A 56,297-nucleotide genomic window follows, 5' to 3' on the forward strand; every position below is an offset into this window, starting at 1 on the left:
TCACAGCCATGACCGCGAACGCCGGCCGCCACGAGCCGAACTGGGCGAACAGCCCGCCGAGCGCCGGACCGGCGAAGTTGCCGACGCCGTACATCGCCGACATCAGCGCGGTGCCGCGCGTCCAGAGCCGGGCCGGCAGCGCCGCTCGGATGACGGCGAACCCCAGCCCGGACAGCAATCCCGCGCCGAGCCCCTGGACACCCCTGGAGACCAGCAGCACCGCCATCGCCGGGCTCAGCGCGCAGGCCAGCGAGCCCGCGCTGAACGTGGCGAACCCGAGAAGGTAGGCGCCGACGTTCCCCTGCCGGGACAGGAGGCGGCCGGTGAGCATCGTCGCGATCACCATGGCGACGAGGTAGATCGTCATGTTCCAGGCGTAGAAGCTCGCGCCGCCGAGGTCGGCCACCGCGGTCGGCAGCAGGCTGGCCGCCAGATAGATGTTGATCGCGCCGACGAGCACTCCGCCGGCCAGTACGATCGCCGCGCCGAGATGCTCGCGGCCCAGCAACTCCCGCCACGCGGGCGTGGCGGAGGGTGGAGTGAGGCTCACGCGCCCACCTCCACGACGAAGGTGTGGATGGCGGGCTCGGCGCCGCCGGGTTGTTCGTGATCGTCAGGACTCATGCCTTCAAGGCTGTCGTTGAACTGTTCCCGGAGGCTTTGCCCGCCGGTCGTCGACGGTGCTGGGCGGATGAGGGTGCGAAAGCCTCAAGCCGCGGTAGAACCTTGCCCCCGCGCGTGCCCGGTCAGCGGGGACGGCTCGGATGAGCTTCGTGGGCGAAGCGCACGGTGATGGACAGGCCGCCTTCGGGGCGTGCGCTGGTGGTGAGGGTGGCGTGGTGGGCTTGGGTGACGGCGTTGACGATGGCCAGGCCGAGACCGTAGCCGTCGCGGCGGCCGTGACGATCGGGCGCCAGTCTCTGGAAGGGCTGGAAGAGCCGCTGGATCTGGTCGCCGGGAATGACCGGCCCGCTGTTGGTGACCGTGAGGGCCACCTGGGTGCCGATGGTCTGGGTGGTGATCTTGACCTGGCCGTCCGGGCGGTTGTGGCGGATGGCGTTGTCGATGAGGTTGGCGACGAGGCTTTCGATCAGTCTCGGGTCCCCGGCCGTCACCGCGGGCGTGAGGTGTTCGGCGAGGCCGATGCCGGTCTGTGCGGCTTGGTCGCGGCGGGAGGCGAGCACTCCCGCGACGATCTGGGTGAGGTCGAGGGTGTCCCAGCGGGTGACGCCGCGCTCGCTCGTGGCCAGGGCGAGCAGTGCCTGGACGAGCCGCTCCTGGTGTTCGCCCAGGGTGAGGGCCTCCTGGCAGACCGAGCGCAGGGTCTCGGCGTCGGCGTCGGGGTCGGCGAGGGCGACTTCGAGCAGGGTACGCAGGCCGGCGAGCGGGGTGCGCAACTCATGGGAGGCGTTGGCGACGAAGTGGCGCTGGGCGTCGAAGGAGGCTTGCAGGCGGGCGAACAGGTCGTCGAGGGTGTGGCCGAGTTCGGTCAGCTCGTCCGCGGGCTCGCCGAGGTCCAGGCGCCGGTGGAGGTCGCCGGCGGAGATGATTTTGGCGGTGGTGGTGATGGCGCGCAGCGGGCGCAGGAACCGGCCGGCGACGTACCAGCCGAGCGCCAGGGCGACGGGAATCAGTATGACCAGGGCGATGGCGGATCCGGTGAGGAGTTGGGGCAGGCTGATCCCGGCCCCGGTTTCAGTGATCGGGCCGGATGAGCCTTTGGGGGTGGTCTGCTGGATGCTGGCCAGCGGGATGTCGACGAGTATGAGCACGAAGGTCCCGGCGGCGTAGATGCCCGCCGCGTAGGCCAGCGCGAGCCGCGTCTGCAGCGACCTTCTGGTGAGCGTCTGCGAGGTCATTGCGGTCCGATGCGGTTGAGCGTCTGTGAGGTCATGACGGTCCGATGCGGTTGAGCGTGTGGGAGGTCATGACGGTCCGATGCGGTAGCCGCCTTCGCGGATGGTCTCGATCACGGGCGGATCGCCGAGCTTGACCCGCAACCGGTGCATGGTGTGCTTGACGGCGCTGCTGAAGGGGTCGGCGGCCTCGTCCCAGACGCGCTCCAGCAGTTCCTCGGCGGAGATGACCAACCCGGGTACGGCCAGCAGGCATTCCAGCAGGCCGAACTCCCTGGGGCTCAGCTCAAGGCGCCGGCCGGCCCGGAAGGCGATACGGCGGGCCGGATCGAGGGTGATGTCCCCGCATGCCAGGGTGGGCGGCAGCGGCGGGGTGGCACGGCGGCCCAGGGCACGGACCCGGGCGACCAGTTCGGCGAACGCGAACGGCTTGGGCAGGTAGTCGTCGGCGCCGAGGCTGAGCCCGTCGACGCGGTCCTCGATCGTGCCGGAGGCGGTGAGCATCAGCACGCGGGTCTCACAGCGGCCGTGAGCGAGTCGCCGGCAGATCTCGTCCCCGTGGACGCCGGGCAGGTCGCGGTCGAGGATCACCACGTCGTAGCGGGTGGCGGCCAGGCGGTCGAGGGCGGCGGTGCCGTCCAGGACGACGTCGACGGCCATGCCCTCGCGGCGCAGCCCGGTTCCGATGGAGCGGGCGAGGATTTCGAAGTCCTCGACGACCAGGACCCTCACCGCTCCTCACCGCCTGGTTGAGGTGCCATGCCCTTACGATCCCAGATCCCCGGTCGCAACCAGGTCGCAGCCACTGCGACCGGGCTGGAACCGGGTGCCGCGTACAACCGTCGGCATGAATCCATCTATGCCGTTCCGATCCGGCTTGCACGTGGAGTGGACCAGGTTCCGCTCCGGGCGAGGCTGGGTGCTCGCCATGGCGGCCTCCGTACTGGTCACCGTGTCGCTCGGACTGCTGATCGCCGGGGGCGTCCGCAGCAGCTGCGTGACCGGGAAGGGCGAGGGCCCCTGCCCCGCGCCCTTGGTGGGACCCGATGGCACGGCTGTGCAGGACAGGTACTACTTCGTGCACCAGCCGCTCAAGGGGAACGGCAGCATCACCGCCCGCGTGGCGGACATGACCGGGCAGATGCGGCTGCCGGACGCCGTACCCGGAGTGCGCAACATCAAGCAGGGGGTGGTGCCGTGGGCGAAGGCCGGGCTCCTCGTACGGCAGAGCCTCAAGCAGGGCACACCGTACGCCGCCGTCATGCTCACCGGAGATCACGGCGTGCGGATGCAGTACAACTACACCCACGACGTGGCCGGCGGACCGCACAACGGCCCGCAGTGGCTGCGGCTGACCAGGTCGGGCGACACCGTCACCGGCTTCGAGTCGGACGACGGCAAGACGTGGACCCAGGTCAGCACGGTCAAGCTGACCGGGCTGCCGGAGACGGTCGAGATCGGGCTGTTCGCCACCTCACCAGGCGCCTTGTGGGACATGGCGAAGGCCTTCGCCCAGGCCACCGCCACCTTCGACCAGATCAAACTGCAGGGCGCGAACGGTTCGTGGCGCCGCGACGACGTCGGCGTCGCTCTGGAGTCCGACGGCAAGACCCCGCATCACCCGGGCGGGGTCGTCGAGGCCGGTGACAAGCTCATCGTGACCGGGGGTGGCGACATCGGGCCCGCCACGGTGGAGGGCGGTCTGCGCGCCGACTTCACGCTGATCGGCGGGGTCGTGGGGCTGATCCTGGTGCTCGTGGTGGCGGTCACGTTCTACACGGCAGACCACCGGCGCGGGCTGATCAGGACCGGCCCGCAGCACGCACAGCCGCTCGCGCCGCCGGTCGGGCCACTGGTCGGCCCGCCGGTCGGGCCGCCGGTCGGGCCGCGTCCGGCGCGGCTGCTGGCGGCCAAGGCCACGGTGGTCGGCGCGGTCGCGTTCGCGGCGGGGCTGGTGACCTCGGGGATCGTGGTGCCCGGCGGTCTGGCGCTGTTGCGTGCCCATCAGAACCCGATTCAGCCGCTCACCGTGGGGACCGAGCTGCGGGTGATCGTCGGCTTCGCGGCGCTGACCGCGGCCGCCGCCGTGCTGGCTCTGGGCCTGGCCGCGCTGGTCAAGCGGGCCATCGTCGCCAGCGGGCTGGCCATCGCGCTGGTCGTCGTGCCGTACCTGCTGGCGACCGCGGGTCTGGCGCCATGGCTGCTGGTGATCACCCCCGCCGCCGGGTTCGCGATCACGCAGAGCGTCCCCACGTTCGCGCATGTGGACGTCGGCCCGTCACTGTTCGGGAGCTACTACCCGCTCCCGCCCTGGGCAGGGTTGGCCGTGACCTGCGGGTATGCCGCCCTCGCCCTCGGGGCGGCGATGGCCGTGCACCGCAGGACAAATCATCGGTGACTGCGGTGGGCGGTCTCCGGGCCGATGACACGCAAGAGCTCGAGAGCCTCGATGCTCTTGGATCCGGGCGGCGGCGTGAACAGGCGCAGGCGCTGGTCGGCGGCCTGCGTCTGCAGCATCTCGAAGTCGAATTCGATGAGCCCGACGGACGGATGAATGACACGCAACCGGCTCTCGCGGCGCACGGCGACCTCGTGCCGCTGCCAGAGGTCGGCGAACTCCTCGCTCGCCGCCCCGAGCCGGTCGATCAGGGCGCTCGATGGCTGATCGTAGTCACGACGTGTCGCGGCGGCACGCAGGTCGGCGACGCGCAGGCGGCTGTGGCGGTCGTGTTCCTCGGCGGGGTACGCCTCGCGGACGAACGGGTCGGTGAACCAGCGCCACACGATGTTCCGGTCCCGTTCCTCGATCCTGCACACGCACCCGAACAGCGTCTCGGCCAGGGCGTTCTGCGCGAGCAGATCGCCGAGGTCGGTCAGGAGCTGGGCGGGCGTGTCGCCCAGCCGGTCGAGAAGGTAGAGCAGGCCGGGACGTACGTGATTTCCGGCGCGCGCGCCTTCGGGTGGCCGGTGGCCCGCCAGCAGGTAAAGGTGATCTCGTTCATCCTCGGTCAACCGCAAGGCCCGGGCGAGTGCGCTCAGTAGCTGGACCGACGGCTGGGAGCTGCGCGCCTGTTCGAGCCGCATCACGTAGTCGGCCGACACCCCGGCCAGCTGGGCCAGCTCTTCGCGGCGCAGGCCGGGCGTGCGGCGCCGGGGTCCGGCGGCCAGGCCGACCTCGTGCGGCCGGAGCCGTTCGCGGGAACGGCGGAGGAAGTCCGCCAGCTTGACGCGGTCCATCTTCATGTCATCCATCCTCGCCGCCCGGCCCACTGCGCGGGCCGCGCACGCTAGGAGGGCCGATCCTAGGGAATCGGCTCCCCTCCTCATCGCCGCACGCTCCTGGCATCGTCCCTGGTGTCGAGCAGCGCTGAGAGGGGAGACGGACATGAGAGAGATCACAGTGGGCAGGGCGCACGTGCCGTACCGAGTGATGGGCGAAGGCCGCCCGCTCGTACTGGTGCATGGCGGCAGTCCGGGCTCGAAGGCATGGGACGGCGTGGCCGGGGCGTTCACGGGCACCAGCACGGTGGTGCTGCCGGATCTTTCGGGAAGCGACGCGGCGCGCGACGACGGAGGCGAGCTCACGGTCGAGCTGCTCGTCGAGCAGCTCGCCGCCGTGATCTCCGACCTCGGGAAAGGGCCCGCCGACGTGGTCGGGCACTCCATGGGCGCTTCGGTGGTCGCCGCGTTGGCCGCCGTCCGGCCGGATCTGGTGCGCAGCGTCGTGTCGGTCACGGGCTGGGCCGGGCGGGGCGATGAATACCTCCGCAACGCGTTCACCGTCTGGCGCGATCTCGCCGGTGATGGCGACACCTTCGCGCGGTACACGATGCTGATCGCCTTCAGCCGTGAGCATCTGGCTGCCATCGGCCCGGCGGCCGTGGCGGAGCTCGCCACCGCCTTTCGGCCCCATCCGGGCAGGCTCCGGCAGATCGATCTCGCCTCTCGGCTGGACGTCCGCGACCTGCTGCCGGGGATTCAGGCGCCGACGCTGGTGATCGGGTGCGCCCGCGACACTCTGATCTCCGCGGAGTACTCCCGCGCGCTGGCCGCCGACATCCCGGGCGCCTCGTACGAGGAAGTCGACAGCGGACACATCGTGATGGCCGAGCGGCCGACGGAGTTCGTGAAGCTCGTCCGCGACTTCATCCACCCGGGATGACAGAGGTGGTCATCGCGTCCAGGCTGAGCTTGAGCATCGGGGCGATGGTGCCACCGAAACCGGCCCGGGCCCGCGCGGCCGGCGCGGATCGCGGATCCACGCCCTGGCAGGAGCGGTAGTTGGCGAAGCTGACCACACGGAGGTCGGGCAGCACCAGCCAGGCGTATGCCTGGTCGGGTTGGCGGGCGGGATTCTGGATCACGAGCCCGGATCCGTTGAGCGGCTCGTACGGCCCGGTCAGGCTCGGTGCGGCGAAGCCGTAGAGCCCGGTGGGCGCGCGGCCGGCCGGGTGGAAAGTGTGGCGTTGGGTGGAGAAGAAGAGGTAGTACCGGGAGTCGTGGACGATGACGTGCGGTCGTTCGAGCTCGTGGTTGACGCCTTCGGCGACGAGCAGCGGCGGCAGGAGGGACCAGGTGCCCGCTTGTTGCTCGGCCAGGGCGATCGCGCCGGTGAAGCCGTCCTCCCACGCGGTGGACGCTGCGACGAGGAGATGATCGCGCCCGTCGGCCGGGTCGCGGAACCAGCCGGGATCGCGGAAGGCCCTGATGCGGCCCGGCGCTCCGTCGCCCTCCTCTGCCGGCAGGCCCGGGGCTCCGTCGCCCTCCTCTGTCAGCAGGTACATCCGGCCGTCGGAGCGCAGGATCTCACGATGCTCGACGTCCGGTCGCAACGAGATGCGGCCGGCGTCGGCGATCAGGGCGGCGCGGGCCTCGATGACGCTCTGCCGGTACGTCGGTCGTGCTTCGCCACGCCGTCCAGCGGCCGTGTAGTACACGGACACGGTCCCATCAGGCCGCCGAACCGCTGACCCGGACCATTCGCGGCTGCCGGGCGCGGCGCCGTCGGTGAAGGCGTTCCCCAGGTCCTTCCACTTGTCGTCGCGGTGGGCGAGCAGACGGATCCGCGCCTGGTCGTGGCGCTCCTCGGGGTGGCCGGCGGCGGGCGCTGACAGGGCCATCCACAGCTCCTGGCCGCCGATCACGGTCGTCGAGCCGTCCTCGTCCTGGATCGGCCACAGGTCCCACAGGTCGTGGTCGGGCAGAATCGGTGCCGCGGTGGCGATGACGGGCGCCGTGGTCGTGGCGGCCTCGGCGAGCAGGTCGAGGTGCCGGTGGGTCCAGCGTGCCGGAGAGAGCATGGTCAGCCCTTCAAGGAGCCCTGGAGCAGGGCCTTGACGAAGTGACGCTGGAAGATGAGGAAGATCACCAGCGTGGGCGTCAGGATCAGCAGCGATCCGGCGCACAACAGCGGAATGTCGGTGCCCCACTGTCCTTGGAAGGCGCCCAGAGCGCCGGACATCGTACGTTTGGTGGGGTCGTCGACCAGGACGATGGCCAGCAGGAACTGGTTCCAGGTCCACAGGAACAGCAGGATGCCCAGGGACGAGATCGCCGGCATCGCCAGGGGGACGTGGATGCGGCGGAACAGCTGCCACACGTTGGCGCCGTCCATCCGCGCGCTCTCCGACAGCTCCCCGGGCATGTTGACGAAGTGGGCGCGCATCCAGAAGACGCTGAACGGCATGAACAGGCCGATGAGCGGCAGGATGATCGCCCAGCGCGTGTTGAGCAGCCCCATGTCGCGGATCTGGTAGTACAGCGGCGTGATGATGCCCTCGAAGGGGAGGGTCAGGCCGAGCACGAACAGCAGGAAGATCACCCGGCCGCCGATCACGCGCAGGTGACCGATGGCGAAGCCGGCCATCGTCCCCAGCAGGATGGAGATCGGGACCACGCCGAGCACGATGAGAGCGCTCGACTTCAGCAGCTCGCCCATCTTCGCGGCCTCGAAAGCGCGCGGGAAGTTGCCCCACTGCGGCTCGGCCGGCCAGGCCAGCCCGGCCGGGTAGGTGCCCGAGGGGTGCAGGGCGGTGACGAACAGGCTGAGGAACGGCAGGAGCGTGACCGCCATCATGAGGACGAGCAGCAGCCTGCCGGTCCAGGCTTCCCGCGAGGCGATGATCATCGGTTGCCGTCCTTCGCGAACCACTGGATGGGCAGGGCGCAGGCGATCACCAGGACCATGAGCACCACGGCCAGGGCCGAGGCCATGCCCACCTCGCGTTCGGAGAAGGCCAGGTAGAAGATCTGCAGGCCGGGCACCATGGTCGTGTTGCCGGGACCGCCCTGGGTGGAGATGTAGATGATGTCGAAGCTCGCCAGGGCCGCGATCACTGTCACGGTGACGCAGACCGCGATCTCCTGGCGCAGGCTCGGCACCGTGATGGAGACGAACTCCCGCCACGCCCCCGCGCCGTCCAGCCGGGCGGCCTCGTACAGCGCCGGGTCGATCTTGCTCATGCCGGCCAGGAGCAGCAGCGTGCACAGGCCGAGCAGCACCCACGCACCGATCATGCCGACCGCGGGCAGGGCGGTGGCGAAGTCGCCCAGCCAGGCCCGGGTCACTCCCCCGAGGCCGACGAGCGAGAGCAACTGGTTGATCACACCGGTGGAGGCCAGCAGCCAGCTCCACGCGATGCCGGCCGCGACCAGCGGGATGACCTGCGGCAGGAACAGCACGGTCCGCGCGATCAGGGCGAGCCGGCTGGCGGCGATCCGCCGGATCGTCGCGGCGATGGCCAGGCCCAGCACGACCGGGATCGCGCTGAAGAACACGATCAGCTTGACGGCGTTGACCAGCGACTCGAACAGATCTGGATCGGTGAAGACCTCGCCGTAGTTGGCCGGGCCCACCCAGGTGGACGGGCCGATGCCGTCCCAGTCGTACAGCGAGTACTGGAACGTCAGGGTGATCGGGCGCAGGACGAACACCGCGTAGAAGGCGAGCGCCGGGGCGACGAACAGCCAGCCGGTCAAGCCGCGCAGCTTGGCCACCGCCGGCCGCCGGTGCGAGGAACCCACCTGCCTCAGTTCCCTTCGAGCTGGCCGGCGTAGTCGGCCTGGACGCTCTTCAGCAGGTCCTGCGGCGTCTGCTGTCCCGCGACGAGTTTCTGCAGCTGGGGGGTCCAGCTCTTGGCGTAGATGGCGCCGGTGGCGTTGGCGATGAAGTCCATCGCGCCGTTGTCCTTGGCGATGTCCGCCCCCGCGGCCAGCGTGCCGGCGGTGACCGTGCCGGACTTGACGGCGGGCATGTACGCCTCGGCCGGTCCCATCGGACGCGAACCGCCGACCTCCACGCCGATCTCGCGCGCCCGCTTGTCGGTGGCCACCCAGTTGAGGAAGAAGGCGGCGCAGTCGGCGTTCTTGGCGTTCGCGGCGATCCCGAAGGTCAAAGGCGCCGACATGGCGGCCCGCTTGCCGCCCTGCTGCACCGGCGGCATCAGGGAGAAGCCGACGTTGCCCGCCATCTGCTTGTCGAGGTTGCCCGACTCCCAGTCACCGTTGAACATGAACAGGCCCTTGCCGCCGATGAAGCGGCTCATCATCGTCGCGTAATCGACCGCGTTGACGTCCTTCTGGAAGTAGCCGGCCTTGATCCACCGCTCCAGGTGCTGGGCGGCTTGCAGGTTCGACGGGGTGTCGATGGTGGCGCCGGGCTTCTGGAAGATCCAGTCGTTGATCGGCTGGGGCTGGCCGTAGGAGGCCATGAGGTTCTGCAGCGGGAAGGCCAGGCCGCCGGTGGCGCCGCCGTTGAACTGCACGATGGGCGTAATGCCCGCGCTCTTGGCCTTGGCCAGCACCGCGTCGAACTCCGCCAGCGTGGCGGGCGGCGCCGACATCCCGGCCTGCGCGGCGAGCTTCTTGTTGTAGAAGACGCCGGTCATGCTGAAGTTGAGGCCCAGGGCGTACAGCGAGCCCTCGCCGCGCGGCCGCCCGCCCGGGCCCAGGCGCAGCTGCTGGAGCTGCGAGGCCGGCCACTTGTCCCAGCCGAACGCCCTCGCGTAGCCGTCCAGGTTCTTCAGCAGGTTGTCCTTGACCAGCTCGGAGACCTGGGGCAGGCGCATCAGGTCGGGCGGGTTGTCGGCCAGCACGCGCGGGGCGTTCTGGGTGATGACGGCGAACTGGTCCTCGCGGATGTTCCACGTGACGTTCGGGTGCTGCTTGGTGAACTCGGTGGTCAGCGCCTTGGGGAGCGGGAAGCCGGTCTCGAAGTAGCCGTTCATGGTGATCGGCGCGGTGCCGCAGGTGGGCGCCGCGGACACCGGCGAGGCGCTGGTGGCCTGGGGTCGCGGGCTGTCGCTGCCGGGAGCCGCGCAGGCGGCGGCCAGCGTCCCCATGGCGATCACAAGCGCGGCCCCGGACCGGCCGGGGCGAACTCGGCGTGCCATGTGCATCTCCTCTGCTGCTTGGGACGATCGGCACCGGCCTGATGTCCCGCTTTCCGTTGCTAAATCGGGTTAGCGCCCGATAGTCTCACGGCGCGCGTCGTACGATGTCAACCCCCCGTACCACTCTCTTGACGATCGGAGGTCCTGGGTGAGCCCACGACGGGTCACGCTGGCCGATGTGGCCAAGGCGGCCGGTGTCTCCCGCCCGACCGCCTCGCTGGTGCTGTCCGGCCGCGGCCGTGAGCTGCGCATCTCTCAGGACGTCGAGCAGCGGGTCCTGCGGGCGGCCGAGGAGTTGCAGTACCGGCCCAACATCGTCTCCGTGGGCCTGCGTACGGGCACCAGCCGGACGATCGGCTTCGTCTCCGACACCGTCGCCACCTCACGGCTGGCCGGCGACATGATCAAGGGCGCGCTGGAGGCGGCCCGTGAGCGCGGCTTCATGCTGTTCATCGGTGAGACCGAAGGCGACGCCGAGCTCGAACGCCTCCTGCTGCAGGCCATGCACGACCGTCAGGTCGACGGGCTCATCCTGGCCTCGATGTTCACCAGGACCATCAAGGTGCCCAAGGGCATCACAGCCGCGCCCGCCGTGCTGCTCAACGCACTGCCCAAGCAGCCCACTCCCCTGCCCGCCGTCATCCCCGACGAGGTCGAGGCCGGCCGCCGCGCGGCCCGCGTCCTGCTCGAGGCCGGCCACCGCGACGACATCTACCTGATCGGCGCGGGCCCGCGCCTGCGCGACGTGCCCGCGCAGAGCGTCGCGGCGGTGGAGCGGCTCGTCGGCATCCGCGAAGCGCTCGGCGCGGCGGGCGTCAAGGTGGCGGGCGCCCGCACCTGTCCTGACTGGCAGCCGGAGTACGGCCTCGCCGCGACGCACGACCTCCTGCGCACCGTCCGGCCGCATGCGCTGATCTGCTTCAACGACCGCATCGCCATGGGCGCCTACCAGGCACTCGACGACTTCGGGCTCAAGGTGCCGGCGGACGTCTCCATCGTCTCCTTCGACGACCACCCCCTCGCCTCGTGGATGCGGCCTCAACTGACCACGGTGGCGCTGCCCCACTACGAACTGGGGCGCAAGGCCGTCGACGTGCTGTTCGCCGAGATGGATCGGCTCGCCGAGACCGACCGCGACCCTGCGGACACCGACCGGGCCGGCGAGGTGCACCGGGTCCCGATGCCGGTCCGCAGCCGCGAATCCGTCTCGCCGTCACCGGCTTGACCGTTGATCACGTGCCGGCCGACGTCTCCAGGGATGGAGCCGGGTCGAAGCGGTCCCAGGCGCCGCTGACCGCGCGGTTCCTCCGGCCGTTGCGCAACAGCGTCACACTGACCAGCGCCGATAGTGCCGCCACGACGATCGGGTACGCGATGCCGGCGAGTCCCAGAGAGAACTACCAGCGTGCTAGAGGTTCGCCGTGAGGCGGGCCAGGATGCGCGCCGCGGGCTCGGCCGACGCGTGCCGGTAACCGGTGCCGGCCCACAGGTGGAGGCGTTCGGCGTCACCGGCGGCGGCCGCGGCTCTGCGCAGTGGGCTGGTCAGGTGGTGCAGCGCGGGGTAGCCGGCCGGGGCGAGGTGGTCGTAGCGGTCGGTGAAGGCGTTGCGCAGCGCGCGTGCGGGACGGCCGGTGAACGCGCGGGTGACGAGCGTCCGGTCGCGGGCCGGGTCGGCGAGAGCGTCCTGGTGCGTTTTCGAGGCGCCGCTTTCGTCGGCGCGGATCAGGACGGTGCCCACCATGGCGGCCACGGCGCCGGCCCGCAGGACCTCGGCGACGGCATCGCCGGTGGCCAGACCGCCCGCGGCGATGAGCGGGAGATCGGTCACGTGGGCCACTTCGCGCAGCAGCCGGGTGATCGGTGTCGCCGTGGGGACGCGGTCGGGGGTGAGGGTGCCCGAGTGGCCGCCGGCCGCGCCCGCCTGTACGGCCAGGAGGTCGGCGCCGGCGTCGGCGGCGCGGAGCGCTTCCTCGGCCGAGGTGACCGTCTGCGCGATCAGCGTGCCGGCGGCGCGCAGCGCCTTGATGACCGCCGGATCCGGGATGCCGAAGGTGAAGCTCGCCAGCGGGACGGGGTCGGCCAGGAGAAGGTCGATCTTGTCGCGCCAATGGTCGTCGTCTTCGGTGAGAGCGACGGTGGCGAGGTCGAGTCCGTACTGGTCGGCTTCGGGCTGGATGGTGCGGGCGTAGCGACGGTAGGCGGCGGGGTCGGCCGGGATCGGGTTGGGGGCGAACAGGTTGACGCCGAACGGAACGGCGGCCGCCCGTACCTCGGCGATCTGCTCCGCGAGCGCTTCCGGGCGCTTGTAGCCGCCGGCCAGCAACCCGAGACCGCCGGCTTCGGCGGCGGCGGTGACCAGCCGGGGCGTGGTGGCGCCGCCTGCCATGGGTGCGGCCAGCACGGGAACGGACAGGCCGATGGCGGTCAGTGCGCTGTTCATGGTCGCCTGCTCTCCTGCCGGTGCCGGATCCGGCCCTTCGCCGTCCTCGGCTCCGAGGTTAGGAGGTGGGACCAGTGACTGGGAAATTCAATGCGGGACGCCCAGGTAGGGGAAGACCGTCAGCGTGTCGCCGTGCGGCTTGATCCCCTGGGAGGGCGCGTTCCCCTTGGTCAGGATGGCCAACTGCGCGTCGACGATGTCGTCGGCGAACTGGCGGCCGTTCAGGTAGCCGGCCGGCTCGGCGCAGTCGTAGGTGAGCAGGTCGGGCAGCAACTGCCCGGCCACCTCGGTGGCCTCGTGCTCGGTGTAGCCGCCGCCCGCGCCCAGCAGGGCCGCGACGATCTTGCCGGTGTGGTCGCGCCGGTCGTCGGCGGGTGATCCGGCGTTGTAGGCGTTCTTGTCATCGTCCCTGGTGAACACGATGTTCATCAGCGGCCGGCCCATCCGCTCGACCTGCCTGCCCTCCAGCAGCACCGTCGTCCAGTAGCCGACCGGTTGCTCGAGGAACAGGCTGTTGGGCACCTCCAGCACGATCGCGAAGACGTTCTTGTCGGCGAAGAAGTCGGCCCCCGTGAAGGCCATGCCCGCCTTGAAGCCCTCCAGGTCGAAGAAGAACGGATCGCTGCGGATCCCGGCGAAGAACCGGTACTCCCCCTTGGTGGAAGCCTGCGCCCGCGGCCCGAAACACACCGGGGCACCGGCGAAGAGCACCTCGCCGTCCAGTTTCACCCTCGCCGTCTGTTCCGCCTCGCCGGAGAAGGTGACCGCGAAGGTCAGGTCGGCCACGGCGTCGCCGTTGGTGTCCAGGTGCAGGTTGTACACGGCCCGCGGGTGGAACCGCTCCCCCATGGTCGGTGCCAGCGGGTTGACGCACATGACCAGGACCGAGCGGTCCTGGTCGCCGGGCTGCCGGAAGGCGAAGATATCGGTGATGTCGATCCGGGCATCGCCATGCGGCGGCTTCATCCTCGGAGCATCGAGATGATCGGACATCAGGTGCCTCCTTCGACGCTGGCGATGGCGGTCAGCCAGGGATCGGCAATTCCCCGTCGACGTACTGGGCGCGGCCGAAGCCGAACGACCAGTCTTCGGGACTGTTCTCGACATAGCTGACGAACAGCTCCTGGCCGCCGACCCCGGCCTGGTCCAGATGGTCGGCGAGAGCGCGGTAGAGGCGCTGCTTGTCGGCGGCGCTGCGGCCGCGCTGGGTGAAGATCTGGACGATCACCACCTCGGCGCCGCGCTCGAAGCCAAGGCCGGCGTCCTGAGCGATGATCTCGTCTGCCTCGTGCTGGGTGACGATCTGGAAGCGATCTCGTACCGGGATCCCCAAAACCTCCACCAGCGCGTGATGGACGGCGTCGACGACGGCCTTGACCTGGTCGGGGCGGCGTCCGCGGACCACGTCGATGCGTAGCAGGGGGCTGTCGGTACTCCAATCGCGAGATGACCCCTCACGGCCCTGGACATTCCCCCTCAACTGGGAAACCAAGGGCGGCCACCGTCTTGTTGCACCGCGCGGAAGAAGAGCTTTACGGGTGCTTGACCCCAGCACCCCGTTACGGTCGTTGTCCCGCAGGCTGTCAGCGGACGATCGAGCGTGCAGTCGAACGTCAGCGCAGACGCGTCCGCCTCACTGCTTGTGTGACTCGTGGCCTGAGGGACAGCAGCCACTGATACGGCAGTTCTTCGCGGGCCTCTCACCCGCTGATACCGAATGGAGCCTGCGATGGCCAATCCGATGCCGGCGCGGCAGGAGTGCGCGGCCGTGGTCCTGGGTGGGCCGACCACGGTCCTCGATCTCGGCGGCCTGCGCATCGTCGCCGACCCGACCTTCGACGACGCCGGGCCCCACGGTTACCTCACCAAGACCGCCGGGCCGGCCGCTACCGAGGACGAGGTGGGGCCGGTCGACCTTGTCCTGGTCAGCCATGATCTGCACCCGGACAACCTCGACGATCGCGGCCGTGCCTTCGCGCTGAGCGCGCCGTTGATCCTCACCGGTCCCGCGACGGCGGGCCGGCTCGGGCCGCCGTCGGCCGGTCTCGCCGCCTGGTCAGGCCACGCCCTCCCACGCCCGGGCGGAGGTGGTGAGCTGGCCGTGATGGCGGTGCCCGCCGTACCCGGTCCGGAAGACGGTGAGCGTGACGGCGACGGCAACGTCAACTGCGAGGTCACTGGATTCGTCCTGTCCGGGCATGGTCTGGCCACCGTGTACGTCAGCGGCGACAACGCCTCGATCCGTACCGTGGCCGAGATCGCCCGCCGGGTGCCGGAGATCGACGTGGCGGTGCTGAACGCCGGCGCGGCCAGGGTCGCGGCGAAGTTCGACGGCCGGCCCCTGTCATTGGACAGCCACCGGGCAGCGGCCGCGGCCGCGGTGCTGGGCGTGAAGGTCGTGGTCCCAGCGCACTACGACGGCTGGGCGCACTTCTCGGAAGGCCGGGCCGAGCTGGAGCAGACCTTCTACGAGGCGGGACTGTCGTCCTCGCTGCGGGTCGCCGCGCACCGTTCCTGATGTCCCTGCGGGCCTGATCCGCCGCGCGATCAGTCGTCGATCGCCTGGTAGAGGGTGGTCCAGAAGTCGTGGATGGCCCGCGCCGAATCCGGGGTGGACATGCCGGTCTGGGTGAGCAGGATGCCGACGAGCTGGTGGTGCGGGTCGGCGTAGACGGTGGTGCCGCTGCCGCCGTCCCAGCCGAACTGGCCGATGGGGGCGTAGTCGCCCCGGTAGGTGCGCACCGCCATGCCGAACCCCCAGCCGCCGTGCTGCCCCAGGCCATACCCCCGATGGACGGAGTCGCGGCCCCAGGCCACTCGGGCGGCCAGCTGCTCGGGCGGAAGTTGGTTGGTGGTCATCAGCTCGACCGCCGGCCGGGACAGGATTCGCTCGCCGTCGTGAATCCCGCCGTTGAGCAGCATCCGGAAGAAGGCGTGGTAGTCGTCGGCGGTCGAGTCGAGTCCGCCGCCGCCGGACTGGAACGCCGGAGGCGTGCTGTGGTGCCCCCCTTCGGCCGGGTCCTCCACGCGGAACTCGCCGGTCTGCCAGTCGGGGGCGTACAGCGGCGGGAGCCGGTCGATCTTGTCGGCGGGCACGTGGAATCCGGTGTCGGTCATGCCGAGCGGGCCGAAGATCCGCTCACGCAGGAACTTCTCGAACGACTGCCCGGTGACCCTGGCCACCAGTACGCCGAGCAGGTCGTTGCTGATGTTGTAGATCCACCGCTCGCCGGGCTGGCAGATCAGCGGCAACGTGCCCAGGCGGCGCATCCACTCATCCGGGTCCGGCGCGGGCAGCAACCATCCGTCCTCCTGGCCGTAGACACCCCGCTCGAAGAGCGCGCCCATGATCGGGGTGCCCGGCGCGGTCATGTCCATGCCGAGTCCGTTGGTGGAGGTGAGCAGGTCCCGCACGCTGATCGGCCGCCGCGCCGGCACCGTGTCGTCCAGCGGTCCGTCGGGCCGCGTCAGCACCTGCCGGTCAGTGAGCTCGGGCAGCCACGGATCCACCGGGTCGTCCAGCCGCAGCCGGCACTCGTCCACCAGCACCATCGCCGCCGCCGCCCCGACCGGCTTGGACGTCGAGGCCATCCGGAAGATCGTGTCGCGGCGCATCGGCGTGCCACCGTCATGGCGCATCGTCCCGAGCGCCTCGACGTGCGTCTCCTCGCCCCGGCTGACCAGGGCGACAAGGCCGGGGATCTTCCCGGACTCGACATGCCGTTCCAGCACCTCGCGCAGTCTGCGCAACCCTGCTTCGGAGAAGCCGCCGTTGCTGTTTCCCATCATGAATCTCGCCTCCATCTACTCGGCGTCACTGACTACCGGTACAAAGTAACACCGACTACCGGTACGGAATAGCTGGCGGTGCGAGTCAGACCCATGTCGGTAGCCGCACTCGGGGCGGCCTGATCCAGCGACGGGCCACCGACTCCGGCCCGCGCGGCCAGGAAGACCCGCCAACGAGCTCTGGCGGGAGGGCCGCTCCTCCCCGTGGCGTGCCGCGACCGAGAGCATCAGGCATCCCAACCTGGGCACGATCCCGCTCGACTGCGACACCATGCTGCTCCCGGACGGCCACCAGACGGTGCTCGGGTACTCCGCCGAGCCGGGATCTCCCGAAGCCACGGCGCTCGACATGCTGCGAGTGATCGGCCTGCAGCAGGTGTGACGCCCTGCGGATCAAGTCGAGCGCGTCAGTCGTCGATCGCCTGGTAAAGGGTGGTCCAGAAGTCGTGGATCAGCCGCGCCGAATTCGGGACCGACATCCCAACTTGGGTGAGCAGGATGCCGACGAGCTGGTTGTGCGGGTCGGCGTAGGTCGAGGTGCCGGCTCCGCCGTCCCAGCCGAACTGGCCGATGGGCGCGTAGTCACCGCGGTAGGTGCGCACCGCCATCCCGAAGCCCCAGCCGCCGTGCTGGCCTTGGCCGAAGGACAGATGCACGTTGTTGGTGGCCATGGCGTGCCGGGCGGCCTGCTGCTCGGGCGTGAGGCGGTTGGTGGTCATCAGCTCGACGGCGGGCCGCGACAGGATCCGTTCGCCGCCGTGCGTCCCGTGGTTGAGCAGCATCCGGAAGTAGGCGTGGTAGTCGTCGGCGGTGGAGACCAGCCCACCGCCGCTGCCCTGGAACGCCGGCGGCTTGCTCCAGCGTCCCCCCTCGGCCTCGTCCCACACGTGGAACTCCCCGCTCTGCGGGTCAGGGGCGTACAGGGTCGGCAGCCGGTCGATCTTGTCGGCGGGCACGTGGAAGCCGGTGTCGGTCATGCCCAGCGGGTCGAAGATGCGCTCGCCCAGAAATTCCTCGAACGACTGGCCGGTGACCCTCGCGACCAGCACGCTGAGCACGTCGTGGCTGATCTGATACTGCCAGCGCTCGCCGGGCTGGTGCATCAGCGGCAGCTCGCCCAGGCGGCGCATCCACTCATCCGGCCCGGGCATCGGCTCCGGCAGATCGGGCGTGAGCCCCCGTTCGAAGATCGCACCCATGATCGGCGTGCCCAGCGCCGTCATGTCCATGCCGAGCCCGAACGTGGAGGTCAGCAGGTCCCGTACGGTGATCGGCCGCCGCGCGGGCACGGTGTCGTCCAGCGGGCTGTCGATCCGCTTGAGCACCTGCCGGTCGGCGAGTTCGGGCAGCCACGGCTCCACCAGGTCATCCAGTCGCAGCCGGCACTCATCCAGCAGAACCATCGCCGCCGCCATCGCGACCGGCTTGGAGGTCGAGGCCATCCGGAAGATGGTGTCGCGGCGCATCGGCGCGCCACCGTCATGACGCATCGTCCCGATCGCCTCGACGTGCGTCTCCTCGCCCCGGCCGACCAGGGCGACAAGCCCGGGAATCTTCCCGGACTCGACATGCCGTCCCAGCACGTCACGCAGTCGGCGCAGCCCCGCTTCGGAGAAGCCGCCGTTGCTGTTTCCCATCATGAATCTCCTCGCGCACAGTGTTCGATCTCTGCGAGCCCTGTCTGGGGCTCGGTCATGGGGACACCCTCTGCGGCGCCACCGGAGCCGTTCGGAAATCCCTGAACGCCTGCGACACTACATTGCGTTCATAAATCAGTCAACAAGCAATGAGAGACTGTTTTGCCTGCTAAATATGGCTGATACGACCGTCGTTGCAATGACGCTGAGACTGAATGCAAAGGATGATCAGAATTGCATTGCAATGGGCCGCGAGCGAATACATACTGTTGCGGTGGTGTGCGGCCCGCGCATGTCGAGAGTCAGGAGACGAGCACCGATGCCCGGAGGCAGACTCACCAATGAGGACCGTCAGCACATCGCTGCGGCACTGGCCGAGGGACTCGGATACGCGGAGATCGGCCGGCGTCTAGGGCGGCCCGCCTCGACCATCATGCGGGAGGTCACCCGCAACGGCGGACCCGACGACTACGGGGCAGACCAGGCGCACGAGGCCACACGGCATCGCGCGCGCCGGCACAAGCAGGCTCAGCCTCCGGCGCCGCCGATCCCCGACAGCGGCCACGGGCGTGACCCCCAAGCGGTGCGGGACTTCACGGAGTCCTTCACCGCCCTCCTCGTTCAGCAGGGTCTGCCCCGGATGGAGGCCAGGGTGCTGGCCTGCCTGTACATCACCGACTCCGGCACCCTCACCGCCGCCGACCTGGTCCAGCGGCTACGCGTCAGCCCCGCGTCGATCTCCCACGCCATCGCCTTCCTCGAACAGCAGGGAATGCTCAGCCGCGAACGCGCCCCGGGCGCGCGCCGCGAACGCTATGTCATCGACGATCAGATCTGGCTCGGGACGCTCCGCGCGGCTCTGCAGATGAACGAGACCCTGGCCGTCGCATCGCAGCGCGGAGCCGAGATTCTCGGGGCCACCACCCCGGCGGGCGCCCGCTTCGAGTCATCCGCCGAACTTCTTTTCCTCCTGAGCGGGGCCTTCCGGCAGGTCATGGAGGAGTGGGTGCAGAACCAGACCGCCCGGAGCGCCCACCCGCCGACCGCCTCTTCTTGACGCGCGCCACCGCGGGACCTGCGCGAAGCGCCTGTCCATGCGGGCCTTCGGGGATCAGCCCGCGGACCCCATCCGGCCGATCATGTCGAGCACGAGGTTGGCGGCCACCTCCGCCCCGTCGATGCGGACCTTCTCCGCCACGGCGGCCGCGCGGGCACCGGTCTCGGGAGCCAGAGCGATCTTGAGCGCGGCCGACAGCGACTCGGCGGTCGGCGTCGGACCGTCGTGTCCCGTACCGATGCCCAGCTCGGTCACCCGGCTCGCCCAGTACGGCTGGTCGGCGACCTGAGGCACGATCACCTGCGGCGCCCCGGCACGGGCCGCCGTCGCCGTGGTGCCCGCGCCGCCGTGGTGCACGACCGCGGCCACCCGGCCGAACAGCTCCTGATGGTTGACCTCGCCGACCACGAAGCAGTCGTCCCGGTCGTCGATCAGGGCCAGATCGGCCCAGCCACTCCCGAGCAGGACCCGGCGGCCGTGTGTCCGTACCGCCTCGATGACGGCCCGGGAGATTTCCCGCGCGCTCGCGCCCCGCATGGGCATGCTGCCGAAGCCCACGTACACCGGCTCCGCGCCGGCGGCAAGGAACGCCTCCAGATCGGCCGGCAGCGGGCGCTCGTCCGGGCGGATCCACGCGCCGGTCTGTACCACGTCAAGGTCCGGCGTCTCCTGCCACGGGCCCAGGACCGGGTCGGCCGCCAGGAACGGGCGGTCGGTGAAGGCATAGTCGCGGACGGCGTCCACCGGCGGCAGGCCGATCGAGACCCGGTGGGCGTTGATCATCTCGCCGAAGAGCGCGTTCTTGTGCTCGGCGTCGAGATCCCACAGCGCCCGGTTGTCGGTCACCCCCGCGGGGACCTCCTGACCCGGCCAGGGGCGAGGCGGACGGTGCGGCGACGGCAGGTAACTCGGAGAGAACGACGTGAACACATAGGGCACGCCCAGCTTCTCGGCCGCCGCCCGCGCACCGGCCACGGCCGGGAACGAGCCGGTGGCCACCACCGCGGCGCAGCCCTCGGCCGGCCCGGCGACCGCCTCGTAGGCCATGGCGGTCAGCTCGGCGGCGATGTCGGACAGGCTCGTCTTGCCGGGGACCGCCCCCGTCGCCAGCGCGCGGATCGGCCAGCCGAGGGGAGTCAGCGGCACGTCGATGCCGTCCAGCAGCTGCGCGAAGTCCGGCGGCGCGCACATCCGCACCTCGGCGCCCAGAGCCTTCAGCCGCACCGCCAGGCCCGTCATCGGCCCGACGTCCCCGCGCGACCCGTAGGTCACCAGCACAACGCGCATTCCACGACCCCCATTTTTCGTACGTTTCCAGCGTCGAGGGGTGATTGTGCGGCATGACCCGGGCCTTGTGGCAAGGCCCCCCATGCGCTATAGGTTGGAAGTGGAAGGAGTGGTCATCCCTCCTACGCCGCGCGTCAGGCCACTCTTCACTCCCAGTCGATCTCGCGCAGCGAGGCCACGCCCTCGTCCGGTCCGGTGATCACCCCGTCCTCGCCGTCCTCGTCAGCCAGCGAGAGGACCTGGGGAGACAGCTCGATCAGCGAAGCGATGAAGGGCCGCCAGGTCTCCTCGGACAGTGACGACTGGGCACGGATGATCAGATCGAGAATCTGGTCCAGGTGGTCGTCGAAGGAGATGGAGAGCCCCGCCAGGCGCTCCTCGGATGCGAAGTCGAATCGGATCACGTTGACGTCGGGCAGACACCTGATCCGGAGCGTCGCCGCGTCGTTCTGGTACGTGTGGTCGATCCATCGCCACCCTTCGCCGCTCACGGCCTGCCATCCGCGGCTCTCCAGCCGACCTTGAATGTCGTCTATCGTCACTGGCCATTCCCTCATGGTCATTGTCAGGAGCTGCTCCGCCGAGACGCTTTGATAGCTTCACGTGGGACAGACAGCATCCGGACTTCCGCCTTGCTTCAGGGGCGAAGCACAGGAAGTCGTATTACATCTGTTTAGAGGAGCAGTATGAGGGTTGTCGTCATTGGGGGAAGCGGACATATCGGCACATTCCTCATCCCCCGGCTCGTACGCGCGGGTCATGAGGTGCTCAACATCAGCCGGGGAAGCCGGGTCGCCTATGCCGAGGCCCCTGAATGGCAGCACGTACAGCAAGTGACGGCGGATCGCCAGCAAGAGGACACCGAGGGCGTCTTCGGCGACAGAGTGGCGGGACTGCGGCCCGATGTCGTCGTCGACTTGGTGTGCTTCACCCTTGAATCCGCCGTGGCCCTCGTGGAACGACTCCGCGGGCAGGCAGGCCACCTGCTGCACTGCGGGTCCGTGTGGCGATACGGGCCGAGTCACAAATCGCCCATCGCCGAAGGGACAGGGACGGAACCATTCGGTGACTACGGCATCCAGAAGGATCGAATCGCGCGGATGCTGAAGGACGAGACCGCCGGCGGCGGCATGGTGACGACGTCACTGCACCCCGGGCACATCGTCGGCCCGGGCTGGGACCCGATCGGACCGACCGGCAACCTGGACCCTGCCGTCTGGCGCACCCTGTCGGCTGGACAGCCACTTAAGATCCCCGGACTCGGCGTCGAGCTCATGCATCACGTTCATGCCGACGATGTCGCTCAGGCCTTCGAGAAGGCGATCGCGCATCCTGACACGGCGGGCGGGGAGGACTTCAATGTCGTCGCCCCAACGGCCCTGAACGTCCGAGGATTCGCCCACGAAGCAGCGAGCTGGTTCGGGCAGACGGCTTCGCTGGAGAGCGTGTCATGGGAGGAGTTCCGCGCCACCACGACCGACGAGCACGCGCAGGTGAGCTGGGAACACCTCTACCGCAGCCACTGCCTCACCATTGACAAGGCCAAGACACTTCTCGGCTATGCACCCCGGTACGAACCCGAGGCCGCAGTACTCGAGTCCGTCCGCTGGCTCATCGAACACGGCCGGCTCGAGGTAGACCGTCCCCTCGTCGTATGACTTCCCGCGGCCGCCGGCTGCTTCGACGAGCTTGAGCAGCGCCTGAGCCGCCGCGGCCGGGTCGCCGGCAGGCCACCTTCCGGCGACGCGCCGAGTGGCCATGTGACGTACACCACCGATCACGGATGTCACACAGCGGCGAGAACCGGCGTCTTGTGCGTACAGCGCACTTGAGAAGCGAACAGGCAGGAGCCGGCCATGAACGAGCGCAGCGAGCCAACGACAGGCACAGCCGAGCCGCTCGCCGGCCCCGCCCAGATGGACCCCGCCACCGAGGCGTTCGTCACCCACCGCAACCTGCTGTTCACCGTCGCCTACGAGATGCTCGGATCGGCCGCCGACGCCGAAGACGTCCTCCAGGAAACCTGGCTGCGGTGGATGACGGTCGACCTGACGCAGGTGCACGACCAGCGCGCCTACCTGGTGCGGATCACCACCCGGCGCTCGCTCGACCGGCTGCGCACCATGAAGCGCCGCAAGGAGGCGTACGTCGGCCCCTGGCTGCCCGAACCCCTGCTCACCACGCCCGACGTGGCCGAGAACCTCGAACTCGCCGAGAGCGTGTCCATGGCACTCATGCTCGTCCTCGAGACGCTCTCGCCGACCGAACGCGCCGTATTCGTCCTGCGCGAGGTCTTCGACGTCAGCTACGACGAGATCGCGACCACCGTCAGCAAGACCCCCGCCGCCGTCCGCCAGATCGCGCACCGCGCCCGCCAGCACGTACAAGCACGCCGCCCGCGCGAAGCGATCTCCCCCAGCCAGGCCCAGGCGGCTCTGGAGTCATTGCGGCGCGCGCTCGAAACCAGCGATCTCCAGGGCCTGCTCGACGTGCTCGCCCCCGACGTCGTCCTCATCAGCGACGGCGGCGGCGTCAAGCAGGCCGCGCCGCGGCCGATCACCGGCGCCGAGAAGGCGGCCCGCTTCATCGTCGGCGGCCTCGGCAAGGCCCAGGTCACACTCACCGGCGACCCCACCGTGGTCAACGGCAACCCGGCACTCGTCCTTCGCGTGAACGGCGAGATCGACGGCGTCATAGCGGTCCAGGTCGAGGATGCCCGCATCACCGGCCTCTACTACGTCCGCAACCCGCGGAAGCTGACCCGCATCGCATCAGAGACCCCGCTCACCCTGCGATGACCCGCACTCGCGACGGTTGACCTTGCCCCAGGGTCAATGTCCCAGCATGGTGGCATGACCAACGCGTACGACGATGGGGAGCAGGCGGGCGACAGGACGATGCGGCACTTCACGGTCCACCACGACGGCGTCACGCTCCCGGTGACTCGCGGTGGCCGGGGACGACCGCTGGTCCTGTGCCCCGGACTGAACTCGACCCAGGCCCACCTGCACGAACTGACCGAACTGCTCCGGCGCGACCACGACGTGCTGACCTTCGACCTCCGGGGCCATGGCCTCGCCTCGGCCGCCGACCACTACTCCTTCGAGACGTTCCTCAGCGATCTGACCGCCGTGCTGGCGGAGCTGGATGCGGCGCCCACGCTTGTGGGCTACTCGCTGGGCGCGGACCTGGCCGTACACTATGCCGCCGAGCATCCCGGCGCCGTCGCCGACCTCGTTCTCATCGACGGGGCGAACCCGGTGCCTGAGCCGTTCATCACCGAGGCCCTCCTGCCGGAGTTCCGCGCCATGTGGGCGGACCTGGCGACGCGGCAGCAGGCCGAGCGGGGCACCGCGCGTCAGGTGCTGCTCACCGCCCAGGAGATTCTCGACCTGAACATCGAGATCGATGCGGTCCGATCCAGGATCCTCGACCGGTACGAGAAGATCGACCGGCCCATCCGCCTGATCATGTCGACCTCGATGGCCGGCGACAGCGGCGAAGGGCACGCACCGCGGTTCAACCGGAACTGGCGCGCCGGTGGCGAGCGGCTGATCCGTGAGCAGCCGCACCTCGCCATGTCCTGGCTCGACGCCGACCACCAACTGGTCTTCACCCACGCCCCGGAAATCGCCCAGATCATCCGAGGTGCCCAAACCGGCCAGGCGACTTCTTAAGCAACCCCTGAGATGCTGCTCTGATGCTGACCATCGGTGAGCTGGCGTCCTACGCCGGAGTGACGGTACGCGCGGTGCGGCACTACCACGCCAAAGGACTGCTGCCGGAGCCGGAGCGAGACCACTCCGGCTACCGCCGATACGACGCGGGCGCCGTAGTCGAACTGATCAAGATCCGTACCCTCGCCGAGGCCGGAGTCCCACTGGCGCGCGTACGTGAGCTGCTCCAGGCCGGCGAGGCGGAGTTCGCCACGGCGGTCGCGGACATCGACAAGCGGCTGCGGGCGGAGATCCGGCAGCGACAACGCCACCGTGAGCGGATCGCCCGGCTCGCCGCCGGGGACAGCTTGACGCTGCCCCCGGAGGTGGTCGATTATCTCGACCGGCTGCGCGCGCTCGGGGTCGACGAGCGGATCGTCCAGGCCGAGCGCGACGGCTGGATCCTGCTGGCCGCGCACTCCCCCGAGCGGGTCCCGGAGTGGATGGCCCGCAAACGGGAGCAGATCGCCGACCCGCGGCTCATCGATTTCTTTCTCACCCTGAGCCAGGCACTCGACCGGCACGCCGGCGACCCGCGGCTGGTCGAGCTGGCTGACAAGCTGGCCGCCTACATCACGCGGCTGGCCGAGGAGAAGGGCGAGGACTACGTCGACGACATCGACATCGAACCACCGCTCGTCAAGCTGATGGACACGTTGGCGTTCGACACTGTGCCGCCGGCCCGTCGGCTGATCGAGCTGCTGAAGAAGCGAGGCTGGACCGGCTGGACCAAGCTCAAGCGCGTGGAGTCCACGCGGGCGACAAGCACGCCGGACCTTTGACGCGCTACCGGTCTTCCTGTAGGCGTCCTTGAGGCATACGGCCCGGCTCGGGGCCGACCGACGCGGCATAGACCGCGTCCTCGGTCATCAGCTCCAGCAGTGCGCCGACGTCGCGCCTGGCCCAGGCGTCGGCGAAGCGGGCCAGGCATTCACGCGGGCTCGTCTCAGACTCAGACATCGTCGTTGTACTCCTGTGCGAGGTAGGCGTCCAGGTCCGGCCCGCCGGGGTTGGCGAGGACGTGCGTCATCCAGGCACGCCGCTCGAAGTCGGTGACGCTCAGCTCCCACACGCACCCGGCCGCCTGGCTCGGGTGTGGCGCCAGGTGCTCGGGCCGGTCGGCAGGCGCGGGGAGCACTGTTCGCGCGGTGCGCAAAGCGGTCTCGGCGACGCTCGACCGTATCCGCGCGATCCCGGCGATCTCACACATCAACTCCACGGTCGTCCTGCGCACCGTCTTCGAACGACCGATAGGCCGGACAGCCGCACTGAAAGAGGCTCAGGCGTCGTCACGTACCGCTATGACGGCCTCGATCTCCACGGTGAGCTCCGGGGAGGCAAGTGCGGCGACGACGGCCAGGGAGTGCGCCGGGACGTCGCCGTCGGGATACCACTCGGCGAAAACCTCGTCCCGGGCGGCGAAGAAGCCGGGCAGCTGCTCGGTGCCCGATACGAAGGTCGGCGGCTTCACCACATCGTCCGGCGTCGCCCCGAACTCATCGAGCACGGACCGCAGATTCGCGAACACCTGCCGGGTCTGCGACAGGGCGTCCGGGCCCGCGAGTGAGCTGTCTCGCAGGTTCCCCACCTGCCCCGAGACGAACACCAGCGTGGTGTTCTCCGGCACCGTGGCCACGTGAGTGTAATTGCCAATGGGTGCCAGCACGCCGACCGGGTTCCAGCGCTTGGGCATCTCGCTCACCTCGTTGATCAAATAGCGCGTTCGCGGCTCGTTCGACATCGGAGCTGTTGTTGAAGTAGTGGAAGCCCACCCGCAGCCGGTCGCGAGCAGGGTGGCGCGGACACCGTCTCGCGCCAGGCGAGCCTGGACGGCCCTCCGCTCCCGAAGATGTCCCCAGCCGCCAGGTAACGGAATGAGACATCACGATTGCGATTCGTGGTCGTTTCGGAGCGGTGAATCCGGCTGGGCGGGTGGGGTTTCTGCTTGATCGTGTTCGTGTCGGAGACGGTCAGGTGGAGGGCGGGTTCGGGTGCGGCGGGAGTGGGAGCCGGAAGAGCTGATCGCGGCTTGGACGCTGCTGGACGGCGACTGGAACTGGTGGGGAACAAGACGGGGGCGACCCGTCTGGGGTTCTGCCTGCATGTGCTGAACGGGCTGTCGGCAGACTCGGCGCGGTCGCTGTGGGAGCTGGCCACGGGTGAGGACGGCTTCCTGCTGGAGCTGAAGTCCGACCCCGGGCGGCTGGGGCTGGAGACGCTGCTGGAAGAGATCGTCAAGCTGCGACGGGCCTGGTGCTGTACGCGCTTGGCACGAACGTGGGGATCAAACGGGTCGCCGACGGCGGCCAGCATGGCGAGAGCGAGGCGGCGCTGCGGGCGACCCGGCATCTGTTCGTCAACCGCGACAACCTGCGAGCGGCGATAGCGACCCTGGTCAACGCCACCTTGAGGATGCGGGATCCGCTGTGGTGGGGCAACGGGACCGCGTGCGCGTCGGATTCGAAGAAGTTCGGGTCGTGGTCGTCGAACCTGATGACCGAGTACCACGCCCGGCACGGCGGCCCCGGTGTCATGATCTATTGGCACGTGGACCGCAAGTCGGTGTGCGTCTACTCCCAGCTTCGCTCCTGCAACGCCTCCGAGGTCGCCGCGATGATGGAGGGCGTGCTGCGGCACTGCACCGACGCCACGATCGATCGCCAGTACACAGATAGTCATGGCCAGTCGCTGGTCGGGTTCGCGTTCTCCTACTTGCTGGGGTTCAAGCTGCTGCCCCGGATGAAGAACATCGCCCGGCAGAAGCTGGTGAAGGCCGACGCCGATGACGAGGTCCCGTCCTGCCTGACCGGCATGGTGGCCGACAAGCCGATCGACTGGGAGATCATCGCTCAGCAGTACGACCAGATGGCGAAGTACGCCACCGCCCTGCGGCTAGGCACGGCCGAGGCCGAGCAGGTGCTGCGCCGCTTCACCCGCGGCGGCCCCAAGCACCCCACCTACAAGGCCATCGAGGAACTCGGCAAGGCGGTCAAGAGCGTGTTCGTCGCCGAGTACGTCGCCTCGCAGGAACTGCGCCGCGAGATCCACGAGGGCCTGCAGGTCGTGGAGAACTGGAACTCCGCCAACACCGACCTGTTCTACGGCAGCGCCGGCACCATCCCCGGCAGCGACAAGGAACATCAGGAGGTCTCCATGCTCAGCCTTCACCTGCTCCAGTCGGCGCTGGTCTTCATCAACACCTTGCTGGTTCAGTCCATCCTCAAGGACCCCGCCTGGCAGAAGAAGCTGACCGACGCCGACAAGCGAGGCCTTTCGCCGCTGTTCTGGTCCAACGCCAACCTGTACGGCACGATCGACATCGACATGGGCCGCCGTCTTGACCTCGGCCTGGTCGCCTGACCCTTCCCGTCGATCACGCCGATGGCCGGGGTAGGTCGCCCTGGCCGGGTAGCAGGTCGGCCAGGGCGGTTCGCACGGCCGCCCGGCTAACCCCATGAGCCCGTGCCAGGGCAGCGATCGAGGTGCCCTCGTGGAAGGCCGCCCGCACGTCCTCGCGCCGGTCACCGTCCAGCGCGGGCGGCCGGCCGCGGTAGCGGCCTTCGGCCTCGGCGGCGGCGATCCCCTCGACGGTGAGCTCGTTCTGGATGTCACGTTGGAACTGGCCGACTGCGGTGATCACGTTGATGATGACGGCGGTGGTGGCGTCGTTGGCGGCGAGGTCGTAGAAGTTCGACAGCGGTCCGGACAGGACGCGCAGGGCGACGCCGCGGGCTTGGCACCAGTTGCGGACGGCGTGGATGTCGAGCAGATCGCGGCAGAGCCGGAACAGCTCCGAGACCGTAAGGGTGTCGCCGGGGTGCGCCTTGGCGGCGATCTTGCCGAACGCGGGCCGGTCGAGGGCGGGGATCTTGGAGGTGGTGGCGGGATCCTCGAAGAGGAGGACGCCGTCGGCCGGCCGGAATCCCTCGGCGACGCCTTCGGTGCGCACGAGAAGGCCGGCCTCGGTGAGGATGTGGCGCTGCCGCAGCAGGGACTGGGCCGCGGTGGAGACGCGGGAGTAGACGATCCGCACCAGGCTCTCCTCGGGAAGGGCTGGAGCCCGATTCTTCTGTCGGAAAATCCTGTCGTCAATTCGTGTGCGGAATCGGCCATCCGGCGTCACGGTTCGTCGCTCGATGTCCGATTTTCGAGAGGGCTTTCGGGGCTCGATCAGAGGGTGTCGTTAAATCTTCTAATCCCGACAGGGCCAAGTTTGGTGCCTTGGAACGCCTGACGATCTTCGGTTCCTAATTCGTCGGCCGACCAAGCGGTCACTGACCCGCTACGACCACTGAACACCGGCAAGACCGCTTGGACGCAAGCATCTAGTCAGCACCCTGGCTCATACGGTGCGCTGGGCGCATACTGTGACCACTCCTCCCTGGTCAAAGGTGGTCTCCCGCCAGTCGTGCATGCCGTCGATAGAAGATCGTTCGGCTCACCCCGAACACGCGGCCCTGGTGGCCAGCGAGCGAGGCGCCGATCTGGCTATAGGTGGCCGTGTCCCACCCAATCCGGTACGCAGGTCGGCCCTTCAGAAGACGAGTCCACCCGCCGGGATTCTCCTGGCCATCTGCCTGCACCCATGGCCGTCCGCCAGGGTCGTCATGGCCGCCAATCCGGGTTTCCCGATGACCGCTAACGCACGGCAACCCCGATCCAGACGATGGTGGCGGACGGTCGGCCTTCGACTCCGCGGGAACATTTGTCCAAGACTGATAGTCGACCGCCCGTGCACAGTCTCCGCATGAATGAGTACGACATCGAGCCGCGTGGTGAAGGCCGCGGTCGAGAGAGCCGCCGACTGGAGAGGGCGGGGTCTTCGTAGACGGGGGCGCCTGCGACCAGTAGGGCGGTGAGGGCGTGCCGCTGGCGGGCGTCAGTCTGCATGTTTGTGGAGTGCCACAGGCAGACCGGTCAGCCACGTCCGGCATCCGTGACGGGTGGGTGCGGGTGAAGGCCTGGGCGGTGGGCAGGGCGGTGCCCGCGCTGGTAGGGGCGCAGTCACGCCGCTCCTGGGTGTCGGCCTGCCAGGCCAGCTCGACCGGGTCCTCGCCCCTTCATACGCCGACCCCGTATACGCCGCCCCTCATCCACCATCGGCTCGGCCACGGGCCGGGTCGTGACGAGATCGACGAGACCGGAGAACGATGACCACCACCAGCGACCTCGCTCGGGCGACCAAGCAATCGCATGCCGATTCCGCGGCGGGACAGAGCATGACCCGGCTGTTGCGTCCCCATCTGCGAAGCTTCGCGGCCGTGGTGATCTTGCAGGTCATCGGCGCGCTCACGGGTCTGGCCCCGTTGCTGGCGGTCGTCGAACTGGGCCGTGCCCTGCTGTCGCCCGGCCCGATCGATCACGCTCACGTCTGGACTGTGGTGATCGCGGGTGCGGCCGGCCTGTTCGTCCGGCTGCTGTTCACCGCCGCATCGTCGGGGATCGGGCATGTTCTCGACAGCCGGGTGCAACTGACGTTCCGCCGGCAGTTGGCCGCGTCGCTGGGACGCGTCCCGATCGGCTGGTTCTCCCGGCGCCGCACCGGTGAGCTGGCCAAGGTGGTGGGCGAGGACGTGAGTGCCGTGCATCCGTTCATCGCCCACGCCCCCGGCGAGCTCGTCGCCGCGTTCGTGGTGCCGCTGGTGTCGCTGATCTACTTGTTCACCGTCGACTGGCGGCTCACGCTGATCACGTTGATCCCGGTGGTGCTGGCGATAGCGCTGGTCCCGCTGCTGATGCTGCCCGCCAGGACGCGCGAGCAGGAGGCCTACGATGCGGCCCTGGGACGGATCGCCAGTTCCGTCGTCGAGTTCGTGCAAGGCATCTCGGTGGTCAAGGCATTCGGCGGAGGCGAGCGCGCCCACCGCACGTTCCTGACAGCCGCCGACGACTTCGTCAGCATCTTCTCCCGCTGGGTGCGCGGCATGTCCGTGATCGCCGCCGGGATGCAGCTGGCGCTGTCGCCGCCGTTCGTGCTGCTCATCGTGCTGACCGGCGGCACGGCTCTGATCACCTCCGGCGGCCTGGCCCCGGCGGACCTGCTGCCGTTCCTGCTGCTCGGGCTGGGACTGACCGCTCCGGTGGCGGCGCTCGGCCACGGCTTCGACGACCTGCAGAGCGCCGGCCGCGCGGTCGGCCGGATCAAAGACGTGCTAGCGGTCCGGCCGCTGCCCGAACCCGCCCACCCGCGTCCGCCGCGGGGACACCGGGTGGAACTGCGTGACGTCCGCTTCGCCTACGACGCTGACCACGAGGTGCTGCGCGGCATCGACCTGGTGCTGGAGCCAGGGACGGTCACCGCGGTCGTCGGGCCGTCGGGAAGCGGCAAGTCCACGCTGGTCCAGCTGCTGCCGCGGTTCTTCGACCCCACCCACGGGTCGGTCCTTCTCGGCGGCGTCGATCTGCGCGAGATCGGCAGCCGGGAGCTGTATCGGCAGGTGTCCTTCGTCTTCCAGGACGTCCGTCTGCTGCGCGTCTCGGTCGCCGACAACATCGCGCTGGCGGTGCCGCGGGCCGGCCGCGACGACGTAATCCGCGCCGCCCGGCTGGCCGGCATCCACGACCGCATCCTCCAGCTGCCGCACGGATACGACACGATGCTCGGTGAAGAGGCCAAGCTGTCCGGAGGCGAGGCGCAGCGGATCTCGATCGCCCGCGCGCTGCTTGCCGACGCTCCCGTGCTGGTGCTGGACGAAGCGACCTCCTTCGCCGACCCGCAGACCGAACAGGCGGTCCGCCGGGCCCTGGCGACGCTGAGCGGCGACCGCACGATCGTCGTCATCGCCCACCGGCTGGAGACGGTCGCCGACGCTGACACTGTCGTGGTGCTGGAGGACGGAGCGATCGTCGAACGCGGCAGGCCCGCCGACCTGCTGACACGAGGCGGAAGGTTCGCCGCGTTCTGGCGATCCCACCAATCCGACGAGATCAAAACCCACGGTGGCGTACTGCGAGGAGACGAGCCCCGATGATCCGAATGCTGCTGCGTGTGCTCGGAGATGAGTACGCCTGGGCGATGCGCCGCACCGTGATCCTGATGACGATCACCGCGGTGGTCGAAGGTTTGTCCTACGCGCTGCTGGTCCCGGTGCTGCGGGCGCTGCTCGGCAGCACGCCCGCGGATGCCGTGCCCTGGCTGGTCGCGTTCGGGGCCGCGGTCGCCCTCTACGCCGTGCTGCGCTACATCAGCGACTTGTCCGGCATGCGGGTCGGGACCACCATGTTGCGCGGCATGTATCACCGGCTCGGCGAGCACCTGGCCCGCCTCCCCCTCGGCTGGTACAACGCCGGTCGCATCGGCGAGGTGTCCGCCCTGGCCGGCCGCGGCCTCCTGCAAGCCATGGGCGTGGCCGCGCATCTGCTGGCACCGTTCATCTCCGCCCTGGTCACGCCCCTGACCATCGTGGCCGTGATGACCGCCTTCAACTGGCGGATGGGGCTGGCCGCGTTGCTCGCCGCACCCGTCGTGGCGGCGATCCAGGCTTGGACGGCGCGCGCGACGGGCGCCGCCGACGCCGAGCGTCACGAACGCGACCAGGAGGCCGGCGCGCGTGTGATCGAGTTCCTGCAGGCCCAGCCGGTGCTGCGGGCCGGCGGCCGGACCAGCGAACGCTTCCAGCTGCTCGACGACTCGCTTCGGGATGCCCAGCGCGCCTCGCGCCGTAGCGTGCTGGCGACGCTGCCCGGCGCCGTGGGGCTGACGCTCACCGTGCAGGCGTTCTTCACCGGGCTCCTGGTTCTGGGCGCCTACCTCGCGCTCGGCGGGAACATCGGCGCGGCGGAGATCCTGGCGATCCTGGTGCTGGCCGCCCGCTGCGCCGACCCGCTGCTGTCGCTGTCGGACGTCGGCGGCAAACTCCGCGGCGCGCGTGCGGAGCTGGCCAGACTCGAGGCGTTGCTGCGCACCGAGCCGCTGCGGGAACCCCGCGAGCCGATCCAGCCGGCGCACCACGGCCTGGAGTTCGACGCCGTCGCCTTCCGGCACGGCGAGCACACGGTGTTCGACAAAGTGTCGCTCACAGTCCCCGAGGGACAGCGGCTCGCGGTCGTCGGGCCGTCCGGCGCGGGCAAGAGCACGCTGCTGCAGCTGCTGGCGCGCTTCTACGACGTGGACGCCGGCGCGGTGCGCGTGGGAGGCGTGGACGTGCGCGCGATCAGCACCGAGGCGTTGATGGCGCGGATCGCCATCGTCTTTCAGGATGTCCATCTCTTCGACGGCACGATCGAGGAGAATGTGCGCCTGGGCCGTCCCGGCGCAGGCGTGGCCGAGGTGCGGGCGGCGGCGACCGCGGCGCGGTTGGACGAAGTGATCGAGCGACTGCCCGGAGGATGGGCTGCGAAGGTCGGCGAGGGCGGCGCACTGCTGTCAGGTGGTGAGCGCCAGCGTGTCTCGATCGCGCGGGCGCTGCTGAAGAACGCGCCCATCGTGCTGCTGGACGAGGTGACCTCGGCGCTGGACCCGGTTAACGAGGCGGCCGTCCACGAGGGCATCGAGCGCCTGATGGCGGGGCGGACGGTGGTGATGGTGGCGCATAGGATGCGGACCGTCCGGCGCGCCGACCGCATCGTCTTTCTGGACGGCGGCCGGATCGTGGAGGAAGGCAGCCACGACGAACTGCTCGACCATGGCGGCCGCTACGCCGGCTTCTGGAACATCTCCATGGCTCCCGCCGCGCGGGAATGAGCCCGCCGGGCCCGTGTTCCGGCCTTGGGACCTCGGTACGGCCGTTATGGTGATGGCCGCCGGTCTTCGACTGCGCGGGAACATTTGTCCAAGACTGGCGGCGGGCCGCGCGTGCATAGTCTTCGCATGAGTGAATACGACATTGAACGTTCGCATGGGATGCACGTGGTCCATGACGGCCCGCGGCAGGCGCCACCGTTGTTGCTCATCCACGGGTCGGGGGCCTCGGGCGGTTTCTGGGGTCCGGTGGTCCCGGCGCTGGCCGGTCACCATCACGTCATCCGGGTCGACCTCCCGGGTTGCGGCCACTCCCCGCCCGCGCCGTCGTATGACGTGCCCGCGCAGGCGGGTCAGGTGGCGGCGCTGCTGGACGACCTCGGCCTTCGTCACGTCGCCGTGGCCGGGCACTCCAGCGGCGGCTACGTCGCCACCGCGCTGGCCGAGCAACGTCCCGACCTCGTGGGTTCGCTTGCGTTGATCAGTAGCGGCCCGAGTCCGGATGCGCTCCTCCGGCAGCCGTTCATCCTTCGGGTGCTGCTGGCCCCGCCGCTGGGCCCGCTCCTGTGGCCGAGGCGTTCGGACGCGATGATCCGCAAGGGGATCAGCGCGACGGCCGTTCGCCCCGTGGACCTCCCGGACGACGTGGTCGCCGACGTACGGGGCATCACCTACCGCGTGATGAGGACGGTGCTGCGCCAGAACACCGCCTACATCGCCGAACGGAGCGTGCCCGAGCGGCTCGCCGCCCTCGGGGTCCCCGTGCAGGTGATCTTCGGTGCTGCCGACCCCCGTTGGGAGCCGTCGTCGGCGCACCGATACGACGCGGTGCCGGGCGCGCGGGTCGAGCTGCTACCCGGTGTCGGGCACCTACCCATGCTGGAAGCACCCGAGACGATCGGCAAACTGCTGCTGGACTTCACGGCGGCGGGGTCGACGACGACCCGTGATCCCTGATGCCTAGACTGGCCATGTGTTGCCTGCCGGAATGCCATCTGACCAGACATGGGTGGACATCGCAGTCCCACGCCCGTCGGTTCGGCTGCCGGGGGTCAGCATGGCCGGGTTCTGCCATCGTGCCCCGGCCTCGGTGGACATCTCCATGATCGCCTACCCGTCCGTCACCCTGTTCGTCGATCTGGGCGAGGGAGAAGGTGTCGTCTACGAAGCCCCTGGCCGGCACGAGCGCGGCAGCGTCGTCGCCGGGCTACTCCCCGGCGATCTCCAGGCAACTGGCCGGGGAGCCGGACAGTTGCTCCAGATCCGGCTGGATCCGGTCGCGGCGGCTGCGTTGCTGGGCGGCGCATCGGCCGAGCTCAGCGGGACGGTGGCAGCCCTTGAGGACGTCTGGGGCCGCGACGCCGGGCAAGCCGAGGACAGGCTGCGCACCGCCACGTCGTGGGACGAACGCTTCACGATAGCGGTGGACATCCTAGGTCGGCGGCTGGGCGACCACCCGCCGGTCGACCCCCAGGTCGCCCACACCTGGCGGCGGACGCTGTCCAGCCGGGGCCGGGTGCGGGTCGACGGCCTGGCGGACGAGGTCGGCTGGAGCCGCAAGCGCCTGTGGTCCCGCTTCCGGTCCCAGCTCGGCATCACCCCTAAACGCGCCGCCCGACTGGTGCGCTTCGACCACGCCGCCCACCTTCTCGCGGCGGGTCACGCCGCCGCCCGCGTAGCCGCCGAGAACGGCTACGTCGACCAGTCCCACCTTCACCGCGAGGTCGCGACGTTCGCCGGGCTCACGCCCACGGCCCTGGCGGTCGCGCCGTGGCTCGCGGTGGACGACGTCGCATGGCCGGCTTCATCGCCCGCCGGCGCAGCACGCCTTCCTGCGATGAGCCACACGCGCAAAGCTCCCACCGCGGAATGACCCTCCCACACCGGCCATCATCAACCCCATGCCCACCAACCAGAACTCCCGGCTCTTCCGCTCGATCTCCGCGATTCACCCTGACAGCAGCGTCGCTTCGTGGTCCTTGATCGCTGCTGTGACCAGGCTGCGTGCGGCCCCAGATGATGGCCCCCTGTTCGGCCTGGGGGCCCAGGCCGCGGACGTCACGCAGGGCGATCTGCGCCTCCCAGCCGACCACGACGGTCAGGGCCGAGATCAGGCGCTGAAACGACTCCTCGCTCAGGGTGCCGCGGAGCGGTTCGCAGGGCTCGCTCCAGCCATTCCACCCCCGGCGGGGGCTGCGTCGCTGGCCGGTCAGCTCTTCACCGTCGCGACCCTTTCAAGATCATCCCAATGTGGGTTTTGGGCTTATGTGCGCTGTTACCTGACAGGCCAATCCGGCTACGACAAACGCCCGCACAGGGCACTCCTCAAACGAGCGATCCGAGCCCTGGCGCAAGACACCGCCTGCGGACCAACTCCATATGGGTCGCCGACTCCCACCCCCGTCGAGTGGATCCGACCCCGCCCTCCGCCCGGCCGTCTCCGACCCGAACACGATCAAGCAGAAACCCCACCCAGCCACAGTCACCGCTCCGAAACGATCATGAACCGCAATTGCGATCGATCACTCGGCTACCTGGCGGCTGGGGACGCGTTCGGGAGTGGAAGGCCTGGACCGCGTCCGAATCGGTGACGCGCACCACCGCGATATGGCTCTGGGAGCCGGGAAGGGGGATGCCGGCTAGCGGCGGGCGGTCAGTGCGGGATATCGGTCCGGTGCGTGGCGAGCAGGTCCATCCCGAAGTCCCCGTCCGGGTCCCGCCACACGGAGTGCGCGTGGTTGGCGGCGCGCTGGGTGTTGTCGTACTCGATGAGCAGGCGCGGGCCGGTGAGCCGGTAGTAGTGGGGCTCGCCCGGCGAGACGCTGCCGGCCCAGCCGAAATGTACGCGGTCGAGGTTGTGCTCGACGAGATAGTGGCGGCGGTAGGCGTCGGCGACCGGTGCCGGAGAGCGGTCGGTGTAGGCCGCCAGCAACTCGCGGAGCAACCCGCGCTGCTCCCCCGTCATCTCGTGGGCGGGGACCCCTTGGGGGTCATGGGTGAGCGCCATCGTCTCGTGGTCCTGCTCGGTGTAGCCGGAGTCGCGCTCGGCGGCTTCGTCGAGCCGGTGGGCCAGCGCGGACAGCTCCGGCGTGGGCAGCGGTCCGCGGAACAGGTCCTGAAGGTGCATCATGCGGTCTCCGGGGCGTACGCGGGCGCGGTTGCCCGAGACGATGTCGGAGATCGCGCGGGGGTGCAGCAGCGCCCGCGCCTGATCCTGCCTTCCAAGCGAGCCCATCACGGAGCGAGCCAGGTCCTCGGCCCCGCCGAGCGGGCGCAGCGTTCCGGCGAGCAGCGGCGATGTCGCAGGGTTTGCGCCCAGGAAGGACGGTGTCGACGCCGCGATCCGTCCCTCGTGAATCAGCAGGTTCACCGACACATGGTGGCCGCCGACACGCCACCCCCACAGGGGGTCACCGGGACGGCCGAAGACACGCACCCAGTACAGCCCCGGGTCGCGGGTACGCTCCCGGCCCCAGTCGACGCCCCACCCCTCGAGTTCGTCGAGGACGTTCTCCAGCCCCATGATGACGCAGGCGGTGGCGTACGCGGGGCGCGTCAGGCCGCTGGCCAGGAGCCGCATGGCGAGGCCCTGCTGCCGGGGCGAGAGTTCGCCGAGCGGCACCCCGCCGTGGTCGGTGGGGGTGTAGAACCACCGGACCCGCTCGGCCTCGACGGCCGGGTCGCCGAAAGGGATCAGCGCCGCTCGGGCGTACAGCGCTTCCGGGAGCGAGTCGAGGAATTCGGTCGCGACGCGGACCATGTCGTCCACGAGCGTCCGCTCCGCGTCGTCCGGACCCGCCGTTCCCCCACCATCAACGCGATCGGTGACCTTCTCGCCCACCAGACCCACCTCATCCCTCTCGAAATGGTCCCTTTCGGGAGTCATGCGGCGATACGTCCGGTTCCGCGACATCGAGCATAACCTTCCAACCATCGGCAACCTAGCAAAAGACCGCCGGTATGTAGGATGTGGCCGTGACCTTCAAGCGCGCCCGCAACGACGAGCAACGCGGCGAACGACGGCGGCAGATACTCGACACCGCCGCCGCGATGCTGATCGAGATGCCGGTCGCGAAACTGAGCCTGAACGAACTCAGCCGCCGCGCCGGCCTGGCCAAGCCCAACGTGCTGCGCTACTTCGAATCCCGCGAGGCGGTCCTGCTCCAGCTCCTGGACACCGAGATCCACAACTGGATCGCCGAACTGGAGCAGTCACTCGAACCCACCGACGGCACACCACGGCAACGCGGAGACCAGCTGGCCGCCATCCTGGCCAAGTCGATCACCCGGCGGCCGGTGCTGTGCGACCTGATCAGCACGCAAGCCGCGGTGCTGGAACACAACGTGTCCACCGAAGTCGCCATCCGGCACAAGAACGCCACCCTGCGCGCCTTCCAAAGCCTGGTCCGGCTATTTCTCCGCTACCTGCCCGAACTCGGCACACAGGACGCCTTCCGGCTCGTCGGACTGGCCACACTGACGGTCAGCGCCGCCTGGCCGTACAGTCAACCCACAGAGGCACTACTGGCCGCCTACGCCTCCGACCCGGCGCTGGCCCCCATGCAAGCCGACTTCACCGACCTCGTACGCCAAGCGCTGGAAGTGACCATCTCCGGCCTGCTCGCCCGCGGAGAAGACCTGCCCCTGGGAGCGGGCCCCCTCAGCTGAGCCCGCCGCGAGGCTCACCTGTCAGACCGCGAGCGAGCGGACCACCTCCTCGTCCACGCCGATCCCCAGGCCGGGGCCGGTGGGCACGTGGGCGACGCCGTCGGTGACGGTGATGACCGGGTCCGTGGCGTACGGGCTGGTGATGAACTGGCGGCCGTTGAGGTCGACGGGCGTGTCCACGCCGAACGCGGCGAACAGGTGCAGCGAGGCGGCCAGCCCGATGTCGGACTCGGTGAGGCCGGAGCCCATGACGGCCAGGCCACTGTCCTCGGCGAGCTGGCACTGGCGCAGGGCCAGGGTCAGCCCGCCGCAGCGCTGCACCTTGGCGACGGCGACGTCGATGGCGTCGAGCCGGACGAAGGTCGCCAGGTCGCTCGGGTGGCGCAGGCTCTCGTCCACGGCCACCGGGATGGGGCTGGCGTCACGCAGGCGGCGCAGGCCGGCGAGGTCGTTGGAGGGCACCGGCTGCTCGAAGACGGCGACGTTCAGATCGGTCAGGCGCCTGGCCACCCGGAGCGCGGCGGCGGCCGTGTAGCCCTGGTTGGCGTCCACCCAGAGCACGGCGTCGGGCGCGGCCGCGCGTACGGCGGTCACGATGGCCACGTCCTCGTCCTCGGTGTGCAGGCCGAGCTTGACCTTGACGTGGCGGTAACCGTGGGCGCGGCCCTCGGCCACCGAGTCCGCGGCCTCGGACGCCGACTCACCCGACACGATCCAGGCCAGCTCGATGGTGTCGCGCCTGCGCCGGCCCCACAGCTCGCCGAGGGACACGCCCAGGCTGCGGGCGTAGGCGTCATGGCAGGCCACGTCCACCGCCGCGCGCGCCAGCGGCATGCCGATCGAGAATCCCTTGCTGATGGTCCGGTCGAAGGTACGGCAGAGCCCGTCGAGGTCCCACAGCGGGCGGCCGACGGCGGCCGGGGCCAGGTAGCCCTCGATGGTGGAGACGATGGATTCGGTGGTCTCGTACGTCCATGAGGGAATCGGGGTGGACTCACCCCACCCGATGGCGCCGTCGTCGGCCGTGACCTTCACCAGGACCCTGATGGCGGGACGGCCGCTCTGGACCACGGACCCGCCCGCCACCGCGAAGTCGCGCAGCGAGGGCAGGGCCACGGTGAAGGTCTCGACGCGTGCTATCTGGTTCACGTGATCAGTACCATTCCGACTTGTCCACCACATTGATCAGTTCGCGCCCGGCCACGAAGCGGCGGGCGTTCTCCAGCAGGACGGCGAAGCACCGCTCCGAGGCGTGCGGTCCCACGCCCGCGACGTGCGGGGTGATGAGCACGTCGGGACGCCGCCAGAGCGGGTGGTCGGCGGGGAGCGGCTCGGTCTCGAAGACGTCCAGGGCGGCGCCGGCCAGGTGGCCCGAGGACAGGGCGGCGGCCAGGTCGTCGAGCCGGACGATGGGGCCGCGGCCGACGTTGACCACGTACGCCCCCTGCTTGGCCAGCGCCAGCCGGCGCGCGTCCAGCAGGCCCTCGGTGGCGGGAGTGTGCGGGATCGTCAGGATGACCAGGTCCGCCTCGGGAAGCAGCCGGTCGAGGGCGTCCGGCGGCAGCACCTCGGCGAAGCCCGGCACGGGGCCGCCGCGCCGGGCGTCCGTGCCCACGACCCTGGTGCCGAACGCCGCCAGCAGCCTGCCGACCTCGGCCCCGACCGCGCCCACCCCCACGACCAGGGCCGTGGCCTCGCTCAGCGGCAGCACGGCGCCGGGGTCCCAGTCGGGCGCCCAGCGCGCGCGGGCCTGTTCGCGGGCGTACCTGGGCAGGTCCCTGGCCAGCGCGAGCACGAGCGCCAGCGTGTGCGCGGCCACGTGGTCGGTGTAGGTGTCGCGCATGTTGGTGACCTGTACGGGGTGCGCGACCAGGGCCGGATGGTAGAACGCCGGAGGCGGCCCGGCCTGCGGAGCCTGCAGCCAGCGCAACCGCCCGGCGTGCGCGAGCAGGTCCGCGGGCAGCGTGCCGTAGGCGGCGTCGGCCTCCGCCAGCGCCTCGGCCGCCTCCGCCGGGGTCTCCGGCCGGAGGACGACGAGCTCCGGCACCGCCTGCTCCAGCCGGGCCCGCCAGCCCGCGGTGGCCGGATCGTGCGGCGGCAACAGCACCAGGGTGGTGCTCACGCCCTTCTCGCGAGGCCGGACTCGGTGATCTCGTACCGCAGCGGTTCCCCCGCGAGGTAGCGGACGAGCTCCTCGGCCATCGCCTCGCCGTGGCGGCGCCGCTCGTGGCCCAGGCTGCCGGCCACGTGCGGGGTGACGACGATGTTCGGCATCGTGAACAGCGGCGACCCGGCGACGGGCGGTTCCGGGTGGGTGACGTCGAGGACGGCGAACAGGTCGGTCCGCCGGCTCAGCACGTCCACGAGCGCGGCCTCGTCGACCAGCTGGCCGCGCGCCGAGTTGATCAGGGTGGCGTCGTGCTTCATCGACTCCAGCAGCGCGGCGCCGATCATGCCGTTCGTCTCGGGGGTGAGCGGGGCGTGCAGGCTGACCACGTCGGAGGTGGCGAACAGCTCCTCGAGGCCGACGAGGCGCACCCCGAGCCGCTCTGCCTCGGCCGGGTCGGCGTACGGGTCGTGGGCCTGCACGTCGAGCTTGTGGTGGGCGAGCAGCCGTGCCGTGGCCCGGCCCGTGGCGCCGAGCGAGACCAGCCCGACCGTCGCGCCGTAGGCTCCCAGCTCGGGTCCGCGCGGGGCGGTGGCGGCGGCGGCGCGCGCGTTCAGCACGTAGCGCCAGCCGTGCTTGAGCGCGTACAGGATCTGCGACAACGCGAACTCGGCGACCGGCTCGGCGTTGGCCGTGGCCGCCGTGGTGACCCGCACTCCCCTGGCCCACATCTCCGGGGTCACCATCGAGCGGATGGAGCCCGCGCCGTACAGCACCAGCGAGAGTTTGGGTGCGGCGGCGAGAAACTCGGCGTCCAGCTTGGGCGCGCCCCACCCGGTCACCAGGACCTCAAGGCCGCCGAGCACGTCGGGAGTGAGCCGGTCGGCGGTGAGCAAGGGCGAGTCGATGGCCAAATGCCGCTCAAGCGCGGCCCGGGCATCCGGGCCGTAGACGTCGTCGAAGCGGTTCGGGTCCATCACATACAGGCCGTTCAGCATTATCAACTCTCCTTCAAGCGAGCCGCCGCCCGCAAACTTGCCAGGCGGGCGGGTGAGCCTAGCCCGGCGTGGTAGTAACGCAGTTGCCGCGCGCCCCCGGCGACGAGGTCGGCGGCCAAAGCCGGGATCCGGGCGTGCCCGTCCTCCAGCACGGTCAGGTTGGCGACGAGCGGGACCTCGGTACGGCTCGCCGCGGCCTTCATCTGGGCCAGGGCGGCCTCCTCCTGGCCCCAGCACTTGAGCACGTACGCGTCGACCGGCGCGTCGAAGGTGGCCAGGTCGATCCCCACGTCGGGGCCGGTGACCTGCGGGTCGTCGGTGGCCATGAGCAGCACCTCACGCCCGCCGGCCAGCGCCGCCACCTCCCGGACCAGGCCGGCGATGACCTGCCCGCGGTGACCGTACACCGCCCGGGCACGCTCGGAGCCGAGTACTTCCTCCAGGCTCGTCCCGGCCGGGACGCCCCACTGCAGCTCCCCGTCCACGGCGGCGCGCACGTCACGCGCCAGCTCCTCGACGTCGAGGCCGCGCCCGGCCAGCCCGGCCCGGCAGGCCGGGCACAGGCAGAGGGACAGCAGCGCCTTGCCGCAGGCGGACAGGCCGGCGCCGGAGGTCTTCTCGTGGTGACCGGCGTGCTCCATGCCCAGCCAGCCGCACGCCTCCAGCATCAGCGCGGGCACGTCGTACTGCTCGCACACCTCGCCTACGAGAGTGAGCGCGTACTCGTGGACGGCGGGCTGAGCAGGACAGAGCGCGTAGGGGTAGGACTCGCCGTAGGCGTTCGTCACCGTCAGGTCGGGCGCTTCGCGGCCCAGCACCGAGGAGTGCGTGAGCACCAGCCAGGCCTCCGCCCGCAGCCCCGCCCCGGCCAGCGAGGCCAGCGCCGTGCCGAACCGGTCCTCGTCGGCCACTCCCCAGCTCGGCGGGTACGGCCGCAGCCGCCCGCGCCAGCGCTCGGGGCGCAGCCGGAAGTAGGCCGCCGCGTGGTCGGCCTGCACGATCCGGTGACGCGGATGCCACGGGGTGACGCCCCGGACCGAGTGATAGGCGGCCTGCAGGGTCACCGTGCTCACGCCCAGCCCGGCGATGCGCTCGGCCGCCGCGGGGTCGCCCACGACGTCCCAGGTGTAGGCGAACGCCCCATGCCTCACGCGTTCATCCTTTCGTGGCGCCGGCCAGGCCGCGCGTGAAGTAGCTCTGGAAGAACAGGAAGATCATCAGCATCGGCAGGAACGAGATCGTCATCCCGGCGGCGAACCCGGTCCAGTCCGTCGCGTGCTCGCCCTGGAAGGACAGCATCCCGACGGCGAGGTTCTGCAGCTCGGGCTGGCCGAGCGTGAACACCAGCGGGATGTTGAACTCGTTCCAGCTGCTGATGAACTGGAAGATGACCACCACCGCGATGACCGGCTTGGCCAGCGGCAGGATGAGGCGGAAGGTCTTGAGGAAACCGGCCCCGTCGAGCTTGGCCGCCTCGAACAGGTCGGTCGGGACGCTGGAGAAGAACCCGACGAACAGCAGGACGTAGAGCGCGCCGGCGCCGCCGGACATGGCCAGGATGACCCCGGCCCGGGTGTTCAGCAGGCCGAGGTTCTCGATCAGCACGAACTGCGGCACGATGATCGAGGCGACCGGGATGAACAGGGTCCCCACGATCATCCGGTAGAGCAGGGTCCGGCCGGGGAACTCGTACCTGGCCAGCACATAGCCGCACAGGGCCGCCTTGACCAGCTCGACCAGGGTCGAGGCGACCGAATAGAGCACCGTGTTGAAGAAGTATCCGGAGAACCCGGCGTTCACCCAGGCCCGGACGAAGTTGTCGAAGTTCAGCTGGTCGGGCAGGAGGCTCGCGCCGCTGGTGAACATCCCCGCCTGGGTCTTGAACGCGGCCGAGATCGTCCACAGGAAGGGATAGACCCACACGAGCCCGACGACCAGCAGGATCGGCAGGGCGATGAGATTGGCCCGCACGGCGTGGCTACGCCGGGCCGCACGAGTGGTCGCTGCCATCAGACGCCGTACTCCTTCCTGAGCCGCTGAGCCCGGCGGACCGCCAGGCCCTGGGCGGAGACCAGGACGAAGGCGATGACGGAGAACAGCAGCGCCGCGGCCGAGGCGTAGCCGTAGGCGAACGGCACCGAGCCGAAGGCGTTCTGGTAGATGAAGTAGGACACCACGTAGGTGCTGGTGCCGGGCCCGCCCGCGGTGAGCGTGACGACCAGCCCGAAGACGTGCATGGCGTTCACCAGGCCGAGCAGGGCGATGATCACGGCGACCGGCCTGATCATCGGCAACGTGATGCGGGTGAGCTTCTTCCACTCCCCCGCGCCGTCGATGGCGGCCGCCTCATAGACCTCCTCGGGCACGTTCTGCAGCGCCGCGATCCAGTAGATCATGTACTGGCCGAAGATCTGCCAGATGGAGACGAGCACGAGCACGACCAGCGCGCTCCACCGGTTGGCGAACACGTCGAATCCCTGGTCGACCAGGCCGAGGTCGCGCAGAATCGCGTTCAGCGCGCCGTTGGACGGGTTGAGCAGGTAGGTGAACACCAGCCCCGCCATGGCGACGGGGATGATGAGCGGCGCGAAGAACATGGTCCGGAAGAACCGCTTGCCGCGCAGCCACTTGCGGGTCAGCAGGATCGCCGCCAGCAGCGAGATCGGCAGCTTGATGACGGTCGTCAGCAGGGCGAAGACCAGCGTGTTGACCACCGAGAGCCAGAACAGCGGGTCGGCCAGGATCGTGCCGTAGTTGCCGCCCCCGACGAAGTTGTCGATGGGGCCGACGCCCGACCAGTCGAAGAAGGAGTAGTAGATCGTCGCGATCAGCGGCCAGATGGTGAAGCCGAGGTAGAGCAGGAGGAAGGGGGCCAGGAAGACGAGCAGCCAGACCCTCTCGAGGCCGCGGACGCGCTCGCGGGAGTGATCGGGGCGCTCTGGCACCCGCTTGGCGGGCGACCGGTCCCTGTCCGTCACCCTTTCCCTCCTGGGGGCGGGAGCGGTGGTTGTCATGGATGTCCTCACGAGGAGTCCGGTCAGTTGCGGTACATGTCCGAGGTGTAGTCCTTCGTGTACTCCCAGTCGGGGAAGGTGTAGCAGTCCATCGACACCTTCAGCCCGCTGGCCGCCTCCTGCTTGAGCCCTTCCTCCAGAGCGGTCTGCCGCTGTTCGGCGATGGCTGCGCCCGTGCTCTCCAGAGGCTGGCCGCTGGTCAGGGCTTCACCCATGGCCTCCCACTCCCCGTCGGGGCTCTTGGCCACCGCGTTGACGTACGCCTTGGACTTGGCGATGTCGGGGCACTTGAGCAGGGGCACGGGAAGCTGAACCCGGTAGCCCGGCTTTCCGCCGATCTCCATGATCTGCCTGAGCGCCGGGTCGGTGACCATCTTCTGGTTGTCGACATAGGCGAGCGTGCCGAAGGCGCTCTTGTAGTACTGCTTGACGAAGTAGCCGTTGGGGTCGGTCATCCACTGGATGAACGTCCACATGGCGTCGGGATGCTTGGTCTGCGAGCTGACCCAGTACTTGTTGTTGTCGTACTTGCGGCCGGCCGCGCCGGTCTGCCCGCCGTCCGGGTTGACGCGTGGCGCCACCACGTACTTGTCGCTGCTGAAGCCCTGGCTGGCCCACACGCTCGGCAGCCACGTGCCGTCGAACATGATGCCGGCCTGATCGGCGGCGAACTGCTGGCGGGAGAAGTTCTTGTCGTTGGTGCCGGGCGCCAGGTAGCCGGCCTTGTTGAGCTCCTGGATGAAGGCGAAGGTCTTCGTCTGCGCGGGCTGGGTCACGTCGAACTTGCCGGTCTTGTAGTCGAAGAACTCGTCCGTCGAGACGCTGCCGATCAGCCCGTACCAGATGCGCTGCATGTCCACGCCCTTGGTGGGGGCGGCGATGCACTGCGCCTTGGTCTTGGCCTTGATCTGCGCGCAGGCGTTCTTGAGGTCGGTCCAGGTCTTGGGCGGGCTGTTGACGTCCAGCCCGGCATCCTGGAAGACCTTCTTGTTGAGGAACATGTAGCCGGAGCCCCAGTACAGGTTCTCCGAGAACGGGAAGCCGTAGGTCTTCCCGTCCTGCATGTTGATGCCTTCCAGGAAGGACCCGTCCGGCCAGCGCTTGGTGAAGTCGGCGGGGACGGTCCCGCTCGGGCTGAGCGGGCGGATCCACTTCTGGTCCGTCAGCTGGGACAGCCCGAGAGCGTTCCAGTAGAACATGTCCGGCGCCTGGTTGCTCTGGAAGGCCAGGGGCAGGGTCTTCATGTACTCCGACTGGGTGATCGAGCGCCACTCGATCTTGATGTCGGGATGCTCCTTGGTGAACTGGGCGCCGATGTCCTTATGGAAGTTCACCTGTTCGGCGGAGAAGTCCCAGATCCGCAACGTGGTCTGCGAGCCACCTCCGCTCGGGTTGCTCGAGGTACCGCACGCCGACACGAGCAGAGACGCCATGGCTGCGGTCGCCATCACGGCGGTCAAACGCGGACGGGGGATCATGGACCCTCCTAAAGAGGCGGAGGTCAGAGGGGGGTCGGGCGGCTGGTAAGCGCTTACCCGAGGGTGGGTCGAGAGTAGCCCGCCTCATTCCCCGATTCAAGGCTTGTGAGAAAGCGGTTTCAGATGGATGCTCAGCGATGAAGTCTGTCTGACCCAAGATGTACAAGCGCTTTCTCAACTTCAGGAGTACGTGTGCGCCTGCTCGCCTTCACCAAGCCCTTCGGCTCCATCGAGGCCCCCGAGCTGGCCGAGGCCGTCGCCTCGGTGGGCGCCGAGGGGGCGGACCTCCTCGTACGCGAGGGCCAGACGGTCGCCCCCACCGACCCGCACGGCATCGCCGTCGTCGCCGCCGAACTCGGGCGCCGCGGGCTCACCCTCGATGTCGTCACCACCGACTTCCTCGACGCCGACGCCGACGCCGAACGGCTCATCGCGGCCTGCGGCGAGGCCGGCGTCCCCCTCGTACGGACGGGCTTCTACCGCTACGACCCCGCCATCGGCTACCACCATCAGCTGAAGGAGGCCAGAGCCGCGCTGACCCGCCTGGCCGCTCTCGCCGCCCGGCACGGCGTGCGGGTGGCGGTCCAGCTGCATCACGGTACGATCCATCCATCCGCCGCGCTCGCCCTCGCACTCGCCGGTGACCTGAATGACGTGCGCTTCTACGCCGACCCCGGCAACCAGGCCAAGGAGGGCAGCGAGGCATGGGCGCTCAACGTCGAACTGCTGGGCGATCGGATGGCCTGCATGGGAGTGAAGAACGCCGCCTGGCGATCGGGCCCGGACGGCTGGACGTGCGATTGGCAGCCGTTCGCGGACGGGGGCGTGGTCCGCTGGGCGGAGATCATCCCCGGGCTGCGCGAACGCGGCTACGCCGGGGTGCTGTCGCTGCACGTCCACTACCCGGCGGCCGACCCGGTGGCGGCCGTACGGAGAGATCTGGATCATCTGCGCGGGCTGCTCGGCTGACGGGCGCACGGGAGGCAGGAGGAGCGGGTGCGTAATCTGCGGCAGGGCCGCGGGAGCCGGGTGACGATCAGCGACGTCGGGGCGGCCGCGGGGGTGTCGGCCTCGACCGTCTCCCGTGTGCTCAACGGCACGACGAAGGTCGATCCCGCTCTGGCGGCGCGGGTCCACGACGCGGTCACGCAGCTGGGCTACCGGCCCAACGCGGCGGCGCAGGGGCTGGCGCGCGGCGAGTGGGGCACCATCGGCGTGCTGGTCCCCGACCTGGCCAATCCCTACTTTCCCGGCGTGCTCAAGGCGGTCTCGGCCGTCGCCCGCTCGCACGGGCGCCGCGTCATGGTCATGGAGTCGGACGACGACCCCTCGATCGAGCAGGACCTGGTGGAGGACCTCATGCGCAGCTGCGACGGGGTGCTGCTCGCCTCCTCCCGCATGGAGCGCGCCGACCTGGCCGTCCTGACCGGCCGGGACCACCCGCTCGTCCTGCTCAACCGGATCGTCCCCGGCCTGGCCGCGCCCGCCGTCTCCGCCGACTTCTTCGGCGGGATGATGCTGATCTGCGGCCACCTGGCGCAGCTGGGCCACCGCCGGGTCGCCTACCTGAGCGGCCCCGAGGTGTCCTGGGCCAACTCCGAGCGGATCAGGGCGCTGGAGGCCGCCAAGGCGTTCGGCCTGTCCGTCACGATCCTGCCGTGCGGGTCCACCAGCCGGTGCGGGTACGAGGCCGCCGCCGCGGTGGCCGGCACCGGCGCCACCGCGCTCACCACCTACAACGACCTGGTGGCCCTGGGGGCGGTGACTCGGATGCGCGAGCTCGGGGTGCGGGTTCCCGAGGAGTTGTCGGTGGTGGGGTTCGACGACATCGCGCTGGACCACGTGGCGCACACGGGACTGACCACGGTGTCGGTGCCCCAGGGGCAGCTCGGCAGGCAGGCGGCCGAGATGCTGGTGGCCCTCATGACCGAGGGGCACGACGGGGCGCCGGTGACGCTGCCGATGGAGCTGCAGGTCCGCGACAGCACCGCCCCGCCCGGGGTTCCCGCGGTGTTGACTGGCGAGGGCGACGGGGTGTTGACAAGTGAGGGCGGCGGCGGGAAACCTAGCTCGGGATAGCGCTTTCCCAGCGAAAGAGAGACCCCGTGCACACCGACGACCTGCCCGGCGGCGATCGAGACGAGTTGGCGCGTCAGGTATTGGACCTGGTCACGCCCCTGATTTCGCGATTCAGTCCGGGGCGGGGACGGCTGCGGCTGGGGTTCCACACGGCGCACTACGATTTGGCGTCCGCCGAGCTGGAAGCGTTTGCACGCCCGCTGTGGGGGCTGGCGCCGCTGGCGGCCGGCGGCGGGGCGTTCGACCACTGGGAGCTCTGGAGTGCCGGGCTCGCCGCCGGGACCGATCCCGAGCACCCCGACTACTGGGGCGCGGCCTTCGACAAGAACCAGCGGCTGGTCGAGACCGCCGCCATCGGCCTGGCGCTCGCCCTGGCCCCCGAGCGGATCTGGGACCCGCTGACCGGCCCGCAGCGCGACACGGTGGCCGCCTGGCTACGGCACTCCGTCACCGTGGAGCCGAACAACAACAACTGGCTGTTCTTCCCGGTCATGGTGGGGCTCGGGCTCGACCGCGTCGGGATCTCCCACGACCACGACGCCAACACGGCCAGGCTCGACCGGCTGGAGGAGTTCGACCTCGGGCGCGGGTGGTACTCCGACGGGCCGACGTGGCAGCGCGACTACTACATCCCGTTCGCCATGCACTACTACGGCCTCATCTACGCCGCGCTCGGTCGCGACCAGGAGCGGGCCGGGCGCTTCCGTGAGCGGGCCGCGGCGTTCGCCCAGGACTTCCAGCACTGGTTCAGCAGCGAGGGGGTGGCCGTCCCGTTCGGCAGGAGCCTGACCTACCGGTTCGCGCAGTCGGCGTTCTGGGGGGCGCTGGCCTTCGCCGGCGTCGAGGCGCTGCCGTGGGAGGTGACCAAGGGACACCTGCTGCGGAACCTGCGCTGGTGGGACCGCCGGCCGATCCGCGACAACGCGGGAGTGCTCACCATCGGCTACGGCTACCCCCAGCCGCACATGGCCGAGCAGTACAACGCGCCCGGCTCGCCGTACTGGGCCATGAAGGCGTTCCTGCCGCTCGCCCTGCCCGCGGAGCATCCGTTCTGGGCCGCCAAGGAGGCCGACGCTCCCCCGCTGCCCGAGGTCAGCACCCAGCCGGAGGCGGGCGTGGCGCTGATGCGCTGTGAGGAGGGGCGGCATGTGGTGCTGCTCAGCGCGGGGCAGCGCAACCCGTGGGCGCGGCACGGCGCGGCCAAGTACGCCAAGTTCGCCTACTCCACGCGGTTCGGCTTCAGCGTGCCGGCCGGGACGCTGAAGCTGGAGCAGGGCGCCTTCGACAGCACGCTGGCGCTCAGCGAGGACGGCGAGCACTGGCGGCCCTGCGAGCTGCCGGACCAGGTCTCCGCCGCCGACGGTGTGCTGCGCTCCCGCTGGACGCCGTGGGAGGACGTGGAGATCGAGACCTGGCTCGTGGCGTTGCCCCCGTGGCACGTACGGGTGCACCGGATCACGACCGGGCGGGCGCTGCGCACGGCCGAGGGCGCCTTCGCGGTCGACCGCGACCGGCCGCCCACCCGGGTCGACATCGGTTCCGGCCGGGCCCGGCTCGACGCGCCCCACGGCCTGTGCGTGATCGAGGACCTGACCGGCGCGCGGGAGGGCGACCTGGTCACGGCTCTGCCCGGCACGAACGTGCTCACGCCGCGCACCACGATCCCCACGTTGAGGGGCGACCTGCCGCCCGGCGAGCACCTGCTGGCCTGCGCGGTGCTCGGCCTGGGGCCCACGGGCCCGGACGCGGCGGACGGGTGGCCGCAGGCGCCCGCGTGGGAGACCATCGAGCCGCTGATCGGCCCTAGTTGACGTACTGCTGGAGGAGCTTGTCCGTGCTCCGCCCGACCTGGTCGAGGTCGACGCCGAGCTTGACCAGCACCTGGGCCGCCACGCTCGCCCGGTCGTGGGTCAGTGCGAGCAGGAGGTGTTCGGTGCCGATGTAGTCAAGGCCGCGGTGCAGGGACTCCTGGTTGGCGGCCTGGAGCGCTTGGCTGGCCGCCGGCGTGAACGGAAGGTAGCCCGACGGAGCGGACTGGCCTCGGCCCCGGCTCTCCTCAACCTGCCGGCGCACATCCTCAAGGCTGAGGCCCAAGCCCTTGAGAACCTGGGCGCCCACGCCCTCATCTTCACGGAGCAGACCGAGAAGCACGTGCTCGGTGCCGATGGAGTCGTGGTTGAGCGTTCTGGCCTCGTCCTGGGACAGGACGATGATACGCCGCGCTCGGTCGGTGAACTTCTCAAACATCCCGCCGCTCCTCGGAAAGCAGTTAGTCAGGCCGGTGCACCCGGTTTTGTCCCTGGGCATGCTAGTGCGTCACAGTCGCATGATCGGATCTCGGAGGGCGGGCATCGTGACCCGTTCGACGTTCGTGCCCCACTAGGCACGCGACCCAGGGACGTCAGGCGTCTCGCCAGCGTTGGAAGGTCGCCGCCTGGCCCACGAGCACGCCGCCGCCGTCCACCAGGTTCCACATCGTCACGTCCTCGATCCAGAACCGGCGGCCGGACTTGGCGATGCGCTGTCCCCGGTAGCCGGTCGCGAAGCCGGTCCGGTGCACGGCGTCCAGGAGCCGCTGACGGTCCTCCCGCCGGTCCGGCTCCGCCGAGAGCCGGGAGGGCAGGCCGACGAACTCCGCCCAGTCGTAGTCGAAGCATCGCTGGGCGGTGCGGTTCGCGTAGGTGAAGCGGGGGTCGTGTGCCGCGTCGTGCGCCAGCACCCCGAAAGGGGCGTCCTCGTAGAGCCAGCGCGCCGTGGCCTCAGGGCCGGCCAGCGGGGTGCCGACGAGGCGCTGATGGCAGCCCGTCAGCAGGTCGAAGAAGTCGGGATTCACGTAGCAGCCGTTCTCGTCGGGACGCCCGTCATGATCGTTGCTTCCGCTCTCGTTCGCCGCGCTGTGCCCGGGCACATGCGCCCGGCCGGGCATTCCACCGGTGGTGGAATGCCCGGCCGTAGAAGGCTATTTACCAGTGGCCGCCCTTGTGGAGCTGGCCACGGACCGCGCCGTCGGGGAACTGGGCGGTGTGCAGGTTGGCGTACCAGTTCTTCGGGTTCTTCTTGATGTCCCTGAGCAGGCTGCTCTTGACGCGAACGGAGCCGAAGCTGGTGTTGCCACGAATGGTGCCGCTGGACAGCAGGTCGATGACGACGGGACCGTTCACGCCCGCCTTGCCGCGGTGGATGTGGAAGGCGGTGGGCTTGCCGGTCTTCCTCCACTGGACGAAGTAGTAGAAGCGGTTTCCGTTGATGCGGAACTTGGCAACGGCCACGCCGTCCGGGTCATTGACCTTCTTGCCCGCTTCGCGAACCTCGTTCCTTCCGAGGAGCCCGGCGGCGAAGTAGTACTTCCTGGACGCGCTGGTCATGGGAGCGCGGCTGTGCGCGGCGGGCGCCGTGACCACCTCGGCGGAGTGGGGCAACCGCCATTCCGGTGCGGCGGCCGCGGGCGTGGCGGTCACCGCGGTGGCGGCCACGACCGCGACCGCGCCGGCCGCCGCCGCGCCACCAATTACCCGCCGCCACGAGATCCGTCCGTTGCCCGCCTGCTTTAACGTGCTCATCATTGCCTTTCCTTTTTGACTGGCAGTTGTGACTCTTTGATCGCTGCAGACCATATGAAAGACGATAGTGGTCGTTCTGCGTAAAAATGCACATTCGGCATGTGAGCAATGCCACAGGGCTTCTACAAGGGCAGATACGTTCTTGACGAATACTGAACAGAAAGTGGAATTCGCGCCCGCCGACCGGAGTCCTCAATAAGCGTCTTGATAACGAGTGAATATTTACTGAATTCGCCGCTCGACCCTTTTCAGGATCCGCGTGGATCAGTGGGCGACCGGCCCATCGTCCAGCGTGGCCAGGAACTCTTCGGCGCGCCGTGCGAACAGGTGGGTCCCGCGTTCGGTGGACAGCGTGCGGCACCTCTCCGCGACGGCCCTCACCTCGGCGACGGATTCCCCTCCGGCCAGCAGCAGTCGCGCCCGCAGCAGGAGGAGCAGGCCCTCCGCGTAGCGCTGGCCATAGAGGTCGAGGCAGGAGTCGGCCCTGTCGAGGGCCGCGGCGGCCTTGTCCAGCGCGCCGGCGGCCAGCCACATCTCACACAGATGCCCGTAGCAGGTCGAGACGCTGGCCCGAGGCGGATCGAGGAGGTTCGTGGCGATGATCCGTTCAGCCTCCGCGGCGGCGCCGGCCGGATCCCTGCCGGTCATGGCCAGCGCCCAGCACCGGACCAGCCGCTGGTAGGTGCCGAGGAACACGAAGGAGAAGTCGGGGTCCGCGGCGATCCCGCGTTCCGCCGCGCGCAAGGCCCGTACCGGGTCGCCGATCAGTGCTTCCATCCTTGCCGCGTGGGCGGCCCAGACCGTGATCGTGAACGGGGCGTCGCCGGGGGCCGCCAGCCGGTCGAGCAACGATCGCGCGCCGTCGATGTCATCGTGCATCGCGGTCGCCTCCGCGAGCATCCCGATCATCAGCAGCTGCAGGTCGTACCAGACGGGATCCTCCTCGCGCCGGACGACGCGGGTCAGCAGGATCCGGCTCGCCTCGGTCAGGCGGCGGAACGCTTCACCCATGTTTCCGTCACTGAACTGCTGAAGTCCCCACGCCTGCAGCCCGTACGCGCGTACGAGCGGCTCGGCGGACGCTTCACCCTCTTTCAGCAACCGGCGCGCCAGCAGCCCGCTGCGGTCGTTCTCGAGGGCTTGGGCGTGGGCCGCCCAGCGGGAGTAGAGCAGGACGATGGCGTCGAGTTCCCGGCCGAGGATCCGGGCCAGGTGCTCCGCGCGTTCCAGCAGATCCACCGACGACGTGCCGTACATCTCACGCATCCCGACGACCGCGATCAGCTGGGACAGGGCGGGCAGCTCCGCGTCGGCGAGGCCGGCCGTCCGCGCCACCCGGACGGCCAGCCGCAGTTGTCGCTCGGCGGCCTCGAGCGCGGACTTGGCCGCCGCGTGACGGCCCGCGCGTACCAGCGCCGCCGTGGTCCGGCGCGGGTCGGCGAGCGGGCCGGCCGCCCACAGGTGGTGGGCGACGCGCTCGGCCACGTAGTCGCCGGAGGAGTCGGTACGGTCGAGCGTGTCGGCGACGCGCAGGTGAAGCGGGTTCGCCCGCCCGGCAGGCGTGGTCTCGGAGACGGACTCGCGGACCAGATCGTGCGAGAAGCGGAACGAGAACGGGTTCCCCGGTATGGGTTCGAGCAGGCCGAGCGCTTCCACGGGCTCCAGACGATCAAGGCAGGTCTGTACGTCAAGGTCGGCGACGCCGGCGAGCAGACCGAGGTCCACCTCCCGGCCGATCAGCGCGGCGATCTGGAGCAGGTTCCTGGCGCAGTCGTCGAGTCCGGCCATCCGGTCGCGGACGACGTCTCGCACGGTGGAGGGCACTCCCACTCGCGCCCCGGCGCCCTCGACGAGCGCACCGCTGTCAGCGAGTAGCCGGGCCAGCTCCCGGACGAAGAACGGATTGCCGGCCGTACGCGTATAGATGCCGCGGACGGCCTCCGGGCCTGGATCCTGGCCGGTCTCGCGGCGGACGAGCTCGGCCACCTCGGCCGAGCCGAGAGGACCGAGCCGGCTACGGAAGTGGCCGGGCGCCCGGCTCGCCGCGGCGAGCGTCCGCGTCAGTGCCGATCCGGGTACGGGCGCGCGGTCGCGGAGCCCTCCGATGATCGCGGTCCCGGTCGGCAGCCGGGCCGCCAGGTGGCTGAACAAGTGCAGTGACGCGACGTCCGCCCACTGGAGGTCGTCGATCACGAGCACCAGTGACCGCCGCGCCGCGACCTGGCCGATGGCGGCGACGGCCGCCTCGAACAAGCGGAACTGGGCGCCCGCGTCGGGTGCCACCGATTCGCCGAGGACGTCGCCGTCCGGCTCCAGGAGGTCGCCGAGTTCGCCGGCGAGCCATCTCTCTCGCGCCGCGCCGGGCAACTCGTCCAGCACCGCGCCGACTGCCTGGATCCACGGCCACATCGACGGCGTTCCTTCGCCTTCCAGGCAGCGGGCCCAGACGACGGCGGCGTCACGCGCCTCCGCCTCGGCGGTGAGCTCCTCCAGCAGCCGCGTTTTGCCTATCCCCGGCTCGCCCTCCAGGACGATGAGCCCCGTGCCTCCGGTGAAGGCGGGCTCGATCGCCTGCCGCAGCACCGTCAGTTCCTCCGCTCGGCCGACCAGGACGTCTCCGGACGAGGTCGCGGATCTCGCGGGGGCCCGTACCGGTGCGGGCGAGTGTCCGGCCGAGGGCTGTACGGTCACTGTCTCGGTCGCCGTCGGGTTCTGGTCCAGCATCCGCCGGTGCGCGGCGGCCAGGGCTTGGCCAGGATCGATGCCGAGATCCTCGGCGAGCCGGGCACGGACCGCGCGGAACACCGACAACGCCTCCGCCTGCTGCCCGGCGGCGCCCAGCGTGGAGATGAGGCTCGCCTGCACGGGCTCGTGCAAGGGCGCCATCCGGGCAGCCAGGTGCAGGGAAGGCAGCAGCCGCTCCGGCCGGCCCAGCGACACCGCGAGCTCGGCCGCCGCCGTGCACGCGTCGAAGAACTGGCCGTCCAGCCTCGCGAAAATCGACGTCGCGGCCGATCCCTGGCCCAGCCCATCGCCCGCGGAGCCGTGCCAGAGTCCCAGCGCTTCCACGTAACAGTCGAGAGCCGCCTCAGGACGCTCCTGCACCCGGGCGGCCTCGACCAGGTTCTGGAACACGACAAGGTCCAGTGTCCCGGCTGCCGCTGAGAACAGGTAGCTGTTGCCACGCCGCTCCAGGTACGAGCCGGAACTTCGCGCCGGAAGCTCAGGCTCCAGCAGCCGGCGCAACGACCCGACGTACTTGTGGATGACGTTGAGGGCACTCGCCGGCGGATCATCCTGCCAAATGAGATCGATCAGCTCGTCGGTGCTGATCGGCCGTCCTTCCCTGGCCAGGAGAAGGCCCAGCAGGAAGGCCTGCTGCCGCGGGCCGGCGCTCAACTCGACGTCACCCCGCCAGAGCCGTAAAGGACCGAGAATCTGGAAGAGCAGGGAGCCGCCGGAAGCCCGTCCGTCCTCGCCATCGCCGTCGATGGGAAGGATTGCCACAGCCACGCGTGTACCACCTTGGAATGTCATCGGATCGCCTGGGCTCAGCCAGTGAAGCGGACCGCGAAGGCGGTGGGTACTGTGATCCTGCTCGACCAGTGCCCATTCCCAGCGACGTCGCGGCACTGCGCCGGGGCGCGTGTCATGCGATGGGGTGTTCGCTTCTAAGATCCGAGGTGTGGCCAAGTATTTCGCTCTGCACCCGGACAACCCCCAGCCTCGCCTGATCAGCCAGGTCGTCGAGTCGTTAAACGCCGACGGGCTGATCGCGTACCCGACGGACTCGTGCTACGCGCTGGGGTGCCGGCTGGGCAACAAGGAGGGCATCGATCGGATCAGGGAGATCCGCAGCCTCGGCAGTAATCATCACTTCACGCTGGTCTGCCGGGACTTCGCGCAGTTCGGCCAGTTCGTTCACGTGAGCAATGCGGTGTTCCGGCTGGTCAAGGCGGCGACTCCGGGCGGATACACCTTCATCCTGCCCGCGACCAAGGAGGTGCCGCGGCGGTTGCTGCACCCCCGGAAGAAGACGGTCGGCGTGCGGATCCCTGATCACATCGTCACCCAGGCGCTGCTGGCCGAGCTCGGCGAACCGCTGCTGTCGAGCACCCTGCTGCTGCCCGACGAGACCGAGCCCGCGACGCAGGGCTGGGAGATCAAGGAGCGGCTCGATCACGTGGTGGACGCGGTCATCGATTCGGGCGAGTGCGGCGCCACCCCGACCACCGTCGTGGACCTCTCGCAGGGTGAGCCCGAGATTCTCCGTCGAGGCACGGGAGACCCGTCCCTCTTTGAGTAGGTTCGAGTAAGGGTGAGGGCCGCCCCGAGCACCACGGGGCGACCCTGGCGGCGGCCGGCGCTTGGCCAGTACGGCTGCGGCCGCGGAGCGCTTGGCCCGTGCGAGCCGGCGGCGCGGCTACTTGGCGGCCAGCTCTCGGCCCGCGTCGCGGGCGGCGGCGAGGGCGTCGCCGTGAAGCTGCGCGGCCAGCGGGCGCAGCGATTCCATGGCCGGGTTGGTGGCGGCGAGGGTGAGCTCACGTTCGACGACGGTGAGGTCGGCCTCCCACATGTCCCTCAGAACCCGCGTCAGGTACGGGGTGGAGTGGTCCCAGCCCTCACGCGGGGTCCCGGGCCCATAGCCGCCGCCACGCACGGTGGCCAGCACGGTCGGCTTGCCCTTCAGCACCGGAGTGCCGGTGCCCGCTCCAGCGATGACGAGGTCGGCCCAGGTCTTGAAGTGCTGGGAGACCCCGTAGTTGTACAGCGGCACGGCCAGCAGAACCGCGTCGGCCGCCTCCAGTTCGGCCGCGAGCCGCACGGCCAGCGCGAGCGCGTCACGCTGCGCCTGGGTGCGGTCGGGCTCAGGGGTGAACCCCGCGGTCGCCGCGAGCGCCCAGGCCTCGGCGGGCAGCGGGTCGGTGGCCAGGTGACGGCGCACCACGGGCACGCCGGGCCGGGTCGCGGTCCACTCGGCTTCAACGAGGTCGGCGAGCTCGGCGCTGGAAGAGGTGCCGGGAAGGATGCTGGCGTCCAGCCGGAACAGACTCATGATCATCTCCTTTAAGGTGCCGCGTCATGCGGCTCCACGGTGTCGGCGGCGGTCTGGCCTGGGTGCCGGCCCCGCGACTCGCTTCAGCATAAGCGGACTTTACCCCGCTTTATATTCCAGAGGTAGGGTGAGAACTTGTGGATCTCCCTGTGGTGCCCTTCGGTCGTCCCCGTGCGGAACGGGTGGACGCGGCGCGCAACCGTCTGCAACTGCTCCAGGTGGCCCGCGAGATGATCGCCGAGCACGGGGTGGAGAAGGTGACCATGGACGGCCTGGCCGAACGGGCCGGCCTGGGCAAAGGGACTGTCTTTCGCCGGTTCGGCACCCGCGCGGGAATCTTCCAGGCCCTGGTGGACGAGGACGACCGTGCCTTCCAGCAGGCCGTCATGGGCGGGCCACCGCCGCTCGGCCCCGGAGCCGACCCGGTGCGGCGGCTGATCGCCTACGGCCGGGCCCGCATCGCCTTTCTGCTCGACCACCACGCG

At 69.8% G+C, this 56,297-nt stretch carries 52 protein-coding genes and 2 pseudogenes (2 of these 54 only partly in view); 21 read left to right on the forward strand and 33 right to left on the reverse strand.

The genetic code is table 11. The features are described 5' to 3' along the window. From AB0B64_RS37890 to AB0B64_RS37900, 3 genes are all read right to left on the reverse strand, one after another. Positions 1–550, reverse strand: the start of a protein-coding gene (locus AB0B64_RS37890) for an MFS transporter (protein ID WP_358183760.1). It extends 863 nt beyond the left edge of the window; 550 of the gene's 1,413 nt are visible here — the first part of the coding sequence; the start codon lies at positions 548–550; the stop codon falls past the left edge of the window. Between the two features lie 196 nt (positions 551–746). After that, positions 747–1,859, reverse strand: coding sequence for a HAMP domain-containing sensor histidine kinase (locus AB0B64_RS37895; RefSeq protein ID WP_358183763.1), 1,113 nt, complete (start codon positions 1,857–1,859; stop codon positions 747–749). 66 nt (positions 1,860–1,925) lie between these two features. Then, positions 1,926–2,588 carry a response regulator transcription factor gene (locus AB0B64_RS37900; protein WP_357956544.1) on the reverse strand — a complete coding sequence of 221 codons (663 nt, stop codon included), beginning with the start codon at positions 2,586–2,588 and terminating at the stop codon, positions 1,926–1,928. A gap of 127 nt (positions 2,589–2,715) precedes the next feature. Here AB0B64_RS37900 and AB0B64_RS37905 point away from each other — a divergent pair, with 127 nt between their 5' ends. Beyond that, on the forward strand, positions 2,716–4,254 hold the full coding sequence (locus AB0B64_RS37905) for a hypothetical protein (protein ID WP_358183766.1): 1,539 nt from the start codon (positions 2,716–2,718) through the stop codon (positions 4,252–4,254). On the opposite strand, the gene AB0B64_RS37910 is transcribed toward AB0B64_RS37905, so the two are convergent. Further along, entirely contained in the window at positions 4,245–5,099 is an 855-nt protein-coding gene (locus tag AB0B64_RS37910) for a helix-turn-helix transcriptional regulator (RefSeq protein WP_358183769.1), read from the reverse strand. The genes AB0B64_RS37905 and AB0B64_RS37910 overlap by 10 nt on opposite strands. A gap of 142 nt (positions 5,100–5,241) precedes the next feature. Between AB0B64_RS37910 and AB0B64_RS37915 the strand changes: the two genes are divergently transcribed. Then, positions 5,242–6,018 carry an alpha/beta hydrolase gene (locus AB0B64_RS37915; protein WP_358183772.1) on the forward strand — a complete coding sequence of 259 codons (777 nt, stop codon included), beginning with the start codon at positions 5,242–5,244 and terminating at the stop codon, positions 6,016–6,018. Here AB0B64_RS37915 and AB0B64_RS37920 read toward each other — a convergent pair. Genes AB0B64_RS37920 through AB0B64_RS37935 form a run of 4 tightly spaced genes read right to left on the reverse strand, consistent with a single transcriptional unit; the run spans position 6,002 to position 10,246 of the window. After that, the gene (locus AB0B64_RS37920; RefSeq protein WP_358183774.1) at positions 6,002–7,156 is read right to left on the reverse strand and encodes a glycoside hydrolase family 68 protein; all 1,155 of its coding nucleotides are present in this window, start codon (positions 7,154–7,156) and stop codon (positions 6,002–6,004) included. The genes AB0B64_RS37915 and AB0B64_RS37920 overlap by 17 nt on opposite strands. Positions 7,157–7,158: 2 nt before the next feature. Further along, a complete protein-coding gene (locus tag AB0B64_RS37925; RefSeq protein WP_357956554.1) occupies positions 7,159–7,983 on the reverse strand; it encodes a carbohydrate ABC transporter permease in 825 nt (274 codons plus the stop codon). Continuing rightward, entirely contained in the window at positions 7,980–8,879 is a 900-nt protein-coding gene (locus AB0B64_RS37930; RefSeq protein ID WP_358183777.1) for a sugar ABC transporter permease, read from the reverse strand. The genes AB0B64_RS37925 and AB0B64_RS37930 overlap by 4 nt, the downstream gene beginning before the upstream one ends. A 5-nt stretch (positions 8,880–8,884) precedes the next feature. Then, positions 8,885–10,246 (reverse strand): hypothetical protein, encoded by a 1,362-nt coding sequence (locus AB0B64_RS37935; protein WP_358183780.1) that lies wholly within the window; start codon positions 10,244–10,246, stop codon positions 8,885–8,887. 148 nt (positions 10,247–10,394) lie between these two features. Here AB0B64_RS37935 and AB0B64_RS37940 point away from each other — a divergent pair, with 148 nt between their 5' ends. Continuing rightward, positions 10,395–11,471, forward strand: coding sequence for a LacI family DNA-binding transcriptional regulator (locus tag AB0B64_RS37940; protein WP_357956559.1), 1,077 nt, complete (start codon positions 10,395–10,397; stop codon positions 11,469–11,471). A 7-nt stretch (positions 11,472–11,478) separates the two neighbouring features. On the opposite strand, the gene AB0B64_RS37945 is transcribed toward AB0B64_RS37940, so the two are convergent. The 4 genes from AB0B64_RS37945 to AB0B64_RS37960 all read right to left on the reverse strand — a co-directional run bounded on the left by AB0B64_RS37945 (position 11,479) and on the right by AB0B64_RS37960 (position 14,241). Beyond that, complete coding sequence (locus AB0B64_RS37945) at positions 11,479–11,604, reverse strand: hypothetical protein (RefSeq protein WP_357956561.1); 126 nt, start codon at positions 11,602–11,604, stop codon at positions 11,479–11,481. A 50-nt stretch (positions 11,605–11,654) separates the two neighbouring features. Continuing rightward, a complete protein-coding gene (locus AB0B64_RS37950) occupies positions 11,655–12,686 on the reverse strand; it encodes a nitronate monooxygenase (RefSeq protein WP_357956563.1) in 1,032 nt (343 codons plus the stop codon). Between the two features lie 87 nt (positions 12,687–12,773). Continuing rightward, positions 12,774–13,679, reverse strand: coding sequence for a DUF4331 family protein (locus AB0B64_RS37955; protein ID WP_358183783.1), 906 nt, complete (start codon positions 13,677–13,679; stop codon positions 12,774–12,776). Between the two features lie 31 nt (positions 13,680–13,710). Beyond that, entirely contained in the window at positions 13,711–14,241 is a 531-nt protein-coding gene (locus AB0B64_RS37960) for a tautomerase family protein (RefSeq protein WP_358183786.1), read from the reverse strand. 174 nt (positions 14,242–14,415) lie between these two features. Here AB0B64_RS37960 and AB0B64_RS37965 point away from each other — a divergent pair, with 174 nt between their 5' ends. Further along, positions 14,416–15,204: an MBL fold metallo-hydrolase gene (locus AB0B64_RS37965; RefSeq protein ID WP_358183789.1), complete on the forward strand. Its 789-nt coding sequence runs from the start codon at positions 14,416–14,418 to the stop codon at positions 15,202–15,204. Between the two features lie 29 nt (positions 15,205–15,233). On the opposite strand, the gene AB0B64_RS37970 is transcribed toward AB0B64_RS37965, so the two are convergent. Next, positions 15,234–16,475 carry a serine hydrolase domain-containing protein gene (locus tag AB0B64_RS37970; RefSeq protein ID WP_358183792.1) on the reverse strand — a complete coding sequence of 414 codons (1,242 nt, stop codon included), beginning with the start codon at positions 16,473–16,475 and terminating at the stop codon, positions 15,234–15,236. Positions 16,476–16,659: 184 nt separating this feature from the next. Between AB0B64_RS37970 and AB0B64_RS37975 the strand changes: the two are divergent. Continuing rightward, a pseudogene (locus AB0B64_RS37975) lies at positions 16,660–16,857 on the forward strand (transcriptional regulator); the annotation flags it as partial. 25 nt (positions 16,858–16,882) lie between these two features. Here the strand turns inward: AB0B64_RS37975 and AB0B64_RS37980 are convergent. After that, entirely contained in the window at positions 16,883–18,112 is a 1,230-nt protein-coding gene (locus tag AB0B64_RS37980; RefSeq protein ID WP_358184059.1) for a serine hydrolase domain-containing protein, read from the reverse strand. Between the two features lie 319 nt (positions 18,113–18,431). Between AB0B64_RS37980 and AB0B64_RS37985 the strand changes: the two genes are divergently transcribed. Beyond that, positions 18,432–19,169 carry a helix-turn-helix domain-containing protein gene (locus AB0B64_RS37985; protein WP_358183795.1) on the forward strand — a complete coding sequence of 246 codons (738 nt, stop codon included), beginning with the start codon at positions 18,432–18,434 and terminating at the stop codon, positions 19,167–19,169. A gap of 54 nt (positions 19,170–19,223) precedes the next feature. Here the strand turns inward: AB0B64_RS37985 and AB0B64_RS37990 are convergent, their stop codons facing one another. Then, on the reverse strand, positions 19,224–20,456 hold the full coding sequence (locus AB0B64_RS37990; protein WP_357956578.1) for a glycosyltransferase: 1,233 nt from the start codon (positions 20,454–20,456) through the stop codon (positions 19,224–19,226). Between the two features lie 146 nt (positions 20,457–20,602). Continuing rightward, positions 20,603–20,998 carry a hypothetical protein gene (locus tag AB0B64_RS37995; RefSeq protein WP_358183798.1) on the reverse strand — a complete coding sequence of 132 codons (396 nt, stop codon included), beginning with the start codon at positions 20,996–20,998 and terminating at the stop codon, positions 20,603–20,605. Positions 20,999–21,142: 144 nt separating this feature from the next. Here AB0B64_RS37995 and AB0B64_RS38000 point away from each other — a divergent pair, with 144 nt between their 5' ends. From AB0B64_RS38000 to AB0B64_RS38015, 4 genes are all read left to right on the forward strand, one after another. Then, positions 21,143–22,114 (forward strand): NAD(P)-dependent oxidoreductase, encoded by a 972-nt coding sequence (locus AB0B64_RS38000; RefSeq protein ID WP_357956581.1) that lies wholly within the window; start codon positions 21,143–21,145, stop codon positions 22,112–22,114. A gap of 198 nt (positions 22,115–22,312) precedes the next feature. Next, a complete protein-coding gene (locus AB0B64_RS38005; RefSeq protein ID WP_357956584.1) occupies positions 22,313–23,254 on the forward strand; it encodes an RNA polymerase sigma-70 factor in 942 nt (313 codons plus the stop codon). 54 nt (positions 23,255–23,308) lie between these two features. Beyond that, positions 23,309–24,133 carry an alpha/beta fold hydrolase gene (locus AB0B64_RS38010; RefSeq protein ID WP_357956586.1) on the forward strand — a complete coding sequence of 275 codons (825 nt, stop codon included), beginning with the start codon at positions 23,309–23,311 and terminating at the stop codon, positions 24,131–24,133. Positions 24,134–24,156: 23 nt separating this feature from the next. Next, positions 24,157–24,954 (forward strand): MerR family transcriptional regulator, encoded by a 798-nt coding sequence (locus tag AB0B64_RS38015; RefSeq protein ID WP_358183801.1) that lies wholly within the window; start codon positions 24,157–24,159, stop codon positions 24,952–24,954. 4 nt (positions 24,955–24,958) lie between these two features. Here AB0B64_RS38015 and AB0B64_RS38020 read toward each other — a convergent pair whose 3' ends face one another. The 3 genes from AB0B64_RS38020 to AB0B64_RS38030 all read right to left on the reverse strand — a co-directional run bounded on the left by AB0B64_RS38020 (position 24,959) and on the right by AB0B64_RS38030 (position 25,865). Continuing rightward, a complete protein-coding gene (locus AB0B64_RS38020; RefSeq protein ID WP_357956590.1) occupies positions 24,959–25,132 on the reverse strand; it encodes a nuclear transport factor 2 family protein in 174 nt (57 codons plus the stop codon). Continuing rightward, the gene (locus tag AB0B64_RS38025) at positions 25,125–25,382 is read right to left on the reverse strand and encodes a hypothetical protein (protein WP_357956593.1); all 258 of its coding nucleotides are present in this window, start codon (positions 25,380–25,382) and stop codon (positions 25,125–25,127) included. The genes AB0B64_RS38020 and AB0B64_RS38025 overlap by 8 nt, the downstream gene beginning before the upstream one ends. Positions 25,383–25,451: 69 nt before the next feature. Then, positions 25,452–25,865 carry a RidA family protein gene (locus tag AB0B64_RS38030; protein ID WP_358183803.1) on the reverse strand — a complete coding sequence of 138 codons (414 nt, stop codon included), beginning with the start codon at positions 25,863–25,865 and terminating at the stop codon, positions 25,452–25,454. A gap of 533 nt (positions 25,866–26,398) precedes the next feature. On the opposite strand from AB0B64_RS38030, the pseudogene AB0B64_RS38035 reads away from it, so the two are divergent. After that, a pseudogene (locus AB0B64_RS38035) lies at positions 26,399–27,532 on the forward strand (transposase); the annotation flags it as partial. Positions 27,533–27,545: 13 nt separating this feature from the next. On the opposite strand, the gene AB0B64_RS38040 reads toward AB0B64_RS38035, so the two are convergent. Continuing rightward, on the reverse strand, positions 27,546–28,205 hold the full coding sequence (locus tag AB0B64_RS38040; protein WP_357956599.1) for a recombinase family protein: 660 nt from the start codon (positions 28,203–28,205) through the stop codon (positions 27,546–27,548). Between the two features lie 1,117 nt (positions 28,206–29,322). On the opposite strand from AB0B64_RS38040, the gene AB0B64_RS38045 reads away from it, so the two are divergent. The 4 genes from AB0B64_RS38045 to AB0B64_RS38060 all read left to right on the forward strand — a co-directional run bounded on the left by AB0B64_RS38045 (position 29,323) and on the right by AB0B64_RS38060 (position 34,725). Continuing rightward, entirely contained in the window at positions 29,323–31,143 is a 1,821-nt protein-coding gene (locus tag AB0B64_RS38045) for an ABC transporter ATP-binding protein (protein WP_357956601.1), read from the forward strand. After that, complete coding sequence (locus AB0B64_RS38050) at positions 31,140–32,855, forward strand: ABC transporter ATP-binding protein (protein WP_358183806.1); 1,716 nt, start codon at positions 31,140–31,142, stop codon at positions 32,853–32,855. The genes AB0B64_RS38045 and AB0B64_RS38050 overlap by 4 nt, the downstream gene beginning before the upstream one ends. 126 nt (positions 32,856–32,981) lie before the next feature. After that, positions 32,982–33,809, forward strand: coding sequence for an alpha/beta hydrolase (locus AB0B64_RS38055; protein WP_357956604.1), 828 nt, complete (start codon positions 32,982–32,984; stop codon positions 33,807–33,809). A gap of 52 nt (positions 33,810–33,861) precedes the next feature. Then, positions 33,862–34,725, forward strand: a complete 864-nt coding sequence (locus tag AB0B64_RS38060) for a helix-turn-helix domain-containing protein (RefSeq protein ID WP_357956606.1) — start codon at positions 33,862–33,864, stop codon at positions 34,723–34,725. Positions 34,726–35,505: 780 nt separating this feature from the next. Here AB0B64_RS38060 and AB0B64_RS38065 read toward each other — a convergent pair. After that, positions 35,506–36,693, reverse strand: a complete 1,188-nt coding sequence (locus AB0B64_RS38065) for a DUF3500 domain-containing protein (protein ID WP_357956608.1) — start codon at positions 36,691–36,693, stop codon at positions 35,506–35,508. Between the two features lie 134 nt (positions 36,694–36,827). Here AB0B64_RS38065 and AB0B64_RS38070 point away from each other — a divergent pair, with 134 nt between their 5' ends. Beyond that, positions 36,828–37,520, forward strand: coding sequence for a TetR family transcriptional regulator (locus AB0B64_RS38070; protein WP_358183809.1), 693 nt, complete (start codon positions 36,828–36,830; stop codon positions 37,518–37,520). A 21-nt stretch (positions 37,521–37,541) separates the two neighbouring features. On the opposite strand, the gene AB0B64_RS38075 is transcribed toward AB0B64_RS38070, so the two are convergent. Genes AB0B64_RS38075 through AB0B64_RS38105 form a run of 7 tightly spaced genes read right to left on the reverse strand, consistent with a single transcriptional unit; the run spans position 37,542 to position 45,117 of the window. After that, on the reverse strand, positions 37,542–38,669 hold the full coding sequence (locus tag AB0B64_RS38075; RefSeq protein WP_357956612.1) for an enolase C-terminal domain-like protein: 1,128 nt from the start codon (positions 38,667–38,669) through the stop codon (positions 37,542–37,544). Positions 38,670–38,673: 4 nt separating this feature from the next. Then, positions 38,674–39,642, reverse strand: coding sequence for a D-2-hydroxyacid dehydrogenase (locus AB0B64_RS38080; protein WP_358183812.1), 969 nt, complete (start codon positions 39,640–39,642; stop codon positions 38,674–38,676). After that, a complete protein-coding gene (locus tag AB0B64_RS38085; protein WP_357956616.1) occupies positions 39,639–40,625 on the reverse strand; it encodes a hydroxyacid dehydrogenase in 987 nt (328 codons plus the stop codon). The genes AB0B64_RS38080 and AB0B64_RS38085 overlap by 4 nt, the downstream gene beginning before the upstream one ends. 2 nt (positions 40,626–40,627) lie before the next feature. Beyond that, the gene (locus AB0B64_RS38090) at positions 40,628–41,776 is read right to left on the reverse strand and encodes a hypothetical protein (RefSeq protein WP_358183815.1); all 1,149 of its coding nucleotides are present in this window, start codon (positions 41,774–41,776) and stop codon (positions 40,628–40,630) included. A 4-nt stretch (positions 41,777–41,780) separates the two neighbouring features. Further along, on the reverse strand, positions 41,781–42,635 hold the full coding sequence (locus tag AB0B64_RS38095) for a carbohydrate ABC transporter permease (RefSeq protein WP_357956620.1): 855 nt from the start codon (positions 42,633–42,635) through the stop codon (positions 41,781–41,783). Beyond that, positions 42,635–43,603, reverse strand: a complete 969-nt coding sequence (locus tag AB0B64_RS38100) for a sugar ABC transporter permease (RefSeq protein ID WP_357956622.1) — start codon at positions 43,601–43,603, stop codon at positions 42,635–42,637. Before AB0B64_RS38100 ends, AB0B64_RS38095 begins: the two co-directional genes overlap by 1 nt. Before the next feature lie 59 nt (positions 43,604–43,662). Beyond that, positions 43,663–45,117, reverse strand: coding sequence for an extracellular solute-binding protein (locus AB0B64_RS38105; RefSeq protein ID WP_358183818.1), 1,455 nt, complete (start codon positions 45,115–45,117; stop codon positions 43,663–43,665). Positions 45,118–45,309: 192 nt separating this feature from the next. Here AB0B64_RS38105 and AB0B64_RS38110 point away from each other — a divergent pair, with 192 nt between their 5' ends. The 3 genes from AB0B64_RS38110 to AB0B64_RS38120 are packed head-to-tail and all read left to right on the forward strand — an operon-like array spanning position 45,310 to position 49,007. Further along, a complete protein-coding gene (locus AB0B64_RS38110; protein WP_358183821.1) occupies positions 45,310–46,086 on the forward strand; it encodes a TIM barrel protein in 777 nt (258 codons plus the stop codon). Positions 46,087–46,113: 27 nt separating this feature from the next. Beyond that, positions 46,114–47,196: a LacI family DNA-binding transcriptional regulator gene (locus AB0B64_RS38115; protein ID WP_358183824.1), complete on the forward strand. Its 1,083-nt coding sequence runs from the start codon at positions 46,114–46,116 to the stop codon at positions 47,194–47,196. Between the two features lie 26 nt (positions 47,197–47,222). After that, positions 47,223–49,007: a DUF2264 domain-containing protein gene (locus tag AB0B64_RS38120; RefSeq protein WP_358183827.1), complete on the forward strand. Its 1,785-nt coding sequence runs from the start codon at positions 47,223–47,225 to the stop codon at positions 49,005–49,007. Here AB0B64_RS38120 and AB0B64_RS38125 read toward each other — a convergent pair. The 4 genes from AB0B64_RS38125 to AB0B64_RS38140 form a co-directional block, all read right to left on the reverse strand. Next, a complete protein-coding gene (locus tag AB0B64_RS38125; RefSeq protein WP_358183830.1) occupies positions 49,000–49,443 on the reverse strand; it encodes a Clp protease N-terminal domain-containing protein in 444 nt (147 codons plus the stop codon). The two genes, AB0B64_RS38120 and AB0B64_RS38125, sit on opposite strands and share 8 nt — an antisense overlap. A 154-nt stretch (positions 49,444–49,597) precedes the next feature. Further along, entirely contained in the window at positions 49,598–50,122 is a 525-nt protein-coding gene (locus AB0B64_RS38130; RefSeq protein WP_358183833.1) for an MEKHLA domain-containing protein, read from the reverse strand. Positions 50,123–50,159: 37 nt separating this feature from the next. After that, positions 50,160–50,759, reverse strand: a complete 600-nt coding sequence (locus AB0B64_RS38135; RefSeq protein WP_357956634.1) for a CHRD domain-containing protein — start codon at positions 50,757–50,759, stop codon at positions 50,160–50,162. 261 nt (positions 50,760–51,020) lie between these two features. Continuing rightward, positions 51,021–54,269: a BTAD domain-containing putative transcriptional regulator gene (locus AB0B64_RS38140; protein WP_358183836.1), complete on the reverse strand. Its 3,249-nt coding sequence runs from the start codon at positions 54,267–54,269 to the stop codon at positions 51,021–51,023. Between the two features lie 172 nt (positions 54,270–54,441). Here AB0B64_RS38140 and AB0B64_RS38145 point away from each other — a divergent pair, with 172 nt between their 5' ends. Further along, positions 54,442–55,062: an L-threonylcarbamoyladenylate synthase gene (locus tag AB0B64_RS38145; protein ID WP_357956639.1), complete on the forward strand. Its 621-nt coding sequence runs from the start codon at positions 54,442–54,444 to the stop codon at positions 55,060–55,062. Positions 55,063–55,179: 117 nt separating this feature from the next. Here AB0B64_RS38145 and AB0B64_RS38150 read toward each other — a convergent pair whose 3' ends face one another. Continuing rightward, a complete protein-coding gene (locus tag AB0B64_RS38150; RefSeq protein ID WP_358183839.1) occupies positions 55,180–55,812 on the reverse strand; it encodes an NAD(P)H-dependent oxidoreductase in 633 nt (210 codons plus the stop codon). A gap of 137 nt (positions 55,813–55,949) precedes the next feature. On the opposite strand from AB0B64_RS38150, the gene AB0B64_RS38155 reads away from it, so the two are divergent. Then, positions 55,950–56,297, forward strand: the 5' portion of a protein-coding gene (locus tag AB0B64_RS38155; protein WP_358183842.1) for a helix-turn-helix domain-containing protein. It continues 294 nt past the right edge of the window; 348 of the gene's 642 nt are visible here — the first part of the coding sequence; it begins with the start codon at positions 55,950–55,952; the stop codon falls past the right edge of the window.

The organism is Nonomuraea sp. NPDC049129, from assembly GCF_040648495.1.
Taxonomy (GTDB): domain Bacteria; phylum Actinomycetota; class Actinomycetes; order Streptosporangiales; family Streptosporangiaceae; genus Nonomuraea.

Bases quoted from the DNA above. Each gene is read 5' to 3' on its own strand.
- AB0B64_RS37895 (WP_358183763.1), bottom strand. From the start codon at position 1,859: ATGACCTCGCAGACGCTCACCAGAAGGTCGCTGCAGACGCGGCTCGCG.
- AB0B64_RS37905 (WP_358183766.1), top strand. From the start codon at position 2,716: ATGCCGTTCCGATCCGGCTTGCACGTGGAGTGGACCAGGTTCCGCTCC.
- AB0B64_RS37910 (WP_358183769.1), bottom strand. From the start codon at position 5,099: ATGAAGATGGACCGCGTCAAGCTGGCGGACTTCCTCCGCCGTTCCCGC.
- AB0B64_RS37915 (WP_358183772.1), top strand. From the start codon at position 5,242: ATGAGAGAGATCACAGTGGGCAGGGCGCACGTGCCGTACCGAGTGATG.
- AB0B64_RS37920 (WP_358183774.1), bottom strand. From the start codon at position 7,156: ATGCTCTCTCCGGCACGCTGGACCCACCGGCACCTCGACCTGCTCGCC.
- AB0B64_RS37925 (WP_357956554.1), bottom strand. From the start codon at position 7,983: ATGATCATCGCCTCGCGGGAAGCCTGGACCGGCAGGCTGCTGCTCGTC.
- AB0B64_RS37935 (WP_358183780.1), bottom strand. From the start codon at position 10,246: ATGGCACGCCGAGTTCGCCCCGGCCGGTCCGGGGCCGCGCTTGTGATC.
- AB0B64_RS37950 (WP_357956563.1), bottom strand. From the start codon at position 12,686: ATGAACAGCGCACTGACCGCCATCGGCCTGTCCGTTCCCGTGCTGGCC.
- AB0B64_RS37955 (WP_358183783.1), bottom strand. From the start codon at position 13,679: ATGTCCGATCATCTCGATGCTCCGAGGATGAAGCCGCCGCATGGCGAT.
- AB0B64_RS37965 (WP_358183789.1), top strand. From the start codon at position 14,416: ATGGCCAATCCGATGCCGGCGCGGCAGGAGTGCGCGGCCGTGGTCCTG.
- AB0B64_RS37970 (WP_358183792.1), bottom strand. From the start codon at position 16,475: ATGATGGGAAACAGCAACGGCGGCTTCTCCGAAGCAGGGTTGCGCAGA.
- AB0B64_RS37980 (WP_358184059.1), bottom strand. From the start codon at position 18,112: ATGGGAAACAGCAACGGCGGCTTCTCCGAAGCGGGGCTGCGCCGACTG.
- AB0B64_RS37985 (WP_358183795.1), top strand. From the start codon at position 18,432: ATGCCCGGAGGCAGACTCACCAATGAGGACCGTCAGCACATCGCTGCG.
- AB0B64_RS37990 (WP_357956578.1), bottom strand. From the start codon at position 20,456: ATGCGCGTTGTGCTGGTGACCTACGGGTCGCGCGGGGACGTCGGGCCG.
- AB0B64_RS38000 (WP_357956581.1), top strand. From the start codon at position 21,143: ATGAGGGTTGTCGTCATTGGGGGAAGCGGACATATCGGCACATTCCTC.
- AB0B64_RS38005 (WP_357956584.1), top strand. From the start codon at position 22,313: ATGAACGAGCGCAGCGAGCCAACGACAGGCACAGCCGAGCCGCTCGCC.
- AB0B64_RS38010 (WP_357956586.1), top strand. From the start codon at position 23,309: ATGACCAACGCGTACGACGATGGGGAGCAGGCGGGCGACAGGACGATG.
- AB0B64_RS38015 (WP_358183801.1), top strand. From the start codon at position 24,157: ATGCTGACCATCGGTGAGCTGGCGTCCTACGCCGGAGTGACGGTACGC.
- AB0B64_RS38020 (WP_357956590.1), bottom strand. From the start codon at position 25,132: ATGTCTGAGTCTGAGACGAGCCCGCGTGAATGCCTGGCCCGCTTCGCC.
- AB0B64_RS38025 (WP_357956593.1), bottom strand. From the start codon at position 25,382: ATGTGTGAGATCGCCGGGATCGCGCGGATACGGTCGAGCGTCGCCGAG.
- AB0B64_RS38030 (WP_358183803.1), bottom strand. From the start codon at position 25,865: ATGCCCAAGCGCTGGAACCCGGTCGGCGTGCTGGCACCCATTGGCAAT.
- AB0B64_RS38045 (WP_357956601.1), top strand. From the start codon at position 29,323: ATGACCACCACCAGCGACCTCGCTCGGGCGACCAAGCAATCGCATGCC.
- AB0B64_RS38050 (WP_358183806.1), top strand. From the start codon at position 31,140: ATGATCCGAATGCTGCTGCGTGTGCTCGGAGATGAGTACGCCTGGGCG.
- AB0B64_RS38055 (WP_357956604.1), top strand. From the start codon at position 32,982: ATGAGTGAATACGACATTGAACGTTCGCATGGGATGCACGTGGTCCAT.
- AB0B64_RS38085 (WP_357956616.1), bottom strand. From the start codon at position 40,625: ATGCTGAACGGCCTGTATGTGATGGACCCGAACCGCTTCGACGACGTC.
- AB0B64_RS38095 (WP_357956620.1), bottom strand. From the start codon at position 42,635: ATGGCAGCGACCACTCGTGCGGCCCGGCGTAGCCACGCCGTGCGGGCC.
- AB0B64_RS38105 (WP_358183818.1), bottom strand. From the start codon at position 45,117: ATGATCCCCCGTCCGCGTTTGACCGCCGTGATGGCGACCGCAGCCATG.
- AB0B64_RS38125 (WP_358183830.1), bottom strand. From the start codon at position 49,443: ATGTTTGAGAAGTTCACCGACCGAGCGCGGCGTATCATCGTCCTGTCC.
- AB0B64_RS38130 (WP_358183833.1), bottom strand. From the start codon at position 50,122: ATGCCCGGCCGGGCGCATGTGCCCGGGCACAGCGCGGCGAACGAGAGC.
- AB0B64_RS38135 (WP_357956634.1), bottom strand. From the start codon at position 50,759: ATGATGAGCACGTTAAAGCAGGCGGGCAACGGACGGATCTCGTGGCGG.
- AB0B64_RS38150 (WP_358183839.1), bottom strand. From the start codon at position 55,812: ATGAGTCTGTTCCGGCTGGACGCCAGCATCCTTCCCGGCACCTCTTCC.